This is a genomic window from Paenibacillus aurantiacus (assembly GCF_042431225.1).
GTDB classification, from domain to species: domain Bacteria; phylum Bacillota; class Bacilli; order Paenibacillales; family Paenibacillaceae; genus Paenibacillus_Z; species Paenibacillus_Z aurantiacus.
Window position 1 is genome coordinate 1 of record NZ_JBHMDO010000033.1, and the last position, 57,671, is coordinate 57,671.

Sequence of the window (57,671 nt, forward strand, 5' to 3'; positions counted from 1 at the left end):
TTTTTTTAAAAAAACGGGGGTATCCCAAGGTCATCTTTTGATGACTTTTGGGACACCCCCGTTTGTTCATTATTTGGCTGGTTGCTGCTTCATCCAAGCCGCCAAATCCTCCATGACCTCGATCGGGACATTGCCCGGCAGCATATATTCCGCGCCTGTCGAGGGCTGATCATACGGAACGAAGACGTGATTCAGTTTCGGATACAGCTTATACGTGACGTCTGTGCGGGCGGATAGCGCCTTCTTCCATCCTTCCAGGTTCGAGGCATCCACTTGTACGTCGTTGTCGCCTTGCGCGATGAACAGCGGGATATGTTGGTCCTTCGCCTGTTCGGCGGCGTAATGATTGCGGAAATCGAACCACCAGGAAGCATTGGGGAGCGGCAAATCCGCCGGATAATTATTCGTCGTATAACGTTCGTCTTTAATGATCGCAACCGTCTGCTCCCACTGCTTCGCTTGCTGCTCCAATTGAGCGATTACTTCGGGCGACGCCCCCTGCTTACGGGCGCGTTCTACCGCGTTCTTATACTGCGTGAGTATGAGATCCTCGATTGGCACGGTAGGACCGGCAAGGATGACGGCGGCGTCGAAGCGCTTGTTCCGATCATCCTTCAAGATGCGCGGCACCAGCATGCCGCCCTGGCTGTGACCGACCAATATGACCGGCACGTCCGCGAATCGGGCATCCGCGTTAACCAGGTCCGCTGCCAACAGCGCATCATCGATCGTCTCGTCCTTCACCGTAAAGCCGGGCGTCACAGCTTTGAACGAATGCTCCCGCGTCCGCTTCGTATACCGCAGCGTCGCCACGCCTTGTTTGGCCAGACCGACGGCCAAATCGCGGAACGTCTTCGCCGCGCCAGCCGTCTCGTCCTCGTCGTTCGGACCGGAGCCGTGAACAAGTACGGCCACGGCGGCAATTCGGCCATCCGATGGTACGGTCAGCTTCCCTGGCAGAGCGAGCGTCCCTTCGCCGACCACGACCTGTTCCTCCTTATACGTCTGCGGCAGATCATAGCTAGGCGGAGAATAAGGAACATCGGCCATAGCGGGGACGATTAGATCATCAATCCGGCCATCGGCGTCAAATCTCACTTCAAGCGCGAATGGCAGCTGCCGCTCCGTCTTATACAGCAATTTGGCCGTCGTATGTACGGCATTGGGCTGGATGGTGACCTGCTCTAGCGAAGCGACGCCGCCGTATAACGCTTGCACCTGGGCCCAGAAAGCTTCCAATGTCGGTCTGGGAAGCGCCGCCGTCAAGCCCTTGCTGAAGTTCGCGGCCGCGGCATCCCATTGCCCCCTCGCGAGCTGGCGGACGAAACGCGCGCTCTTCGCGTCATAAGACTTGCCACTCGGGGTCAATCCTTCTAGCTGCGACCAGGCAGATTCGATGCCGAGCGCTTCATTGAACGCCGACAACGATAAGAGGAGACGCCCTTGGGCATCTACACGAAGCGGCTTGTCTAACGCTATCGATCGGCCATCGACAGTCATCGTTGCCTTGCCAATCGGGAAGCGAAGCTCATGTCCGGCCCATGTCACGATCGCCGTACGAGATATGCCATCATACCGCACGATGGCGGCGATATCCTCGGCTGCCGCCCGCAGCGGCACCAGCGTCTCCTCTGCCGTCAATCCGGATGCGATGGACGTCGGCGCAAGATCATGCGAAGATGTCGCGCCGGCTGCCGCAGGCAAGCTGCCGACCGCGATGCTGGCCGCAAGGAGTCCTGTCAATAGAAGTTTGCCGCTGTTTTGCTTGATAATCGGTTCGTTCAATGGTATCCCTCCCATGATAATGTACAGGATTGAGACGCTTAAGGTCATCGATATGTTCACTTCGCAGGAAAAAAATGCCGCAATCGAGGAGAAACCTCCGCACACGCCCCGTGATACGATTCAGTTATCAAATTCACTTCGATGGAGGTCACGAAATCATGGCAGTACAAAAGCGTTCCAAAGGACGTCTATGGGCATCTTACGCATTAAGCGGGTTGGTCGTGTTATTCATGCTGTTCGACGGCATCGCCAAGCTATTCAAACCGGAATCAGTGGTAGAGAGTACGACCACGCTGGGATTCGAAGAACATCATCTGCTGGCGATTGCCATCCTCGGGCTGATCTCCACGCTGCTCTACGCCTTCCCCCGCACGGCCGTGCTCGGCGCGATCCTGCTGACAGCGTATTATGGCGGTGTTGTCGCAACGCATGTTCGTTTAGACAATCCGTTGTTCTCTCATACGCTGTTCTCGGTCTATCTGGCGATACTCGCATGGGGCGGGCTTTGGCTGCGGGACGATCGGGTCCAACGATTATTCACGACTCGTTGACAAGAAGAAGGGACTGCCCTTGCGGACGGTCCCTTCTCTTCTTGTTTATCGCGGGTGGACTAAGGGCGAATGAATTGCCATTGCAGGTTGGTCGACGTGCTGCTGCTCCCCATTTTCAAGTCGGCACCGTTCGTCGTACTGCCGCCGCTGTCCAAATAAAGACCAGTCGTCACATTTTTGATTCTGTAATTACCGCCGTACGGTTCCAAAGCCCAACGCTGATTGCCGCTCGTGCTGCTGCCCGACTGTCCGCATATGGAACCGCTGGCGGTACGGCCCATGCTGTCGAGATACAGGCCGGTGGCCGCATTCTTGAATTTATAGTAGCTGCCGTAGAATTCCGTGATCCATCGCTGGTTGTTGCTCGTGCTGGTCGCCCATTGGCCAACGTTGGATCCGCTTGTGGTGCGGCCCATACCGTCCATGTACAAGCCGGTCGATGCGTTCTTCAATTTGTTCGTATTCATCGCGCTCATAATCGCATCGATAATGCCCTGCTGCGTCACCGTGTTGGTCGATCGGTTGAACAACCCGAAGCCATACTGCCCGTTGTACCCGTTATCCCATACCACCGGCACGGAACCATATTTGCGGGCCGTGGCAGCAACCGCATGGGCGAATGCGGCGCGATAGGTGTTATTCGCGGCATCAAGGGCCGTTTTGTCAATAGATCCGAACTCGCCGACGACGACGGGATAGCCTTGCGCGACGAATTTATCATAGGTGGATTTCAGCTGCGCTTCGAGGTAATCCTCCTGCCCCCAGGTGGACTTCTTGGCCGAATTGGCCGCCGTCGCACCCCATTGCGTGATGGTGCCGGATTCCTCGCCCGCGAAGTCCCACGGCGAATAGTAATGGACGGAAATCATAATCCGCTTCTCGGCGCTAGGAATGGAGGAATCGCGATAGTTATCCGTCGGGAGCGCAAACCCGTAGTTGCCTACGGTGTAATCGATGTTCGTATTCCAGCCGGGTATAAGCAGCCACCTCGCGGCATTGTTGCCGCCGGTCTGTCTGACGGTATCGACAAAGATTTGATTATAAGCGTTCAGATTGGCGTAGTACGCCGTGTTCGGCGTTCCATAAGTGCCGTCGAATTCTTCGTTCATGGACTCGAAGATCAGACGTTCATCGTAGTTGACGAACGTGTTGGCGAGCTGCTGCCACACCTTCTGATACTTCGCTTTGATCGTCGTTTGATCGCTTCCGTTCACGAGCAGCCAAGAGCCGGCAACGGAATTGTAACCGTCTCCATGAATGTTGATGATGACGTACAGCCCTTCATTGTAGGCGTAATCCACGACGGTCTTCACCCGATTCAACCAGGCCGAGTTAATCGTATAGTTCGGTGCGCTCCCGATATAATTCAAATACGACACCGGGATGCGGATCGTCTTGAAGCCCGCCGCCTTAACCTTCTGAATGAGAGCTTGGGTAATGGCGGGATTGCCCCATGCAGTCTCGCTTGGCGTGCCGTTCGAGCTGGCTTCGAGCTGATTGCCCAGATTCCAGCCTGCTCCCATCTCGAACACGATTTGCGAAGAATTGAGCGAGTTGAAGTCGGCAGTTGCCGCAGACGCGGCCGTACTCCAGCTTGAGAGCGCAGCTGCGAGGATGACGAACATGGCGACCAGCGAGATGCCGAGCGATTTTACGTTCAATTTCATGTCAAAAACCTCCGTTCTAGCGTGTATGGTTGATCACGTTACTTGAATTGCGACGCGCTACTTCCTCCTCTCCGGTTGAGCTGTGCCAATAATGCTGACGATCTTCGGTGCACCACGATTATAGCGGGATTCATCCGCCAGAATTACCCCACAAATTCCCACAAAATTCATATAGAAATTTGAAAGGGCTTACATGAGTGGGGGATGCCCGCGATTCGTAATGAAAAACCTGGATATGAGGCACACTGTAGAAAAACGTACAGGGAGCAGAACACCATGAGATGGATGCAAACTACAGCGATTGTACTAAGTCTTACCTTTGTCGCAACAGCCTGTGCCAGCCGTAACGATACGGATGCGGATAATCTTAACAATCAACTTCGCACGCAAGGCGTCACCGACCAGCGGTTGGATGATCCTCGTATTGTGAACACAGACATGGATCTGAAGCGCGGGGACCAAGGCATTGGCCGCCCATACCGCGCCGGCGGCCGCACAGGCACCTTCATGGCGCAATCGGCCATGACCCAAGTATTCCCTAACCCGTCGATCAGCCCGCGCAACGGCAGCTATGCAGAGAATGCCATTGAGATGGCCTCGAGGTTCATGGGGACGCCCTATCAGTTCGGCTCGGATCGGTCCGATCCGTCCTCCTTCGACTGCTCGGATTTCACCCGCTGGGCGTTCTTGTCTGGTCTTGGGATGAATCTTCCGCTTGATTCACGTAGTCAGGCTCGTTATGTGCTCGCCTACTCGAACCGGGTGTACTACGATTTGAATTACGCGCGCCGCGGCGATCTGCTTTTCTTCACCTCGTTCCTGGGCACGAATCCCGATCTATACCGGGGCGTTACGAAATCCGTCGATGCCATTACGCATTGCGGCATCTATCTAGGAGACGGCAAAATGATTCACACCGCCTCGCCTCGAACGGGCGGCGTCCGCATCGACAACGTGTTCGGCAATCACCTGCAGTGGCGGTTCTTCATAGGCGGCTCCGTTTTAGACCAGAAATAAAGCGTTCACGTTTAAACAAAAAACAGCAGCATCCTCCAGGCCCGAGCGCAAGCCTGATGGTCGCTGCTGTTTTTTTTTGCGCATCTTCGTTAGATGGTCAAATCATTCTCGATTTTGAACGCGATGACATGCTGAAGCACCTTGATCAGCAGAGCGGCGAAGGTTGCGATAATGCTAGTCGCGAACATGCCCACGATCCCCAAGGTAATGAATGGGGTAATGTCTTCATCATGAATGAAGAGCATGATCGAGAGGACGCCGAGCACGATGATGGCGCAGATCGTGATAGCCGAGTACCGGATGAGCTTCAGCGCGCGCACAGCCTTGTCTGTGAAAGCCCTGTTGCGTTCGATGCAGCTTAACAAGTTGAAGGCTTGAATCATCGCAATAAAGAACGGAACGGCAAGCGCATACGAACCCGCCAGGAACGGATACCGCATGTAAGCCGTCTCCGGATGAGCTGCGGCGTCTTTACTGGCCATGATGGGCAAGGCAACTGCACATCCGGCAAGCGCCGCTATCCCGACCAGAACGACAACCCCTTTTAGAAATAAGGTCGATCCTCGACTCACTGTCAATCCCCCCGCTTCGTTATCCTTTCTTGAATTTAGCATATAATTTATCGCAGAACAATATATTTTAGTTGTTTAGGAATACGTTATTGTTGTTTCATAAAAAATGAACCTGTCCCGGCTTCATGGCCGTAAGATGGAGGTATGGAGGTGGTGAAAATCATGCTAGTGAGCAAGAGCGCGAAACGTAACGAAGCGTTATTGGGTATCCTGGAACATAAGCACAAGACGATCGCGGCGAATATTGCCCATGCGGATACGCCTGGATACAAAGCGCGGAAAGTCGTGTTCGAAGAGGAATTGGCGAAACAGATCAACGGCAGTCATACGGCGCAGGTACGGCTTAATCGGACCCATGCGGACCATCTGCCAAGCGGCACCGAGTCTCGGACGATTCCGTACAAGACGATCCAAGATCACCGTACGGCGATGAACAACAATCGGAACAATGTCGACATCGATGCGGAGATGGTGAATTTGGCCAGCAATCAGCTCGCTTATCAATTCCTGGCTGACAAAGTCGGCGGTCATTACAACAAATACAAAAAACTGCTTGCCGATCTGAAGTAGCTCGTTCTCGGACAAGACCCCACGCAAAAGGCAGCCCAATCTCGGGCTGCCTTATTGTGCTGCGGTATATCGGATGCGAGTTGATTACTCGACCTTAAACTTGGAAGCCGACTCGGCCAGTTCTTTCGTCAGGGCGTCGATCGTCTCCACCATAAGCGCCAACTGCTGGACGGTCGTCGATTGCTCGATCATCGTCGCGCTTACCTCCTCGACGGAAGCGGATACTTCCTCGCCAGACGCCGAGAGGCTTTGGGCCGACTGCAGAACCTCTTCCTTGTCCCGCTCCATATAGGATACTTCGTCCGCCATCGACTTGATTCGAGACGTGATATCCGTGATCTTGTCTAGAATCGACTGGAACGCGATTCGCGTCTGATTGACGTAAGCATCCTGCTTGGCGGCAATCTCTTGGATCTCGACGACGCTGTGGTTGTTCTCCTGCACGTAGAGCAGGTTCTGCTGAATGATCTCGTTGATCTGGCTCGATTGCTTCGAGCTTTGCTCCGCCAGCTTGCGGATTTCCGATGCGACGACGGCAAATCCGCGCCCATGCTCGCCCGCGCGTGCCGCCTCGATGGAAGCATTCAAGGCAAGCAGATTCGTTTGGCCGGCGATTTGGCTGATTGCGCCGGTAATTTGGCTGATGTTATTCGAGCTGACTTGCAGCTTGGCCGTGATCTCGGAGATCTTCTGCACTTCCTGCTCGTTCTTCGCGTTGTTGTCCGTCAGATCGTCTACGACTTTGTTGCTATCGTGGAACACCGCGACGATTTCTTCGGCCATATCCCGGACGGATTGCACGTTGTGATTCATCGACGCGAATTTGTCGCCGAAACCATTGAACTTCTCGACGATGTGCTCCGTCTCGTGCGATTGCGATTCCATCGCCTTCGCGATCTCCATGGAGGTGACGGACGTTTCGCTTGCGGACTGCGCCGTCTTCTTCGACGAGACTTCCAATTCGCTTGTGCTCGTGCCCAGAATGGCGATCGAATGATTCATGTTCGTGATCAGTTCTTTATTCTGCGACACCATCGCATTGAAGCTGGTCGCCAAATCTTTGAATTCGCTGTCGTAGTTCCCTTGCGCGGTGACGGTCAGATCGCCGGAAGCCAGCTGCCTGAACAGTCCGTTCAGTCTCAGAATAGGAGATGTGATGTATCGCGACAAGGCGATGCCGAATACGACGGCGACAAGTACGGCGATGATGGTAACGATGAAGACTTTGAGCAGCATGTCTTGGATCGGCCGATTAATATCTGTATAAGAATCGACGACGGATATTGTTAAATCGGCAGTAGGAATCCGATTGATGTGCAAATACTCTCCGTTTTGATCGACTTCGGTGGTTTTAATCTCCCCGACCGCTCTGTCCGCCAGAAACTCTTTAACCCCTGGTTGATCCCCGATATAGACGCCGATCATCTCTTCGTTCATGGATTGATACAGGTACGTGCCGTCTCGGCTCAGAATCTCGATTCTTCCTTCGCCATTGATGTGGATGTCCTTGAATTTATCCGTGAAGAAATCGCCGTTCACCGTCGACGTGAATACGCCGAGAATGTTGCCGTCCGCGTCTTTCATCGGAGTGGCGAAGACGATCAGTATCTTCTTGGCATCGGATTCGGAACGAAATGCATCCGATATGGCCGTGTTGCCGGCCATCGCTTCTTTGAAATAAGCTAGATCGCCGAAGGATTTGCTCATGAGAGACGCGTCCGTCGAAGCGACAACGGCTCCTTTGTTATCTATAATGGAGAAAGAATCATTTCCCCGCGTGCCTTGCAGACCGCGTTTCATAGACTCGGTTACTTCGCCATAAAGATGATTGGAAGACGAAGTAAACTCGGCATCGCTCATCGTTCCGGCATATCGCAACTTTAACAAATCGCGGTACGAATTGTGTTCAGAGGACAGGAACGTAGACTGCTCTTGAAGCTGGACGGCCGTCCATAGCCCTTCCGCCATGCGATCCGCGATACCGGCGATTTCGTCCTTGCTCTTCTTGAGCAGTAGATCCGACGCAAAGAAATACGTGATCGTGGAGGTCGCGACAAGCACGACGATCACAAGCGCGCTTATTAATGCTGGAAGCTTGACTTTGAGCGAAATATTTCTCATTTTATTGATAAATTTGATTTTCCCCATCTCACTTATCCTCTCTCGTTGTTTTGCTTCACGGCTGCGATCGAAGCATCACTTCTTTATATCGGCAGACGAGTCGAATTGATTAACCCCAAATTCATAACTAGGGCAGTCAATGGGAAGCGCAAATAACCCGGCTCTCCATAGGCAGGAGCCGGGTTAGTCGATAAGCTATGTTGCCGATTGGTGATGCTATAGGCGACCTTCCGATCCAGCATGATAAGCAGGCGGCACAAGCAGCCACCCCTTCTCCGTCATCAACTGCCGGAATGTTAGCGCGAAAGCGGCTTTCTTCATCTGGAACTTCGCGAACATCGACGCCACGTCGGGTCTGGTCGCCTCCGTCAAGCCGCGGCATGCATAGTTAATGCCCAGAACGATATTGAAGCTAAGGAGATTCGCGATCTCTTCGTCGGATAGCTTGGCGTTCTCCGGCATGGCGCGAAAATCGCCGATCGATTTGTCCGGGGTCGCATTCGGCAATGGGACGCCTTCGCTTCTAAGGAAGTCTTTCAACTCTTCGCGGATGGGGAGATGAACATTATTTATGACGTCTTCGATTTTGTCTCTCAGCTCTTGGTCCTGCGCGGTATTATAAGAAACTTGCTCTCCGCGAAGCGTCTGTTCGGTGGCCGTCAAATAAAACCAGAGATTCATGACTTCGCCGACGTGAAGCGGCGGTTTCTTGCCGTCGCCGAATGGATGGATCGCGTCTTTAAGCATTTCCAGCAAATTCATTGGTCAGCATCTCCACTGTTTTTGGTTAGGGTTGCCCCTTCCCCGTTGCGCTATACAGTTCGCCCCCGCTTCACCGAAATAAAAAAAGCCGCATGTCTGCGGCTTCAAAAGCAAGCATGCTGCGCTTACTTCGCGCTATTCTCTTCGTACAAATGGAACTTGTTCGCGGATCTTAGAAACCGCTTGCCGTCCGAGAGTGTCGCCGTTGTGACGTTATACCCGCTAAGGGTCGTAATTGGGCGTTGGCGTATCCCGTTCTGCGTGACGATGACATCCAGCTTGTGTTTTACGGCGAGTTCGAAGTCTTTATCCGTAATTAATTCTTGTCCTGGCGCTAAGGTGGTTTGGTTGCTCATTGGTTGTCCTCCACAATCATTCGAATTTGTACAGTCAGTAGGTAATGGTACATCAGTTTGCAGGGCAAATGCAAATCGATGTTGTGCGAAATTCGACGAATTGCCCTTTTGCGACGCGATAATGGGGCTTGGCGAAACCTAACGAGCGTCAAACGCCGGGTTGGATGTCATCGCTTGCTTGCCGGCAACGACGAACAGCGCCACAGGTATCGGGCCCCGCGACGAAGAAAATCGAACGATTCGATTGTCATAGGAACCGCGGTCGAATGGAAAATTAAACGGTACAGCGAACTGGGATCGCTCGAAGAAAAACGAAAAAGCAGGTGAGCGCTTGGAGAAATTAATCGCGAATTTAGCACAGAAGAAAGCGGCGGTCATCGTCGTGGACGTGCAGAACGACTACTGTCATCCGGATGGCGCAATCGCGAAATTAGGCAGTGACGTGAGTGCCGCCAAGATCATGATGCCTGCCTTGCACAGTCTGCTGGCGTCGGCGCGGGAACATGGCGTACCCGTTATTTTCCTGCAGACGAACCATGAGCAGGCGACCGATTCGGAAGTATGGGTATCCCGGTTTCAAGATGGCGTGAACCCGATATGCCACACTGGCAGCTGGGGAGCGGAATTTTATGAAGTGGCGCCGCTGCCGAATGAAACCGTGGTCAAGAAACATCGCTACAGCGGATTTATCCATACGCGGCTGGCGTCCGTACTGCAGACCATGAGAATCGAGACGTTGATCATGACCGGCGTCAGCACGAATCTGTGCGTGGAATCGACCGCGAGGGACGGGTTCATGCTGGATTACCGGATTGTGCTCGTGAAGGATGCGTGCGCCGCCTTTACGCAAGCTGAACACGAGATGACGTTGAAGACGGTGGATACGTACTTTGGCATGGTGGCCGATACGCAGCAGGTGATCTCCTTCTGGAAGCAGCAGCCTGCCCCGACTCCGCAGCTTGTCCCCTCTTGACACGACGAAACGCGAGAAGACAGCAGGCCGCTTATAGCGCGGACTGCTGTCTTCGCGTGTTCTCCTGTTACGGCATCAAAAACCTACATGCGGTCATTAATATGCCGTATTGCCCGAAGCGCTCGTGTTGCCGGATGCAAATCCTTTGAAGAGCGTCGGCACTTTAGAGTAACGAGTGTTCGTGATTTTACCTGTGCTTACGGTTGCGTCCGTCCGCAGAATGGAATCTTTGACGTTGGAAATATCGCAATTGTCGACTGTCATGACGGTCTTGAAGGTCGAACCGCCGAGCTGGCGCACCAGCTTGCCGATGTCGTTCGCCTTGAAGTTCTTAATATTAATCGTCCCCGCCGCGTTGAGCTGGAACACCTTGTCGTATGCTTTGTACGCAGCGCCGCCGGTAATGTTCACCGTGCCGGATGATTTCAGCGTCAAGGCGTCTTCGCCGACGTCGGACCAGGTTACGTTGACGATGTTGCAGCTCCCATAACAATGAACTCCGTCGGCAGCCGGCGCCGCGAGGATGACGTTCTTCAGCGTTGCCCCCGCTTCCAGCCGGAATACCGGCTTCTGGCCTTCCGCCTGACTGCCGTCCCCGAGCGTGCTCGCATTCGCCACGAAGGTCTGGCCCTTGCCGTCATAGGTTGTGCCAGCCGGCACGATAATGGTCGAATTGACCGTGGTGGCGGCGTTCGCCGGCTGAGCCGGCATACATGAAACGATCAACCCCATCGTTAACACCCAACCGAATAACTTCTTCATATTATTAACACCGCCTATTGGAGAGATATATGAACAGGAATGATAGCGGCCGTACTAGCATCCTCATCCATGCGGATCCATCCGTGCGCACTTCCGTTGTATCCGCTTTCAATATATCACTCGCATTCAGCAGGCGGAATAGTCAAAATCTCCCATTTATTAATATACATCAATCACAGTTAACATATTATCGAGATATTCGTTCGATATAATACGCTAATCATTAATTTTTATATTACCCACTTTTTACGCAAATACAGACTTAGTCTCATTTGCCAAAGGGATCGCCGAAGCGGATGATCGACTGTTAGAATCCTGCTTTATTGCTGGTCCCGCCCTGCCGAATGCTAGCCATAGAGTAGTCCCGACTAGTACTCACGTATCGGTTTCTTCGCATGCTTGGAGTCCTAGAAGGCAAATTTCGGCGTCTGACTGACTCGCGCACCTCCCCCTTTGAAGGTACGCAAGTCGAATGCGCCGCTAATGAAAAAGGCCGACCGCTTGGTTACCGCATGGTACCATTGGGTCAGCCCTGTCACTAATTCGGATCACTTCGTTCCGTTCTGCAACCCGATCTCCTCGTCGTAGGCGTCGAAAATCTGACGGGCGATCGGTGCGGCGCCATATCCGCCGTATCCCCCATCCGGCACGACGACGGCGACGGCCAGCTTCGGGTTCTTCTGCGGGGCGAACGCGATGAATACGGCATTCTCCACTTTCTTGCGGTTCCCCGCATCCTGCTGGGAGGTGCCGGTCTTGCGATAGAAGGAATACGAAGCATCTTCGAAGCCTTGCACTTTGACCTGCGCCATACCCTGGAACACTTCATCCCAATAGGCTTCCGGAAAGTCGACCTGGTTCATCACCTCAGGCTTGAATCCTTGGATGACCTTGCCTTCGCCATCCACAATCCGATCCACGAACTGCGGCTTCATGCGTGTCCCCCGGCTTGCGAGCGTCGCCGCATACTGGGCCAGTTGAAGCGTCGTATACCGCCCCTGCTGACCGAAGGAGGCATAGATCAGCGCAGCTTGAGCGCTGCCGGCCTCTTTGTCGTAATAGCCGACGATGCCGTTATGTTCATTCGGCAGGCCGCTGCCCGTAGGAGCGCCCAAGCCGAATTGCTTCATGTAACTGTCCCAGACATCCAGACCTTTGCGCTGGTACTTCTTGTACAATTCATTGCCGATCATCTGCGACATGAAGACGTTAGATGACTTGGCGAGCGCCTTCGCCGGGTCTATTCGTCCGTTCGCCGCCCCGCTTGCATTCCGGACAGACACCTCGTGACCTTTCCGGCCGAAATAGAAAATGCCGTTATCTTGGATCGTGGTGCCCGTCGTAAACAGCCCTTCGTTCAAACCGACCAGAATCGAGAGCGGCTTCTGCGTCGAACCGAGGAAGACGAGCGATGGCGGGTGCCGGTCCCGCTCCTCCTGCGATTCATAAGGAGCATAGTTCTGCCGGATGGTGCCATTCCCTTGGAAGAATTGCGTTCTCTTCATGTCTTCGGACGATATTCGGCCGCCCTTCCACACGTTCGGATCATAATCCGGCATACTGGCCATCGCGATGATTTTGCCGGTCGCCACTTCCATCGCCACCGCGTAACCGGTCCGCGCATAAGGGGCGCCATGCTGGCTAGCCGGCGTATTGCGCAGCTTCTCCAGCTGATTCATGATCGCCTGCTCCGTCTTGCGCTGTACGGTCGAATTTATCGTCAGCACCAAATTATGGCCGCGCTCGGGCGCGGTGATGTCCGGCTCGCCGATAATTTCGTCCCTGGCGTTGACCGGATAGATCTTCAACCCGTTCTTGCCGCGCAGCACGTCCTGATACATGAGCTCCAGTCCATCGTAGCCGACGTCCTCATCATCGAGGTATTGGAGACGAGCATCCTCTTCGCTGCGTTTGGCTTCATAGACATCGAGAACATCCTTCACGCCGCGGTACTTCTTCAAATAACCGACGAGCTGGACGGCCAATGGATCGGAAGCATAATTCCGGACGGCTTCCTCGATGACCTCGAATCCTTTGAACTGATCCCGGTGCTCGGCGAAATATGCGATCTCTTGATTTGTCAGCCCCGTCTTAATCCGCCTTGGCACGGCAATCGTGTTCTGCGCGAACTTCAGATCCATCTGCTTCACAATGTCCTTCGCCGTCATCGCCCCCGAGGGATCGCCATAATCGATGAAGATTTGCTGAAGCTTCAAGGCGAGCTGCTGCGCCTCTTCCTTCGTGAATCCCCGCTCAAGCGTAAAATACAGCGATTGGGTCGAGGTGGAATACGCGATCTTATTCCCCTCCGAATCCAGAATGTCCCCGCGGATCGGCGGAATCTTCACCTTGCTCGTGCTTGCATTCTCGAACTGCTCCCGAAGCTTGGGACCTTCCACGAATTGAAGCGTGGCCAGCCGTAGGATCAACATGCTGAACAGCACGAACACGACGACGAAATACAGCTGTACCCGGAACGCGAAGCCTCCTCGGCTGCGCGGCTGCTCCGTGTTGACTTCCGTTTGCATTCGATCACCTGCTAACTTGATGTGTTACACGCCTATAATTCCCTCTCGACTCCTTTAGACGACAAAATTAGGAAAAAGGTTTTTGCAAATTCAACTGCGAAAATCCGCAGGCGATCGTCACAATACGACACAACAAAAAAAAAGCCGCATCGTATGCGACTTTTACATGTCCTTCGGCTAGCCGTTTATTTCATAACGGAGCCTCCGTACAGGAAGCGTCTTTCCCATTGGCTGCCCGCGATTGTATCGACTCGTACGCCTCCGGATTTCTTGGAGTACGTATGCATAATTCGGCCGTCTCCGAGATAGATCCCGTCATGCGTAATGCGAACCTTGTAATGATTGCTGCCGGTAATCTTCACGCCCGGACTGCTGAAGAACATGACATCTCCCGCTTTGAGCGTTCTCCAATCGGTCGTATCCGTCCCCGTGCTGCGCACGTACATGCCTTGTTGTCTCGAATCGGCAGGAAGTTTGATTCCAGCGCCTTCGGCATAAGCCTGCCTGACGAAATCCGAGCAATCGAAAGTTCGCGTCGTGTGGCGGTCCGAAGCGAACTCATACGGAGTCCCCAAATACTTCATCCCCGTGCTGATGACCTTCTGAATCATGACCGACCGCTGCGCCGCCGCCGGATTATTGACGGACGTGGAGTGATCAGAGGGATTGTTGTAATTAGATTGGTTGCTGTAATTAGATTGATTGTTGTAGTTAGATTGATTGTTGTAGTTAGATTGGTTGTTGTAGTTAGATTGGTTGTTGTAGTTAGATTGGTTGCTGTAATTTAGTTGGTTGCTGTAATTAGATTGGTCGTTGTAATTAGATTGGCCGTTGTAAATAGATTGGTTGCTGTAATTTGATTGGTCGTTGTAATAATACGGGTTGTTGACGGCATTGGAGTGGTAAGATGGGTTGCTGCCCGATAGATACTGATTGACGTGCTGACGCGCCTCCTGCGTTTGCATCGAATGCAGGGGACGAACTTGATTCTGCTGTTGAACTCCTTCGTTCCTGGCACCCGCACATCCGCTCGACAATACCGCCAAACTCACGATGCCGGCCATCGACAACCAACGATATGTTCGCATACACGAATCCCCTTCCGATCTGATTAGCAACACGGATATCCGTAATGCCCCATATCGTACTTTGCAGCTAAAAGGGACTGAACATACGTGGCAAGAATAGGAAGCTCGCGACTTGCGCGTCAGCGGTCATTACACTTCTTCTTTCGGACGAACATGGCCCGTTTTTCGAATCGCAAGCATGGTGAGAGCAAGCAGCAATAATGGCACCAGCGCCTGATATATCCAGGCATACTTTACCTGTACCTTCAACCCCAGCCAGATGTGGAACGTCTGATTCGGTTCGAGGAAGGACGCGGCGAAGATCAGCGGTCCCAGGATGATCGCGCCTGCGCGCCAAGACAAACCCGCAACACGGCACAGCACCGCATTCGAAGCCAAGTAGAACACCACCAGCTTCACGAACAAGCCCAAGAAAATAATTAACGTGACGAAAATATCGAGCCGCTCCAGAAAATCCGCGATATGAATTAGCTGGACCGCTTCCAGGAACGGATAGGAGACGAGCTTGGCGACATTCGGCCCGAGTATCGACAAGGTGAGCACGCTCATCGCCGTCAGAAACAGCGACACAATCCCGTAAGCAGTCATGCTCACTTTCACGACTTGCTTGGGGTCCTTCGCATACCTCCAGAAGAGAAGGAATACGAACACTTGACCGAATGGGAACGAAATCAGCTCCGGCAGTGCATGCCCCAGCACCTGTCCGACGCCTTGATCCAGCATGGGCCGCAAGCGGTGCGAATCGGGCAGATCCGAGATGATGAAGAACAAGATGATCGTAAAGTAGCTTAGCGCAACAAAAGGGAAAAACAGCTCAATCGTGCGAAACAGCACATTGATCCCTTTGGCGACGCCATAGCAAGCGATGGCCGATATGATCAGCATGACGATCCATATCGGCGTCTGCGGCAATATCGTCCCATTCGCCATGCCCCCGAAATCCCTTACGTTGCGCATGGACTCGTAGGCGAACAAGATCGCGTAAAGCATGGCTAAAGAACCGCCAGCCCATTTGCCAAGCCGTCTCAGCAGCATTTCCGTCCAATCCTGTTCGCCGGATAATCGCTGCAGGCTCAGACACATCAGGAGGACGACGAATCCTGCCGCAGCGCCAACAGCCATGCTCATCCAGGCGTTCTGACCCGCATCGCGGCCAAGCAGGAACATCGGCGTGCTGCCGATTTCGAACAAGATGATCGCGGTCATGAACTGATATTTCCCGATCGGCTCAACCGTTGTTTGGCTGCCCGTCTTCATTGTTTGCGCTGATAGGAGGAGATGGATGGATTGCTGCTTCCCGTCCCATCGATATGTACGCTCACGCGAAACTCGGGAGAAAGCTTCACGAACTGCTCGTCCCAGTCATCCTTTATCTTCGCCCAGAGCTTGGGGTACCGTTCGTATACCCGAGTTCCGAAGCCGACCGAGTCCGTCTTCAGATTCTTCAGCGCCTTCCAGCCCTTCTCCATTAACATCGTAATTTCCTCCTCGACGTGCTTTTCTTGCCGCTTAACGACATCGAGTTTGGCCAGATCGTCTCTGCAGGTGAAATCATCGATCACGCCTTTCACCCGTGCAGTGACTTTCATGCGAAGCTGGCCTTGAACGAGATAAGGCGTCGCCTTCGTATGGGCTTGGATGACGCGAAAGCTTGCGCTCCGCGAACCTTCTCCATCTTCGCAATCGAAAGGAACATACCCCTGTTCCATATGATTCCCAAGCCACATCATGCCGAACGATTCGTCGAGCTTCACCCAGCCGACCAGCTTGTTCCGTTTCACGATGCCAAGCCGGCCGAGCTTTAATCTGGCGTCTAACTTCGATTTCTTCAGCGCTTCGACCGAGGACAGCGTCTCGGGATTGCCGGAGACCCGGATCTCCGGTATCGACGTCGATTGGGTCGGACCCAGCAGCTCCGAAATGACGGCGAAAATGTTCATGGCGCGCATCCGCGACGTCTGTTCATCCTCCATCTCGATTAATTTGCGCAGCCCGTTCCCCGGATTCCATTCCGTTGGCGAGATCTGCCGAAGTATGTCGCTCGCGCTGCCCCTCGTCAGAAACATGATGACATCCTCCCTGGCATCCATATTACGAAGATAGACATCGAGCAATGGATCAATGCCTTGCCGGGCGGCATCTTCGCCGATTATGACGACCTGGTTGTGGGAGAAGTATAACTTCCGCGTCGTCTCCAGCGATGCTTTGCGGAATGTGTTCCGAATGCCCTCTCCTTCCATCATGAAGACGTCGACCGGCGCGATGCTTAATTGCTTGCCCGTTCCTTCTCCCATCGTACTGAGCGGAAGGACCATCTGGGTCGTCGCGACCCACTTGCCATCCTTCCAATCGATGCCCGTCGCGGAGATGACCCCGAGCTCGTTCAGTTCGTTGCGGTCCCAGCAGCCGCTGATGAAGAGGCTGATCGCCAAGATGAACGCCAGTTTCCATCCGCTGTGCCGTCTGATCAAGGCTTCTCGCTCCCCTCTGGACGCCGCTTCCGATCCTTCGGATGAAGAACGAGCGGACGCGTAAGCATCGAGCGCAGAGGCGCCCGAATCAAGGTATCCCGCATCGATGTCGGGATGAACGGAGCGAGCGGAGCCATGTAAGGAACCCCGAATGACTTCAATCCGCTCAGGTGGATGACAATGACCACGATCCCCGCGAAGATGCCGAAGAAGCCAAGCGCGCCAGCCGCAAGCATTAATGCGAAACGGATGAGGCGCGCGGCAATCGCGATATTCAGCTGCGGCATGACGAAATTGGAGATGGCGGTGAAGGCCACGATGATGATCATCGCCGGCGACACGAGCCCAGCTTGCACCGCGGCTTGCCCGAGCACGAGCGCGCCGACGATCGAGATGGCCGGTCCGATCGCTCGCGGCATGCGAGCTCCTGCCTCCCGCAATACCTCGAACGTAAGCTCCATCAAGAACGCCTCGAAGAGCGCGGGGAGCGGGATACCTTCCCGCTGGCCGAGCAGACTAATAAGCAGCAGCGTCGGCAGCGTCTCTTGATGAAAGGTCGTAACGGCGATATAGACCGCCGGGAGCAGCATCGAAAAAACGAACCCGCCGTAGCGGATCAGGCGAAGGAATGTCGCAATGTCGAAACGTTGATAATAGTCTTCGGGCGACTGAAAGAACTTATGGAACGTGACGGGTCCAAGCAGCACGAATGGCGTGCCGTCCACCAAGATGACGAACTGCCCTTCCAGCAACGCCCCTGCTGCCGCGTCGGGACGCTCGGTGTTAAGCAGCGTCGGGAAAGGTGTCCATGTCTTCTCTTGAATATACTCTTCGATATAGCCGCTCTCCAGCACGCCGTCGATGTCGATGGCTAAGAGCCGTTCGCGCACAGTCGTCAGAATACGATCGTCGATGATATCATGCATATAAAGCAAGCCGACGCTGGTGCGGGTCCTGCGGCCAATCAACCGCTCTTCGTAGCGGAGTTCCGCGGAATGGACAATCCGGCGGACGAGCGCCACATTCGTCCGGATATTCTCCGTGAAGCCGCGCTGCGGACCGCGCAGAACGCCCTGGGTGCTCGGCTCCTCCACGCTTCGCTGCTCGCCCCCGCTCGCCTCGGCGACAAGGGCAACGCCGGCTTGTTCGGCGAAAATCACGCACATGCCATTCAACATGGCTTGAACGGCATCCTCTAGATTGTCGTGCGTATCGATCGAACCCGCCGAGATAACGGCATTCTGAAGCCGGCTTAGCCAATCGCGATCGCCATCTGCCGTCCCCGGAGCGGCTTGTTGAATAGCATGCACGATATGGCGGTTGATCGACGCTTGATCGACAAGACCGTCCAAATAGGCGAGCATGAGCGGCGCGTGCTGTGAAGACGGCGAATTAACCGGGCGAACGACGAGATCGGCGCTGTGGCCGACAGCATTATCCAGCCATTCGATATTTTGCTGTACGCTTGGATACACAGGCGTCGCGGGCTGCGAATCCGGACTGCCGGCTTCAGTAGAACCGGTACCGGCTTGCCGAATCATTCTACGGGCAAACATACGCGCATCACCTTGCATTCGTATTTCCGTTATTTTGTTTGGATGGCTAATATTTTATACAGGATTCGCCACTGGTCCGCTATAAGGGACAAAAGGGCCGGACAAGCTGATCTTCATAAGCGCGCTTACGAAGACGAATCAGGGCAATGCGCTGTACCGGGCCAAGGCCAAAGGCAAACGGACCTTTCAATATTTCTAAACCGGCGCTTGAACGCGCAAGAAGGATGCCGCCCGCGCGAGGGGACGGCATCCTTCTTCATTCACGAGCAGCTTCCGCCCGAAGCGCGATCACCGGCTGCGTTATCTGCCTGACCGTTTCGAATGCCGCTGCCGTCGAATCAACTCGGATCACGGGACGACTTGCATTGCTCCGCGTACTGTTTACCAATCCCGACGCAGGACCTCTCCTCTGCCGTGAAGATGTACGCCCCCGTACCATTGATCGATGCCGCAGCGAGCGACACGGTCCGCCTTTCCTTCCTGCACCAGACTACCCAGCTCCGTCAGGCCGATCCGGCTGGACGCGAAATTGTCCGGCACCCCTTGGAAGCTCGGGAATGTCTCCGAACCGTCGACTCGTACGATCGGCTCATCGCCTCCGGCCAATGTCTTCAAGATGCTCCAGTATTCCAGATCCCCCATGCCCAGCACATGATGCTGCTCGCATATCAACCGGAAGAGCTCGATTGGCGTGCGCGTCCCTTCTGTCAGCACGTCCAAGGTAGCCTGCTCGATCGAGCCAAGACCGTTACGAACCGAAGGGAACTTGGATAGATGCGCAAGGAACGCTTCCCGCGCGAATGGCAGCGCGGACGTATCGCCCTTGAGCAGTTCGACGAGCGGGTCCGCGGTGTCCGCCGTGAACGCCTGCCATAGGTCGGCGCCAAGCCGAAGCTCCCGGCCGGAGACCGCTTGCCACAAGCCGGATAACGTCTCCACCTGCCGAAGGTTCAATTGGCCGAGTCCTCGGAAGGACGCAATGCCCGGGAATGCGCCGATCGAGAGCAAGCTCAGCTTCGTCTTACCGAGCGGCCGTTCCGAGAACCAGTGCAGCAGATAGGCGAGCATCGTCTGATCGAACAAATCGTATTCGAACCAAAGCACGACTTCGTCGTAGTCCTGGTAGGCCGCCAGCGCCCTCTCCTGTTCCTCGCCATGCCGGATAAATTCCGCCTGGGGAACGCCAAGCGCCTGCTCTATATACGCTGCCCGGGCAGCGCGATTCTCCGGTTCCGCGGGTTCGGTGAAGACAGGTCCCACCGTGTAGATCTCCCGCCATACCAACACCTCCCCCGGTATTTGGCTCTGCTTCAGCTTGCTGCCGAAGACGTCGCCATTGACGATATGCAGCATCTTGACTCCCCCTTCGGATAATTGACGGTAGACATGGATCAGATCGCGGACGGGCAGTGCGCCTTTGAGCTTGCTCCTGGCCTCGAACAGTCTCTTCTTCAGCGCCGATGGCGTGGTGTCGAGCGCCTCCGCGATTGTCCGGATCGGTTGGCCCTCTAGATAGAACAGCGAGACGGCGATCCGCAGCTTCGAAGGCAATCCGTCGACAGCCTGGTGCACGAGCTGACGCAGTTCCCGCAGTTCGACCTGTTCCAGTACGCCGGGCGATGTGTCCGCGATCGCATCGGCTTCCTCCAGCATGGCCGAAGGATGCGTCTTGCGGCGTCGCAGCCGCAGACATTGGCGGATGACGATCCGTTTTAGCCAGCCGGCGAACGCGCTCGGCTCGCGGACCTGATCGATATACAGGAAGGCTTCGGTGAAGGCTTCCTGTACGGCGTCTTCTGCCAAGTAAGAATCGCCCAGCCGGTCGTATGCAATCGTACAAGCCAGCGGCCGGAAGTGCCGGACAAGCCGCTCGAAGGACTCGCGGTCTCCCGTCTGCGCCGCTTCAATCCATTCTCTCAAGCGTTCCCCCGCTCCTTTCTCACGTCTCTATTCTATAGTGCCGGTAAGACTTGGAATGGTTACATGCGCTGATTCTTATTTTGCTAGAGACGGTCATGAAGAGCAACTTGCGATTGATGACGATTGTCCATACAGCGCGCTTCCTTACGTCGTGCATCCTCGATTTATAGCAAAATTACAGCAAATAAAACGCGCAATTCATGCGCTCAGCATCCTCGCTGAATAGCAAAAAAGTCCGCGAATACGCGGACTAGGCTCGGTCGATTGCGTTAAGGAATATCGACATCGACGCGGGTTATTTCGAATTTATCGCAGCTTATTGTTCGTTCGAATCGTCATTGTCGTCATCGCCATGCGATTTCGATGCTTTGCCGGTCTGCTTCTGCTGCTTCTGATGCTTCTCTTTCTTATGCTGCTGTTGCTTCACTTTCTTGACCTTATGCTCGCTTGCTTTCGTTATCTTCTGATCCTCGTCATGTTCGTCATGCTCGGTCGATTCCGATTCGTCGCGAGCGGCCGTGAACTTGCCGTCATCCGCTTCTTCCGCCTTAGGGGTAGCCGCCTGTACGGCAGTCGGGGCGACAACTGCGATGGATGCCGTCTGAGCAACGGCCGCGATCGGTGCCGAAGCAACTTCGGTCGCCGGAACGGCTTCGTTTTCAGTCGTCGTTGCTCGTGCTGTACGTGCAGCCGCCTTCTTGCTTAGTTTTGTCAGCTTCTTCTCCAGATGGGCGAACGACTTCGTAATGTTTTTGAGCAGCGACTGCTGCGCTTTCGGATTATGCACCTTCTCCAGAGCTGCAGTCAGCGCTACGATGTTATGCTGAAGTGAATGCTTCACTTTGTACGCCGCTTCAGGATCAACGATGTCCTGTTCATGGTCATTGTCCTGGTCTTCATCTTGATCATCGTCCTTGGCTTGATCTTCGTCTTGGTCCTTGACTTGGTCTACGTCGTGGTCCTCGCCCTCATCGTCCGTTACGGCAGTCGTCAAATCTGCGGTTGTCGCGCTCGCTTCGGTCACCATGCCAGCAGATGTTGTTTCCCCAGCCGCAAGCTTCGCAGTCTGCTCCGCCGGTTCCGAACCGACGACGGAAGCGGCTGTATCGACCGCGAGCTGCTGCTCCGAGAGCGAACGCTGCAGAGTATCCTCCGCGATTTGCGTCTTGCCTTCCGCAAGCAGCGCGGCCGATTCGGCTAGCCGTTCTTGGGCGAATTGCGCTAGCAGAATCGCTTCTTCCATATCGTCGGAAGCGAATGCGAGCTGGATGCGTTCATAGATCGATTTCACGAAATAGAAGAAATCGCCCGGCAGCAAAGATGGCGCGTCATCTTCGACTTCGACCGCGCTTGCCGTTTCGGAAGCGTTCGCCGTATTCGTAGTCGCGCTTGACGTCACGGAAGCGTTCGTGCTAACCGCGACGGAAGCGTCCGTCGTATTCTTCGTGGCCGTGTTGCCGAGGTCATCCGCCCATGCCGACCCCGCTCCGAGGGAAAGTGCAAGCAGACTCGCGACGGTCGTTTTGGCGATGATAACTTGAATCCCTGTACGCATATAGTCATCCATCCGTTCTTGTTAGGTTATGTGCTGCAGCATTGCATAAGTATACGGATGGCGATTTGCTTTTGAGGGGGTTCCGGCCAATCAGTAAATATCTACCTGCTCGCCTCGATTCTATCGAAGACCGCGATGCATCGCGTCCAGCAGCCGATGCGTCCGATCGCACGCGAACTCCCAGAACATGATCCCCGCCAGCCCGCGCGCTTTGACATAATCGCATTTGCAACCAATGGATTGCTCGTCGTCGTAGGATATGAACGTGTCGCCATTGAACAAATATGGCGCGCGGGCTTCCTCGTCCCAGTAACGGACATATCCATTCTTGTCGATATAGTGGGCCGCAAGCTTCGTGAAGTCCGGTCCGTAGCCGCCCGTCGTGCCCGCCATCTGATGAAGGCCCTGGTTCCGGTTCGGCACCTGCTGCCACATCCGGGAGTAGAACGCCGCCCCGATGACGATCTTCTCCCTTGGCACCCCTGCTTGCAGGAATAAGTTAACCGACGCGTCGGCGCTAATGCGAAACAAGTCACCCGTCGGCGTATACAGATTCGTATGATGGCCGGTCAGAATCTGAAAGCCGCCGCGCATATCGTAAGTCATCAGCTGGACGAAATCCAAGTAACGCTGCGCTTCCGCCATCTCCGTCCCGTCCACGTAATATTGGTCGGCGCCCGCCGCGATCGTCAGCCAATAATGCCGGCCGTCAAGCTCGCCTTGCCGATCCAGCGCTTCACGAATCTCCTTCAGCAGCAGCGTGAAATTGTCCCGGTCCGCCGGGCTTGCGCCGATGCCGGCCTCGCCGTAGCATGGATATTCCCAATCCAGGTCGATGCCGTCGAACGGATGCGCCTTGATGACGCGCACGGCAGATTCGGCCATGCTTCTTCGTCCCGCCTCGGTCGCGGCCGCTTCCGAGAATCCGCCGGCGCTCCAGCCGCCGACGGACAGCAGCACGCACAGATCCGGATGGTCGCGCTTAATGATGGTCAGCTGTTCTAAATTCTTCAAATGCGCCGTCGTGATCGCATCGTCCCGTACATGGCCGAACGCCACGTTCATATGCGTCAATTTGTTCAGCGCCTCCGGCGTGATTTCCGCTAAGTTGGCATCGCCGACATAACCAGCCGCAATGTAAGATTGTTTCGTCATGTCCGTTCCCCTCCTTCGATTTCGCTCTGAATAACGCGCGTTAACGCGCTCAGCGCTTCCTTGCCGGTTCCGATTCGATACCCCGATACCGAATATCGAATCCGATGACTTCGATCGATGACGACCAGATGCGGGCAGCCGGCTTCGCTGGCCGCCGGCCGCTCAAGGTAAGCGGGCAATCCCCCGCTCTCTAGGGTCGCTTGCACGAATACGACTGTGGAAGGAAGATTCGGATCGTTAGCCGGCTCGAACGTTCCGCTCCTTTGCGAAGCTTCGACGACGAGGATAATCGGCGCCCCCGCCTGCACATAAGCGTCCGACAGCTCGCCGAACTCCCGCAGCAAGTGCTTGGACGGCTCCCGTTCCGGCTCGATCCAGGCGGCGATAGCCCCTTGTTCGCCAATCAGCTCGCCGAAGCAGCGGCTCGTTCCATCTGGCAGCCAATACGCGTTCTCAACCGGTACTGCGCCCAGATCAGGCAATTCTGCCGCAGTCGTCCGGAAGATGAGCGTCGCGTGCGTCTCTTCGTCTGCGATCACGTCGACATAGGCCAATCGCGTCCGCACGGAGCCATCATTCATCCGAACGCCGGTTATGATTCGATATTGGCCGGCCTCAACCTCGAATGGCGCATCATACACGTCGGATGTGCCGTGCGGGTAGAGCAGCGTTTTATAGACGCCGTTCTCCAGGCGGGCGAGCGAGAAGTTCTCCGCGTACGATGCTTGCGGAGCCGATGCTTCCGCCTCCGGGTCCTTCAGCAGGACCAGCTTCCCGCATGCGGGTGCTTCCTGATGCGCGCCGATCCGATCACCTGTAAAAATAGCATCCGTCCACCCGCCATCCGCCGCGAGATATTGCGGCTTCTGCTCGCTCGGGTGCAAGCGGGCCGCAATGCCAAGGCTGCGGCAGATCGCGACGAAGAGGATATTACGCGACATCGCGTCCCCGCGCATAAGCCGATAGGTGCCGACCGGATTGCCCTTGCCCTTCAAATTCGGCAGGTCCTCCCATAGCACGAAACCGTCTTCGAGCATGCGAGCTACCTTGCCGGGTTCCGCGATGAACGCCTCAGTCTGCTCCGACGTGAACGCCTCTTGAAAATATCGCTTGTACGGGACGAGCATCTCATAGAGCACGCGAGGACATAGGACATACTGCTCGAAGATGCCGTCTGGAAGCTCGCCGCGAACAGCCAGCGAGCCAGTCAGATGATCCTGGAGCGTCTCGCGGAACGTATCAATCAGATCCTTCTCGTTCAGACTTTCCAGAAGATGCAGCGCCCAGTTACCATGCGAGGCGGCGCTCTCTTGGAGGAATGCGGCAAGCTCGCGGCTGTTCCCTCTCGCCTTGCGCAGCACCTCCACTACGCGGTCCGTTGGCAGACCGGCCGCTTCGGCAACCCTCGCGGCATCGGCATCGCTCGGGAACGTTCCTTCGTACGCGGTCCGCAGCTTGGTTCCTTCTTCGAGACGGTATTGATGCCGCGTCAGCTGTACTTCGTCCAGCGGCGGCTGCGGGTCGCCTTCGGTCTCCGGAGGCGGAACGATGTCCAGCTCGATTGCGCCGCCCCGCTGCCCCGTCTGATCAAGCACGAGCTCAATCCGGTCGCCGTGCGCCGAAGGCATGAACGCCTCGCCCCAATTGCCCGCCTTCACCGCACGGACGACCAGATCGCCGAAGCCCGTCGTGAAGGACGCTTCTCCCTGCTCGTTCGTCGGCAATGCTGCAAGCGGGTACAGCTCTGCGTAATTGTAGACCTCGAAATAAACCTCCGCCCTCTGGATTGACATCCCCTGCTCATCCTTAACAGCCGCGGTTATCGTTCGCGTGCGGGCATAATTCGAGAGCAAATTGATCTCGGTATACCAATCATCAGCCAGCGTGATCGCCTCAGGTCCCGGATAGTTCGCGAAGATTCGGGTGTTCACCAGCATCGCCCGGCGCGCCGGCGGCGTGAACCAGCCTTGGTCAAGCCGCGCTTCGGGTTCGCATGCCCCGATATAATGCCAGTGTCCGTCAGCCCACGCTTCGACCCAGGCATGATTGTCGTCGCAATGCGCCCAGCGCGGCGTATACACCTGACGGGCTGGAATGCCGATGCTGCGCAGCGCCGCGACCGCAAGCGTGGACTCCTCGCCGCAGCGGCCGCGCGCATTGCGGATCATCGCAAGCGGCGATAAGGTACGCAGATCGCTGCCGATGTAAGTCGCCTTCTCGTGACACCAGTAGTTCGTCTCCAGAATCGCATCCGCCATCGACAGATGCTTCGTCCGTTCTGCAAGCTCGGCATGCAGCATGCCGCGGGAATCCTCGATGTTCTCGGTATTAACCCGGTAAGGCAGGACGAAATGCAGGAACAGATGATCGGGAACGCGATGTCCCCATGGCATCTGATCTCGTATCGCAAGCGTGCGGCGTACATGACGCAAGAACAGTTCTCCGTCATAATCAGCCAGATCGTTGACCGGCATATACGCGAACAATAATTTGAGCGCCCAGCTCTCTTCTGCGGTCAGCGCGTTATCGAGTACGCCGAATAGCTCGCGCGCCCTGTTCTTCGCCAGTTCCGCCTTGGCTTGGAACTTCCGCTCGATTCGTTCCATCGTCTCCTGATCCATGGAGAATACGGTTGGATGCAGCTTCGTCATTGGCCGATCGACTCCTTCCATAGCTTGCCGTCATCGCGGATGCAGTAGATGGATACGCCATCCGCGGCAGGTGCCGTAATTTGAAACATGCCGCTCGTCGTCTCCAGTTTTGGCGCAAGGGCCCACGTTTCGTCGGCGCCCATAATTTGCTGGAGGTCGTACGGATATGTTCCATGCTTCGCTCGGAAATTGCGTGCGGCGTAGTAAAGCCTTCGCAGCTCCCATTTGATCGTCTCGTCAGGCGGAAGCTCGAATGTATCCGGTCCTTGGTCGTCCGCGAACATGACATAACCCCATAGTTCCGGATAATGCATATTGATCAGACCCATCGGCGACCATACCCAGTTATCCTCGGAGTACGGCTTGCCGGTTCGCGGATCGACGACTTTCTGGTATTGCCCATCCCGCACTTCCGTCTGCCACTCCACGCGGGAGAAGTTGACGCGCCAGAACTCGCCGGCTGCTGGCGGACGGCCCTCTGCCGCGCATTCCCGCAGCGCGGACCAAGGCAGCGCGATCTCCACGCTCCACATCCGATTGTCGGCGAATGGATCGCCCAGCACGCCGTCGATATGCACGGCCGTTCGAAGCCCCCGGATATCCCACCCGTTAACGGCCGGTCCGCCGTCGCGGTAAGGTTTGACGAGCAGCAGGTCCCAGACGGTATTGAGCGCATTAATCTCCAGCTCGTAATACTGATGGGAGTCGCCGTCGGGATCAATGAAGATTTCGAAATCATTGTCATAGAAGATGACGGAATCTCTCTCCCGCAGCGTCGCCCATATTTGGTCTTCGATTAGTTCCGCCCCGACATAGAAATAATCGTCGTCCCACAGCATCTTCGCTCGCGTCCGCTTCGCGGGCTTCGGCCGCAGATCGCCTTCAATGTCGACGAAGTCATCCGTCCATGCCGCTGCCGACCAGAACGGTTTGTCAAGCCGTCCGTCTAGCGCGAGCGCCTCCGATGCGCGCCTGCAAGTATAGCGTTTCGGATTATAAGCTCCGTACGGCACAGGTACCCCGCTTCGGTTCATCCACGCATCTCTCCTAACTGTATGTCGTTACTTTATAGATACATGTCGTTACTTTATACCAGTTTGTGGTATATCCAACGCTCCAAATTGTTGCTATCATGTAAACAAGCTGAACGCTTAGGTTCGAATAAGGAGGCAGGCTGAAGAAGAATGACCTACTTTAGATCGAAGCTATTCCTCAAGTATATGGGCTCCTACCTGTTTATTTTGCTTCTTCCTCTCATCTGTCTGACCGTTCTCATCTATCACAATGCCGTCTCGAATTTACGCTCCGAAATCGAACAATCCCGGCTTGCCCAATTGACGCAGGCCAAGGTCATCATCGACGGCCGGATGAAGGAGCTCGGCGAGATCGCCTCCCGCATCTCTTACGACAAACGGCTTACGCCGTATCGGGTGCACGATCCGATCACCAGCGGAGAAGCCATTGCCGCCTTGGATCAATACAAGGCGACCAGCTCCATCATCGGCGAAATCTACTTGTATTTTCATAAGGACGAGAAAATCTACTCAAGCCAAGGCTTGAACGATTACGAGGTGTTCGCCCATCATACCAGCTTCCGGAATTGGGATAAGGATACGCTGTTCGAGAATCTGAACAGTGTTAAATACCCGACGATGCGCCCTGCCGATATTGTAAGCAAGCCGAATGGTCGGCAGGAATCGATGCTCGCTTATCTCAATCCGATTACGCCGAACAACCCGAATCCCCACGGCACGGTCATGTATTTGATCCAAGAAGAGGAGCTTGCGAGCCTGATCGACTCGATTCTCGGCAACTATCAAGGCCTGACCTACATCCTCGATAACGAAGGCCGCGTGCTGATCGACAATCATCAGGGCGAAGCGTTGGCCGCGGACGAGGCTGCTGTGCTCTTCCGAAACCTATCGCCGGGGATCGACGAACGCAGCTTGAACGGCAAAGACCATTCGATCGTGACGGTGAAATCCGATAAGAACGGCTGGACTTATATGACCGCGATGCCAAGCGCGCAATTCTTCGGCAGCGTGGTGCACGTACGCAGCATCATCCTTATGCTCTTCACCCTTGTCGTCATCGCCGGCATCGGGATCGCGCTCTTCATGGCCCGCATGCAGTACGTGCCGATCTCGAAGCTGGTGGATCTGGCAGCCTCCAAATCCAAGTCCAATCGCGAGGCCGAGGCCGCAAGAACGTCACCGGGCAACGAGCTGGACCGTATCGGCAGCGCGCTGCGGGAGTACAGTTCGCGAGTCGATCTGCAGGAGCCGTTCGCCCGCAATCACGTACTGTCCCTGCTGCTCAAGCACGGTCATGCGCAAAGTCTGACCCCGGAGCTTCAAGAGGCGTTCAATCTTCGTTTCGAACGGGATCGCCATGTCGTGTTAGTCATCGGCTGGGCGTCAGAAGATACGGATCGGATCCGGACGCGCAGGCAGTTGACGAAGCTCCTCGACCAGCTCGAGCTTCCCGACCTCTCCGCGCACGGTTACGGCGTCGAGCTGCCGCAGCTGGATCAGCTCGGACTCATCGTCAGCTACGATCCGAGCCCAGGCGCAGACGAGTTCGCGCATCTTCGGCAGATTGCCGAAGCCGTGCTCTACCGCTTGCAGGCATCGTTCGACATGGTACCGATCATGGGGGTCGGCACCGGATACGCCAGTCCCGATCAGATCAATCAATCGTTCATCGAGGCCTGCTCGGCGTTCGAGCTGCGCCAAGAGCCGGGTCAAGCCGCGATTACGTATTTCGAGAAGCTGTCGCACGCGCCGGATCAAGCGTTCTGGATTCCGGGGAGCCTGCTGCTGAAGCTGTCGCAAAGCTTGAAGCTCGGCAGCTACGACGTCACTTCCCACATCATTCAGACCGCCGTTGCCGACATGCAGTCGGCGGAGATCTCGGCGCTGCTGAAGCGCTGCATCTCCTTCGATCTGCTGAACACGATTCTGAAGACGGCTTCGGAGCTTGGATTTCACCGGATCGCGCAGGAAATTCCGCCGAATCTGATGCGCAGCCCTTCGCCGGAGGAGCTGGAGCGAGCGCTGCTGCATCTGGCCGCGCAAATTTGCAGCCAAGTCGAGAAGCATCTTCAGAAGGAAGAACAATCCGTTATCGACCGGATTGCGGCCTACATCGATGCGAATTACGCCGATATGAACTTGAGTCTCGAGTCCGTCGCGCTTGAGTTCGGCATCTCGCCTTCCCATGTCAGCCGCTCGTTCAAGGAGAAGCGCGGCGTCAATTTCGTCCACTACGTGTGGCATAAGCGAATGGAGCAGGTGAAGCACCGGCTGGAGACGACGAGCGAACCGCTCAAGGACATTATCGTGAAGGTCGGTTATGTGGACACGCCGAATTTCATCCGCAAGTTCAAGAAGGAGACCGGCCTAACCCCGGGACAATACCGGAAGCAGTTCGCCCCGCACGGTACGTCGGATGCCGGCGATGAACTGGAGGAAGCTTAATTTTGCGTCATCGACAAAAGCCAGCCGCATCGGTGTTGCATCCGGACGGCTGGCTATTCGTCATGCGTTTGGCGCTTGTTATTTGCCCGTGTTCCAGCGGTCGTAGGCGCCTTGATACAGCTCGGCGATCCGGTCGCTGCCCATTTGCTTCACCTGCGCGACATACTTATCCCAGTTCGCGAGCGGCTCTTGTCCCGTGACGAACTTGGCTTCCATCTGCAGCACGTAGGTATCCAGATCGGACAGCAAAGCGGTTGCCTCGGTCTGCTCGTCGTTGGTCAGATAGACGTTCGGGAACGGCGCTTTGCCGATCGGAGCCAGCTTCTCCTGCGTCTCCTTGTCGATCCAGTCGTCGAACTCGCTGCGCAGCCCTTTGGCCAGCTCGCCCGTATTGACGCCCGGCGTCAGAATGCCGAAGTTCGGCGTGATCGTGCCGCGATATTCTTCGCGGTCCCCGCCGCCTGGGACGGGCAGCCATTCCTTCTCATGGGTGTCCGGGTTCGTGTATTTCCAAAGCGTGTTCTCCGGTCCTTGGTTGAAGAACGTCGCGCCTTCGTAGCTATACAGGTAATCGATCCATCGCATCGTCGCTTCCGGCGCGGGGTTCTTGCTCGAGATCGCGAAGGTGCCGTTGGCCGACATGCCCGGGTGCTTGCCGTATACCGGCGTCCCTTCGATCTCGCTCTTGACCGGCGTCATGAGCGGATTGTCTCCGCTAGGCTCGCCACCCAGCGTAAAGTATGGGAAGTAGTCGTTGAACAGCGCGATCTGATTGTTCTGCCCCTTCGCCTTCTTCTGGTCGGACGTCTGCGAGAACGTCTCGTGGTCGAGCAGCTCTTCATTCCACAGCTTGTTCATGAACGTCAAGTACCCTTTGTAGCCCTCCTCCTGCGGCGAATAATGCACCTTGCCGTCTTTGTCCGCATAGATGGTCTCGTCGTACATGCCCCAGAAGCCGAAGAAGAACATGCGCAGATCGTCGAGCTTGACGGAAGTGAGCGGGATTTCGTCCGGTTTGCCGTTGCCGTTCGGATCCTCCGTCTTGACGCGTTTCAGGTAGGCGTACAAATCATCGGTCGTCTGCGGCAGTTGGGTGACGTTCAGCGCCTTGAGGAACTTCCCGTTATACCACATCGGGCTGCGATACCAGACGGCCGAGAGATCGACGAAAGGAAGCGCATACATATGGCCGTCCGGCGTCGTGAACGACTTGCGCACGTCCGGGTTCTCGTCGAACAGCTTTTTGATGTTCGGGGCATAACCTTCGTCGATATATTTCTCAAGCGGAATGAGACCGCCTTGCGTCCCATAAGTAACCTGCTCGGCAGGCGTCAGGTCGGCCGCATAGAAGACGTCGGGCAGGTCGCCGCTGGCGAACACGAGGTTCTTCTTCGAGGCGAAGCTATCGATCGGCGCCAGCTGATAGTTGAACTTGATGCCGCTCTTCTTCTCCATCTCTTGCAGGACGAGCATGCTGTTCCAATCCGCGACCCCTGCATCTTGCGACATCATCGTCAGCGTGATCGGCTTATCCACGATCGGGAAGCCTTCTTTGTTGACCCCTTTCGCATCCGCCTCGCCCGCCGAATCGGACGTGCCTGCAGAATTGGACGTACCTGCCGAATCTGGCGCGTTCGACGTACCGGAGCCGGCCTTGTTCCCTGTCTCGTTGGACGAGCTGCAAGCCGCGAGCACGGATGCGGTCAGGGTCACGCAGAGCAGGACGAATGAAGCTTTGCGAAGCTGTTTCATACGAATCTCCCCCTAGTCATTGATTTATGGCAACGATCAGCCCTTAATAGAACCAATCATAACACCCTGTACGAAGTAACGCTGAAGGAATGGATAGATCAAGATGACGGGCAGCGTCGCGACGATAATGACCGCATAGCGGACGAGCGCCGCGATCTCCGCCTTCGTGTTCATGGCGGCCGCCGTGGAAGCGTCGATCGCCCCTCCGCCTTGGGCGCCCATCTCTTGAAGCACGAGAATTTGGCGCAGCACGAGCTGCAGCGGATATTTGGCGGCATCGTTCAGGTAGATGAGCGCCGAGAAGTAGCTGTTCCAGTTGCCGACGCCGTAGAACAGCGCCATGACGGCGATGATCGGCATCGACAGCGGCAGCACGATCCGGAGGAACAGCTTCATATTGGAAGCTCCATCGATCACGGCAGCCTCTTGCAGCTCTCTTGGAATGGAGCTCTGGAAGAAGGTCCGCGAGACGATGATGTTCCAGATCGAAGCGGCGGAAGGAATCACGATCGCCCACATCGTATTGATCATGCCCAGCTGCTTCACGAGCAGGTAGGTCGGTACGAGACCGCCGCCGAAGAACATCGTCACCATGAACATCCCCGTGAAGAAGTGACGCCCGACGAAATCCTTCCGGCTAAGCGCGTATGCCGCTGGGAGCGTGACGAGCAAGTTAATGGCCGTGCCGACTATGGTGTAGATCAGCGTGTTGGTATAACCCACCCATATATTCGAATTGGCGAAAACCCTTTTGTACCCATCGAACGTGATGTCCCTTGGCCACAGCCACATGTCGCCGGAAGCGACCAGCTTCGGATTGCTGATCGAGGCGCTCACCATATACACGACCGGATAGAACACGATCAAGAAGGCGATGAGCACGTATAGGGTATTGCAAAGCAGAAAGAGCTTATCTCGTTTGGTTTCTCTAACGCCGGACAGCATGCGCGTCCCTCCTCCTTACCACAGGCTGTTCTCGCTCGTTCTGCGAACGATCTGGTTGACGACGACGAGCAGAATCGCGTTGATGACCGAGTTGAACAAGCCGATTGCCGTCGAGAAGCTGTACTGGGCATCGACCAGGCCCGATCGGTACACATACGTCGAGATGACGTCCGAGCTGCTCATGTTGAGCGGGTTTTGCAGCAGCAGGATTTTCTCGAACCCGACACCGAACAAGCTGCCCATGTTCAGAATGAGCAGGATCGTCATCGTCGGAAGCAGCGTCGGAATGTTGATATGACGCACGCGCTGGAATCGAGAGGCGCCGTCGATGATCGCAGCTTCATGCAATCCGGGATCGACGCCGGCCAGCGCCGCGAGATAGATGATCGTCCCCCATCCTGCGCTCTGCCACACGCCCGACAGCACATACATCGTCTTGAACCATTTCGGATCGGTCAATAGATCGGGCGCCGCGAACCCAAGCCATTCGATCATCCGGACGAGGATGCCCGTCGAGGGCGACAGGAACGAGATGATCATCCCGGCCATGACGACGACGGAGATGAAGTGCGGCGCGTACGTTACCGTCTGGGCGAGCTTCTTGAAGAAGCCGTTCCGCACTTCGTTGAAGGCGAGCGCCAGGATGATCGGGATCGGGAACCCGACGGCCAGCTCGTACAAGCTGATGCTCAGCGTATTCCAGATCAAATCCCAGAAGTAATACGAATGGAAGAACCGGACGAAATGATCGAAGCCGACCCACGGACTTCCGAATATCCCCTTCGTCGGGATGTAGCTCTTAAACGCAATCTGGATGCCGTACATCGGGCCGTACGAGAAAATGAGAAAGTAGAAAAACGCAGGGGCGATAAACAAATACAGCTCCCAGTTGCGTACGATCTTCCTCCCGATCCCCTTCCTTCTCTTCGCCGGACTCGATAAGGCGACGCTGCTTGCGGCCGCATTCGTATTCGGCATCGGATCACTCCTTTCTTCTGTTGGTCATGAACTCAAGATTGCCGTGTAAACTTGTCTGACGTTTACATTTATAACATTAGCCGACCGCGTTCGACCGGTAAATATGTCATTTTCGATACGTTATGAAACCGCTTAACTCCACGTGGTTAGCGTGATATACGCGTTAAAATGACAATCGCAACGTGTGTTATTTTTGCGCCGTACAGGCAACGGCATGCTCGATGGGCAAAAATGACAACGTAAGGTATGCGACAGTTTATGCGTTATCAATAGTAGGTTAAAGCGAATTATATGTCAGGTATGCGGTTGTGAATTTGACATATGCGACGATAGGCCTCTTGTGGATCCGAAGATGCATTCCATGAAAACAGCGACCGTTGAAACTGCAGCAAGGTTTGACCGCTGGCGTGTGACCGAGCACCGCGTACCGCGATGGCAACGCGCGCCGGATGGCGTTTCTCGGTGCGGACAAGCATGAAGAAGACCGGGGACGATGCCCCGGTCTTCTGTCCGCGCCTCAACTTCGTCTTCGTTCGCGGCCGATTCAATCTGGTAGCGCATGCGGTAGACGGTTGCGCTCTATTGCTTCTCGATCGCCGCTTGATAGATCTCGATATACTTCGCGAGATTGAGTCCGTCGAAGCCTTTGACGTAAGCATCCCAATCCTTCTCGATGTCTTTGTCGCCGATGATGAACTGCGCCATGTTGGACATGACATAATCTTTGATCGATGTCGTCAGCTGCGCCGCCGCATCCGAATCCTCCGGGCGAATATAAGCAGTGGATGGATAGATTTCTTTCGGCGCGTACGGGGCGAACGTGCTTGTCGCCTCGGCCAGTCGTTTCTCGTACCCTTTGCCACTCAGCGGGTCCTGGTTCGTCGCGAACAAATCGCGGAATTCCTTGGACAGATCCTTCGGCCCGAGCAGCGACCAGCTGTCGTTGCGCACGACGTTCTCGTCCTGCGGCTGCAGGTTCTCGAACGTGTATTTGGCGGGCTGGCCGCCGACGTTCTTCTCATCGGCGCCCGCTTTGTTCCAGCCGACGCCTTCGAGCGGACCGTACTCGCTGTACAGCGCCCCTTCCTCGGAGAACGCATAGTCGGCGATTTGTATGGCTGCGATCTGCTGCGCAACGCTTGCTTTGTTCGTGATCGCGAAGGCGAATTCGCCCAGACCGAGGGAGGTGCCGGCCAGCTGGACGCCGCTCGGCCCCTTGAGCGGCGGCACGATGACCCAATGCTTCTGACGCTCGTTGTTGTCGTCGTACGTATCGACCAGGTAGCTAAGCAGCGCGGTCGTTATCGACCCGACGATCTCGGCGCCCTCGCGTTTGCCGAGCTGGCCGACCGCCTGGTCGTTCTGCGTGAACGAAGCCGGATCGATCAGCCCTTCCGCATACAGCTTGTGCATGTACGCCAAGCCATCCTTCCATGCCGGCTTGTTGGCGGCGAAATCGACCTTGCCATCCGCCATCGTCAAATATTTGCTGTTATCGTTGTAGATGAAGGCGTTCATCAGATAGGCGTCGATATTCCCGTTCCAGACATATTTGTCCGGCGCGCCCGTCAGCGGAATTTCGTCGGCCTTGCCGTTGCCGTTCGGGTCCTGCGTCTTGAACGCCTTCAGCGCCGCATACAATTCATCCGTCGTCGTCGGCACGGCCAGCCCCAGCTTATCGAGCCATTCCTTGTTGATCCAATACTTCTGGGCATGCGTACAGTGATAGCATTCGTTCAGGCGCGGAATGCCGTATATATTGCCGTCCGGAGCGACCATCGCTTCCTTGAAGTACGGCTTCTTCTCCATCATGGCTTTAATGTTCGGCGCATGCTTTTCAATCAGGTCGTTCAGCGGAATAAGCACGCCCTGCTTGCCATAAGTAACCAGATCGGCGTTCGAGAATTTGCCCTCGAGGAATACTTCCGGATAATCGCCGCTCGCCAGCAGCAGCTGCCTGCGGTCGACCAAGGCGTCCGCCGGCGCCAAATCCCATTTGAGGCTGACCTTGAATTTCTCCTCGACGAGCTTCGTATAGTCATTGTCCTCCAGCGGCGCTTTCCCCTGCGGCGCGAAGAAGGTCAGCTTCACCGGACCCGCTTCGGCAGGTTCGGTCGCCGCCTCGCCCGTCGGCGCCCCGCCTTCCCCTTGATTCCCGCCCTTCTCTTCATTTCCACTAGAACAAGCCGCAAGCAGCATGCTCATGATCGTAATGATCGTGAACAACGAACTCCAACGTGTTTTCACCCGGACCCCTCCTCAATGTGTTCACCCCGGAATTGCTTAGACCAACTAACTTCGTTGCCGATATTCGGCAACCTAGAGCATGGCGGGCATCCCCCCTTTCCAGAGCGAGAAGGCTGCTTGCAAGTTGACTTTAGTAGCGAACGGGCGTGCGGAGAAAGGGAGATGAATTGAAGAAGCGCAGCGTTCGCCTTTGTGAACGAATCCCAACCCCTATTTCAATCTAATCAAAGGGATTCATGAACAACAGCGATCGGAAATCATCTCACTTGCGGAGCAATTTACCCGTTTGGTTCTAAAGAATAATAAAGCTAGCCTTTGAGCGACCCTATCATGACGCCTTTCACGAAATGCTTCTGCACGAACGGATACAAAATAAGCACCGGGACGCACGCGACGACGATCAGCGCGTACTTGAGCACCTGCTCGAAGCCTTGGTCGCGAAGCCGAGTCGCCGTGTTGGCGAGCATCTCCGGATCGGCCGCGTTCAGAATAAGCACGTTGCGCAGCACATACTGCAGCGGGAAGAGCGACTCCGAGCGCAAATAAATGAGAGCGTCGAAATAAGCGTTCCAGTGGCCGACCGCATACATGAGCGTCATGACGGCGAGAATCGGCTTGGAGAGCGGAAGCACGATGCTGACTAAGTAACGCGTATCGCGGCAGCCGTCCATTTTGGCTGCCTCCTGCAGCTCCAGCGGAATCGATGTCTGGAAGAACGTCCGGGCGATAATGACCTGGAACACCGACAGCGCGCCAGGCAGCCAGAGCGCCCACCTCGTGTCGAGCATGTGCAGCTCCTTGACGAGCAGGTACGTCGGGATGAGACCGCCATCGAAGAACATGGTGATGATCATGAGCACCATGACGACGTGACGCGCGCCGAATCCTCGTTGCGATAACGGGAACGCGAGGAGTACCGTGAACGCGACATTGATGAGCGTGCCGATGACGGTGTACACGATGCTGTTGTAATAGCCGAGCATAAGCTGCGAGCTATTGAAGATGGAGGCGTACGCCTTGAACGACAGCTCGACCGGCAGCAGCCACACTTGTCCGGAGACGACCGCCTTCGGCGAGCTGAGCGAGGAGCTGAAGATGTACAGCAGCGGATAGAGCACGGTGAGCATAAGCGCGGTGAGCAGCACGTAGATAACGAGCAGCAGGATGCGGTCGCCCAGCGGTTCTCGAATGCGGTTGCGATTAAACATCGTCCTCCTCTCCTTCTACCATAGACTCGTCTGCGAGACGCGGCGCGCGATGAAATTAACGGTCAGCAGCAGGATGAGATTGATGACCGAGTTGAAGAGGCCGACCGCCGAAGAGAAGCTGAAGTTGGCGCCCAGCAGACCGACTTTGTACACGTAGGTCGAGATGACTTCGGACGCGCTGACATTGAGCGGGTTTTGCATCAGATAGATTTTCTCGAAGCCGACGCCCATCACGCTGCCAAGACTTAAGATCAGCATGATGACCGTGACCGGCACGAGCGCCGGGAGATCGATATGGATGATTTTCTGCAAGCGGGACGCCCCGTCCATGCGCGCCGCTTCATAGAGCGACGGATCGACCCCGGCGAGCGCGGCGATGTAGATGATCGACGCATAGCCCATCTCCTGCCAGACGCCGGACCAGACGTAGATCGATTTGAAATATTCGGGGATGCCCATGAAGTTGGTCGACGGAAGTCCGAAGAACCCGAGCAGCCGCTCCACGACGCCGACGTGCGGGGTCAGCATGAGAATGATGATGGACACCATGACGACGGTCGAGATGAAATGCGGCGCGTACGTCACCATCTGGACCGATCGTTTGAAGAGCCCCGTCCGCACTTCATTGAGCGCCAAGGCGAGCAGAATCGGGACGGGAAATCCGGCGAGCAGCGAGTAGAAGCTGATGCCGATCGTATTCTGGATGAGCAGCCAGAAGTTCGGCGAATGGAAGAACGTCTCGAAATGTTTGAAGCCGACCCATTCGCTGCCCCAGATCCCTTTGACGACGTTGAAATCTTTGAAAGCAATCTGCACGCCGAACATCGGGATGTATTTGAAGACGAGCAGATAGAGCACGGGCAGCAGCACGAGCGCGTACAACTCCCAGCTCCTTCGGAAATTAATCCAGACTTTCTCCATAGGCAGATCCCCTTTATCCAAGCTAAATTGGTTTTCCCTTGCTCCCTTGCGCCGAACCGCAGCGGCCCGGCTCTATAACGATTTCGTAAATTCATCCTAGCTCGCCGGCCGCAGCGCCATCAATTTGTAAGATTCGTCCGCTATGTAATTTTCGCCAGCCCTTGAACAACGCCGTTCTGACGCTCCTGCCTGTCCAACTCCGCCTAATTCCTTGAACTTCGCGTAATTCGCAACGAAAAAAAAATCCTCAAGCGTCGGCGGGAATCTCCGGCCGTGCTTAAGGATTGGTGGCTTAAACCGTATGGATCGCGGCAGACTGTCTGCGGTAATCGCTCGGCGAGACGCCGACGTTGTTTTTGAACGCCCGGTTAAAGGAATTGTAGTTGAAGTACCCGACGTCCTGGCTGATCTGCTGAAGCGGCGTCTCCGTCTCCAGCAACCAGCGCTTGGCGTTCTGAATGCGCAGTCCGATCAGAAAGTCGACGAAGTTCTCGCCGAATTCTTCCTTGAACAGCTTGCTGATGCTCTTGGCGTTAAGCGCGAATTGATCGCTCAGCATGTCGAGGGACAGCTCCGGATTCGCATAGTTCGCTTCGATGAAGCTGCGAATCTCCATAATGACGCCGCGGCTGCGATGCGAATCCCGAAGCAGCCGCATCGATGCCGCCCCCGATTCGTACGTCCGCCTGCACGCCTCTTCCAGCTCATCGACCGTCTCCCACTGCTTCTCGATTTCGAGCAGCCCGCTCTCCGTCTCCAGCCAGACGTTCCGATATTCCTTGGACAACTCCCGGAAGGCGCGATCGAGCTCATGCCGCTGAAAGTGAAGGAGACTCTCGAGCTCCTTGCGGGAGCAGACCGACTCCCGAATCTGCCGGAACAACTGGCCGAGATGCCGGCTCCAGCATGGATCCGATGACCGAAAGGCCAGCGCGAACGCCTGAATCGTCGCATAAAATTCGGTCATGCCCGCCTGCGATCGCCCTGCCGCCTCCGCCTGAATCGCCCGTCCCGTACCCAGCACTGCTTTGTACGAAAGCAATTGACCGGCGGTCTTATACGCGGTGCGGATCTCTTCCAAGGATTCTGCTTCGCCGTCATGGCCGATTGTCACGGTAAAGCTCAGGTTCTGATTCACCCACTCCGCGACCGATTCCGCGATCAAGCGCTGCATTCCCTTGATGCACCGATCCTTGGGCACCCATAGAATGGCCGAGAGTCGACGTTCCGACATCCATTCCGCCCAGAACGCCGCCTGATGCTGCTGCGCCATCTCCTGCATAATGCTGGCAAGCAGAAACTTATAGATCGACTGGTCCTGACGCGTATTGGCTACGAAGAAAGCGCCGTAGCGGTCGATCTCCATGACGAGAACGCAAGCCTTCGCACCCTCGGTATCCAAGTGATGCGCGGCGAGCTCCGCGATCCATTCTTTCTCCGGGATCAAAGCGTCGCCTTCCAGCGCCTCTTGGAAGCGCTGCCTTCGACGCATGATCGCATGCTCCGAATTCTGCCGCTGCACCTTCCGCGTCTCGTCCATGAGCTGCGTCAGCGCGCTGTGGATAAAGCCGATCTCGCCTCGGGCTTTGCGACCGGCCCCAGCCTGCTCGCCGGATTGAACGAGCGAACTCGTCTGAATGAGCGATACGATTTGCTCGATTGGCCGATAATTCCGCTTGGTAACGTATACGACCCAGAGAATGCCGAGCAGCACCGCGACGCATGCCATCGTGAACCAGATGCCGTAGACGTCCATTGTGAGCCGGAGCAATCCCTTCTCGATGGAACCGCTCTCGACCTGCCATCCCGTATAGGGCGAGATATAACGCGACAACCTTTCCCTCGTCCGGCTATCGCCGGTGGCTCCGAACAATTCGCGGCCTGTTCCGTCGGTGATCCGGACATAGCTCGATTCGGCGTTGTACATGTTCGCGAGCGACTGTCCGAGTTTCGCCAAGCTAACGTTCACGACATAATAGCCTTTCGCCTTGCTCGCATAGTAGGGAACGGATTGGACGAGCGTAATGACGCGCGCGCCTTCGACATCGGGATAGGCCTGGTACATTCGTCCGCCCGTCCATTTGGAAGACGCTTCTTGACGCGAGTAACGCTCGATTAGCGGCTTGTCCGGGAATTCGTCCAGCTTGCCTGAACCGTCTCCGAGGACGAATCCGTCCGCCAGCCGCACGAAATACGCGGACTCGATCAACGGATAGGCGAGTTTCAAATCATCCATCACGTTGATCGCCTGAATGTTATCGTAGACGCCGGCTTTGTTGACATCGAAGAACTTGCCCACGACCGGCTTGGTCAGAATGTCGTTGATCACTTGATAGCTGACGGATTTCAGCGAGCCATCCACATAGGAGACGGCTTGCTGGGCCAGGAACGCATTAGCCTTGATCGCGTCTTTGCGGGTCTGCTCGTTCAACGTCTGGAAGAACACGACGAACAAGATCGTCGTCACGACGAAAAACACGGGGAGGTAGGATAGAAGCAGTTTGCGAAACCAAATTTTAGGCATACGACGCCTCCCTTTGCACGCTCTCGCATCATGATCTGGCCGACGAACGAAGGATGCCGCGAAGTTCTATCCGGATGTCAAACGAAACACGTGCGCGATCGGCGTTTTCCCTGTTCTCTCCCCAAGGGGCAGCTTCACGAGAAGTCCGTCCTCCGTACGCGTGAAGTCGAGCTTGCCCTCCTGTCCGACCAATCCCACCGTTGTAACCGGCCCTGTATAAGGGAGCGGCACATAATCCGGCACCGGCGTATCCTCGCTTGGGTACAAATACGAACCGTATACCGTATCGCCTTTGCGGGTAAAAGCACAGGATTGGGTAAAATACGGCTCGCAAATTCGCGTTCCGTATACCGATTCACCGAAGCGGCTCATCCAGCTCCCGAGTTCCTTCATCCGCTGCAGCGCTTCCGCGGGCAAACGTCCGTCCGGCTGCGGTCCGACATTGAGCGCCAGATTGCCGCCTTTGGCTACGACCTCTAGTAGAATATGTACCAGCTGGCGGGCTGATTTATACCGTTCGCCGTACCCGAACGAGAACGAGCTGCCCATTGTGATGCAGCTTTCCCACGGCACATGCAGCGGACGATCGGGAATCGTTTGTTCCGGCGTCACGTAATTCTCGTATAGCCCGCCTACCGTACGGTCGGCTGACAGCAGCCATGGCTGGATCTCGCGCGCGCGTCCGATCACCTCGCCCAGCCGGATGTCTTGTTCGCGCCGTTCAGCATTGACCCAGCCGGCATCCAACCACAGCACGTCGATACGGCCGTAACGGGTCATCAACTCCATGATCTGCTCGTGCGTGAATTGCACGAAGCGCTCCCACAGCCAGGGATACGCCTTCGGATCGTACGAAGGCCCGCGCCACATATGATTGCCGCGCTCCATGCCCGGCGCCCAGTAATAAGGCGTATGCCAATCCGCTTTGGAGAAGTATGCCGCGATGGCAAGCCCCTGGTTCCGGAACGCGTCGAACAGGTTCTTGCACACATCGGCATAGCGATGCGCGTGAAATGGCGTCGCCGGACCGGTTATTCGGTAGTCCGTCGTATGCGTATCCCACATACAGAAGCCGTCATGATGCTTCGTCGTGAAGATCAAGTACTTGAATCCGCCTTCAGCTGCGGCCTTCGCCCAGGCATCCGGCTGGAAGCGGATCGGGTTGAACGTCTTGTTTAGGTCGAAATACTGCCGCTTGAAAGTCTCCATGTCGTCCGTCCAGTCGATATCGTTACGCGACCAATCGCCGTCCTCATCGCTCAGCGCCCAGGATTCGACCAGTCCGAGCTGCGAGTATGGCCCCCAATGCATCATGAGCGCCAGCTTCTGATCCTGGAACCATTCCAGCCGCTCCAACAGCAGCGGATCTTCCGGTTTCACCCAATCCGTTTCGCTGCTGAAATTATGGACGCCTTGCGCGACTTCGTGCGAAGGGTGCTGCTCTTCTTGCGCTGTCGTTTGTTCCGTGATCGTCTTACTCATTGCTATTCCTCCTTGACCGTTATCGCCGGTTAACGAATTTCGCAGACAGTTCGTATAGCGCGGTTATGCTCTTCATGAGCATAACGAGCGCCTCTGTCCTGCTCAATGTGTGATTTTCCGCGACTACACATTTTTCCCTGAGCAAGCCTTACTCCTCCATACATCATGCGGAATCAGCGTTTCGGCGCAATATGTTAAAATTGATATCGCTTGCGACCAGGCTCGTATTTTTTGACTAATCTGTTCAAAACGCGTCATTCCCCATCCTGCCCCCACAAGAAAAAGCAGCCTCCGTGATGGAGACTGCTCTGACAAGCCGTGTAATGAACGCTCGGGATGCGAGCCGAGATATCGCTTAGAAGATCGATACTGACCGGTATGCTTACAGCGCGCCGACTACTTTATGCGGGACGTACAGCTCTTCGAGCGACGCGATTTCTTCAGGCGTTAACGTCACTTCAAGCGCCGAGACCGCCTCTTCGATATGGACGTTCTTCGTTGCGCCGATGATCGGCGCGGTAACGGGTTCCTTCTGCAGCAGCCAAGCAAGCGAGACTTGGGCGCGCGTAACGCCGCGCTGCTTAGCGATGGCGGTCACACGGTCGGCGATGACGCGGTCGATATCTGCCGTCGCATCGTATTTCATTTTCTGCGCAGGGTCCGTCTCGGAGCGCGGCGTGCTGACCGACCAGTCGCGCGCCAATCGGCCAGACGCGAGCGGGCTATACGGAATGACGGCGATCTTCTCCTCCTTGCATAGCGGCATCATCTCCCGCTCCTCCTCGCGATAGATGAGGTTGAGGTGATTTTGCATCGCGACGAACCGGGTCCATCCATGCCGTTCCGCGACGTGCAGCGCCTTCTGGAACTGCCACGCGTACATGGCCGACGCGCCGATGTACCGGGCTTTGCCGGATTTCACGACGTCGTGCAGCGCCTCCATCGTCTCTTCGATCGGCGTCCCGTAATCCCAGCGGTGAATTTGGTACAGATCCACGTAATCCGTCCCAAGCCGCTTGAGGCTGTTATCGATTTCGGTCATGATTGCTTTGCGGGACAGCCCCGCGCCATTGGGCCCCGGGTTCATTCGGAAGAACACCTTAGTCGCGATGACGACCTCGTCGCGGTTCGCGTAATCCTTGAGCGCGCGTCCGACGATCTCCTCGCTGACGCCGGTCGAATAAATATTCGCCGTATCGAAGAAGTTGATCCCCAGATCCAGCGCCTTCTTAATCAAAGGACGGCTGTTCTCTTCATCGAGCAGCCACGGATGATTCCAGCGCTCGACGTCGCCGAAGCTCATGCAGCCCAGGCATATCCGGGAGACGTCCAGACCGGTGTTGCCGAGTTTTATGTATTCCATGGATCTTTTCCCCGCTTTCCGAGTGAAATGTAGTCGCTATTCGTTCGCGATGATGGCGATGCCTTGCACACGCTAGTATTATCGCACCTGGAGTGAACTCCAAGTCAAGCGATTTAGATATGATTTCCCGGAGCTTCACTCCAACCAAGTTATACAACTGCTTCGAATACGTCTTCAAGAACGTATGCTCAGCTATACCAATCTAACATCAGATCGGTATACAGTTCGTTAATCTTCCGGTAATCGGTTGTCTTCGGCAGCACGGTCGTCTCCTTAGCCGCGCGCAGCTCCGCTTCAAGCGCTGCGACCATCTCGAAAACTTCGTCCCACGTATAGTGTCCCTGCCGGATGCGAAGCAGCTCTTCCCGGTCCTTCTCGCGGAACACGTTCAGCTGGCCCGTGGCTAACACTTCGATCGCCATCTTCATCAAGCGGACGAGATGCATCGCATGTTTCTCGAGCTTCTCCTCTGTACGCTTATTGCGCGCCCCCATCTTGTTGAAGTTCTTGCTCGCGTTCGTCAGCTCGGCCGTCATGCCGGCCAACTGCTTCAGCTCCAGGCTGTCGTAGTTGACCGTCAGATCGATCGCCGCCTTGCCTTCGTCATCGACCGTCACGCCCTGAACAAGGAAGACGCCGCCCTTATACCCCGGATAATGCAGGTCGAACGTCCGGATAATCCGCTCCAGCGTCTCGGTGAGATGCTTCACGTTGTCCTCGATCGTCGCGCGGCCAAGACCGCTCTTGATCCGCATCAGCTGCTGGCGCGCGTAACCGCCGAAACTATCGAAGCAGGCGGCGCTTAGGAACAGATCGCGATGCCTGCGAAGCTCCTCGCCTTGCTTTGTAATCTTGGTGACGAATCGTTCACTCGTGAACAGAATTTCGAGCACCGTCGGATTTTGCGTATTGGCGAGATTCATGAACTTCTTGAGCGCGTGATATTCGTGATCCGGCTCATGGGTGACGATCGTCTCGAACGCTTGCGATAGGACGTAATAATCCCGTTTCGGCAGGATGACGACAGACTTCTCGTCCACATCCGAGGTCGCTGTATTCAGCCCGTACGAGGTCGATCCCGTGATCGTGCGCAGCACCGTCTGCGGCTCGAAATAGTCCCGGAGCTCCGCCGCCGTCATCTGATCGAATTTACTCATCTTCCATTCTGCCTCCCTATGTGTACCGGGTCCAGGAACGCATGGTCTGGCCAACGTCGGCCCCATCCAGAATCATGCGGCTGATCTCCTCATTAATAAGCTGTCTGGATGAATTCCACTTCTCGTTCCTATAAAAACCGCTGGCCTGCACGTAATCCAATTCAGCTATATATTTCGACCAGATCGGATGCTCCGCCATACCGCCGTCGCGCGCGAGAGATTTCGTAAGCGGCAGCGTATTGGCATGACGGAAGCGCTCCGGCCGTTCAAGCACGGCATGCTTCAGGAACTGCCACGCCAGCTCGGGATGCGGACATTTGGTCGTGATGCCGGCCGCGCCCATATAGATCATATTGGCTTTCACCCCGTTCGGCATCTGGGGCAATCCCACAATCCGAAACTTCTCATCCAGTCCGTGTCGGATCAGATTGCCAACATACCACGCATAGCCGAAGGTGATCGCGAACCCTTCGTGCAGGTCGCCCGCTTCGGATGGTTCGCCTGGTTTGCGCGTCACTTCGTGAATGCGGAAGGCGTCAATGATTCGCTGCATGGCCGCGATGGATTCCGCGCTGTCGGCATAGCCTCTCGTCGTGGAGCCGTCTGGCGACAAGTAGCCTTTGCCGCCCCTCATAATGAATGGTTCTAAATCTTCGATATCTTGGCCGATGCCAAGCCCGAATTGCGTCGCGATACCGTTCTCGCCGCGAATCGTCAGCTTCGAAGCCAGCTCGATCATCTCTTCCCACGTCCAGTCGTCGGTAGGATAACGAAGCCCCGCTCTGTCGAACATCTCCGTATTAATGACCATGAGCGGCAGCGCGATGTCGAGAGGCAGCCCTGGCAGCGTGCCGTCTTTGCGCGCCACCCGCATGATGCCCGGCTGCAGATCATCAGCGAGTCCGGGTTCCTGCTCCACGAACGGCGTCAGATCCGCGAATAGGCCCTTCTGGTTGAACAAATACCAGCCGCCGCTATCCATAATATCCGGACATTCCGCCGACTTAAACACGCGCAGCGATTCGAAATTATCGGCGGCCTGCTCTATAACGACTTCTACGCCGGGATTGGCCAGCTCGAACGACGCCTTTGCGTCCAATAGATCCTGCATATGCTCGAATTGCGTCAAATAACGGATGATTGTTTTGGTCACGGTTCATCTCTCCTTAATATGAAGTTCAATAATGGCTTTCTCCAAATATCCGACTGCCGCCGTCTCGAATTCTTTGGCCTCCTTAAGCCAAGACGCACACGCGGTCCTTGCTTCTTCCGTCAGCAGCTCCGTCGTACGGACGAAAGGGACTTCCGCGCTCAAGGCGCCGAGCGATGCTGCGGCTTGCTCGTACGCTTCGGACGCCAGAAGCGCAAGCCGCAACGCTTCGCCGCCCAGCGGAAGACTTCGCAGGTATCGAGCGGCATGGCGCCTCGTATCCGCATACACATAGGCGAGCTGTCCCATCCCGTACCGGTTCGGATGACCGGTCGTCAGATGGCCGATCCATCGGTCGTACGCGGCAAGTCCCGAGGTATAAGACAGGTATACCGTTCCGTGACGGTAGGTACAGCCGTGGCGTGAATAGCGCACCGCTTCCCGCATTGCGAGCTCTGCGCGACTTTTGGGGTCGACCACGATCGGGTTCGTCTTTGCGCTTGTCCGCTCTACCATCCCGTCAATGCCTACGAGGAAACGAAGCGGATTGTCTGCCAGCTCATCGTAGGACAGCCGCTTCCCATCCGCTATCATTACATCGGTCAATGCGACTTCCCGCGCATCGTCGTCATAGCCGTACATAAGCGACCATTCGTGAACGAAGGGTCTAGCGGCCGACGTATCGAAGTAGAGCACCGGCTTGCCGAGGTCGATGTATTGGCGAATGAAGGGCAGCACCGCCTCTTCGATCGGCAGGACAACAGGGAACCGCTCGGCCGCCGCCAGGAGCGGAACAGGAGATGCGGCAAGCTGCCCGCAGAGTACGGTCGATTCGTAACCGAGCGATCGCAGCAACGACGTAATCTCTGTCCGCCAATCGTAAATGTAGATCCCGTCCGCGAATGTCGTCTTATCCGAAATTTTCATCCGGAACGCGAACCCCGACACCCCCATCAATTCATCCGTCTCCCGTTGGTTGCCTAGCGCCGCCAGCCAATGGCCGATCCGATCGATCAATGTCACCGCTGTTCCGGTATGCGGCGGCCAATCCGGCAGATGAAGCATTCGGCTTCGTCTCAATGGGCTCTCCTCCTTATCGGGCAGCAAAGCCAGCGAGCTGCGGATTCGTTCGTCGCGAAGCTTGCGGCGGGTGCGATGAAGGTAAGTGTATATAGAGCCGACCGACATTTGGAACAGATCGGCGATTTCCTCCGGGGACAGCTGTCGGAAGAAATACGCTTCGAAAATATTCCGTTCCTTGCGCGTCAGACAATGGAGCACCGCATGAATCGTCTCGTACAGCTCCTTGCGCATCAGCTGATGAGCCGGGTCTTGTTCAGCCCGCGCGGCGATCGAAGCCGATCGCGTCAAGTGGCCGAGGATGCTGTCGAGATTGTCCCAATCCACGCTGCCCGTATCCGGCTTCTTCCAAGACGACAGCGGCTTCTCCTTGCCATACGGACCGCCGCGCCGCATTCGCATGTTCGCCTGGTTGCGCACGATGCGATGGAACCATGGCAGGAATCGGCTTGTATCGGCCAGCGATCCGACATGCAGGAACGCGCGAATGAGCGCATCCTGCACAATGTCGTCCGCCAGATGCGGATCTCCGGTCATTCGCTCGGCCCATCCGTGCGCTTGGCCCCGATAGCGATCGATAAGCTCGCCGAATGCTTCGGTATCGCCCTGCTGCGCCCGTTCCACCAACGTAGTGTCCTGTTCTTCTGCCCGTACCGCGATAAGTTCCGTCTTCACGCGCGCCTCCCGCAGCTTGCATTTTTGGTTGCCCGACTTAGAGATGCCGGCCAGGCCAGCGATTTGAACATTTTTATAGAAAAAAATTTCATGAAGGTCTTTTCCTCGTTCGCATGCGTGAGTTGCACCTTATATATTCAATGGACGCCCAGAAGTTCCTTTTTCTGTATCTACCTCGAGATTTGATTACCATATACAGCATTATGTAAACTGAATGTCGTAAACAACAAAACAACCGCTGCATCATAGGCAACGGTTGTCGGTCTTGCCGGACAAGTACTCCCCGCACAGTCTTGATCTCACGGGGTATTGATCATGTCGCGAAGGACGCGCAGATCGGCAGACAGCAGCTCCATCACGCGGTCCAACATGTGGTATTCGTATTAAGTGAAAAAATCCGCCAAAGTGGCGGATTCTTCGGCGATGCTACTCGTAAGCTGCATCGTGATCGTGGAGGTGCCTCACACGCGCAAGACGAGTTTGCCGACCGTCTTCCCTTCCTCCAGACGCGCCAGCGCTGCGGCCGCTTCCTCCAGCGGATAGACGCCATCGATCCGGGCATGAATTTCGTTCCTGGCCAGCATGCTCAGCGCTTCCTTCGCGGCTTGCCCGGTCTCGGCTGGATTGCTGTCGCTTAGGCTGCCTAAGGTGAAGCCCGCGACCTTCCGATTGGATAACCAAATGCCGTTGAACGAATGCGGCACATCCTCTTCGCCGCTTGCATTGCCGACGACGACGAGCTCTCCGAGCGGGCGAAGCACGGCCAAGCTCTGCGCGCGCATCGCGCCACCGACCGGATCGAAGACGGCATGCACGCCGGCTCCGCCCGTTGCGCGATGCGTCTCCTCAACGAACTCAGACCGGAGGAACAATTCGTCATACCCGAAAGCTGAGGCCAGCTTCGTTTTGTCAGCGCTGCCGACGGTGCCGAGCACCTTGCCGGCGCCCAGCCTCTTCGCCACTTGTCCCAAGAATCCGCCCAATCCGCCGACTGCCGCATGAACAAGAACGTCGTCGCCTGCACGCAACCGGTAGACGTCTCTGATGGCCAGATACGCGGTCGTAAGATTGACGATAGAGGCCGCCGCCGTGGCCAAATCGAGATCTGCCCCTAATTGATCGAGCGCAACGGTAAGTTCCGGCCGAACATTCGCCACGGAGGCGTACCCGTTCATCTGATGGAGCGTCATCGCGGCGACGGGCTGACCGATGTAGAATCCTTCCACGCCTTCCCCGATGGCGCGTACATAACCCGACACTTCCAGGCCTGGCGTTAGCGGCATCGGGAAGACGGCGTTGAATTCGCCGCGGCTTAGCAGCACTTCGAAATATCCGACGCCGGCATAGGCGACGTCGATGGTAAGCATGCCCGGCACGGGCTGAAGATCCGGCACCTCGCGATAATTCAATCCTGCGGTTCCGATCGGTTGTTCGATGACAATGGCTTTCATAGTGGAGCCTCCTTGGTGGATGGGAATGAGTTGATTATAGGGTTCATCCAAGAAGGCAACCAGTTTGCGTTTATGCAGGTATCCAGACTAACAGGCTAACGCGGGGAATGCTGCATTGCCGCGAGTTTGTGCGCGGTATCGGTCCCTGCGACGGGCGTGAAGATGCAGCAGTGCAGATCCGGATTGCCGTTAATATTCGAGAACGAGTTCAATTGAAAGTGCAGCAAGCCCGCGCCTGGATGGTCCAACGTGAACAGCATCGCTTTCTTCTGTTGTACGTCGTGCAGCCGCCATTTCTGCTCGAACTCTACGCTCTTCAGGCACATCTCCCGAACGAATGCGTCGAACCAGAGATCGTCGGGCTTCTGATCATGATTCATGCGAAAGACGCCGATCGTATAGTCGCGAATCTCTTCCCGGTTCACTAATTGCTCGTTCAATCGCGGATCGGCAAAGAGAATCCGCGTCATGACGCGCTCTTGCGGAGGCATGGCGTCGAAGTCCGCGATAATCTCGGTCGCCATCCGATTGTAGGCCAACACCTCCGTCCGATGATTGGCAATGATCGACGGATAGTCCAGCTGCCCGATCAGCGCATGCAGCTCGGGATTCACATTCACCGGCTCCGGAGCGGCTTCCGCTATCCCTTCATAATTCGCGAGCCGCAGCAGATGGGCATACTCCTCGGCCGTCAATTGCAGCGCTCTGCTGACGCTGTCGATCACTTCCCGCGACACGAATGCAACCCGGCCTTGCTCCAGCCACGTGTACCAGGTGATGCTAACGCCCGCCAAGTGAGCGACCTCTTCCCTTCGCAATCCCGGCGTTCGGCGTCTGCCGAAGCGGCTGGCCATCTCGATGCGCTCCGGATTCAACCGTTCGCGTCGGGATTTCAGAAATTGCCCCAGTATTTTGTTCTTTTGATTGTCTAACGCCATTCAACCACTCCCATATTTCGACCGGATGGACGAACGCGATCGGTATTCGTTACGTTAGCGCATCCGCATTACAACGCGGCGCCGTCGATCGCACGAACCTTCGGACTTGCGATCCGCTCCAGCAGCCTGTCGCCATACACCTCTTGCAAGCCAAGTTCCGGCATATGGATATAGCCGATGTAACAATCGCACGTCTTCATCCGGCATAGCCGCTGCCGTGACAGAACGTCAAGTCCGTCGCGGTACAGATGCCCGATCACTTGACGATCCTTGTAACAGCGTTTCACCAGCCCCGGTCCCTGTACATAGAAGACGTCCAGCCCGGCTCCGCACCGATGTCCAGCGCTGTCGTAATCGCTCAAATTCGACTCAAACAACGGATCGATACCGCGCAGAAACGCCCGGTCTGACGTCGTATAATAATCCGGCTTATCCTTGTAGGCGTTCACCCACATATACAACTCGGGCGGCAGAGCCCGACGAAGCGATGCAATGGCGTCGAAAGCGCTTCGTACACCGACAGTGCCCACGCTTAGCGGCAAGCCCTGTTCGAACAGCCTTACACATTGCCGCACGAAATTCGCCTTCGTCGTCTGTCCGGGATGATAGGTTGCCCAGAACGCCGCCTTTTGGCGATCCAGCCGATCTGTCCAATCCAGCTTAGCCGACAGGTTCGTCTGAATCGCGACCTTGTCGACGTGCGGCATATGGGACAGCTCGACCATCGCTTCCCTGTACCAGCGGTGAATCAACCCTTCGCCATAAGGGTTGAAAAAAATCGACAGCCGATGACCGGCGGGCTGTTGAGCCTTCACCCAATCGACGAATGCGATCAGCTGCTCGCGATCTTTCGCCAGCGTTGCGGCGCTGTCTTTGTTCTTACTGAACGGACAGTAGGGGCAATCGTAGTTGCAGGACGACAGACTTCCCCGGTAATAGAGAACGGCTTTCATCGCATCTCGAATCCTTCCATCCGCTCCCGGATATGGGGCGAGATGAACCAATCGCCGATCGCATCCGACAACGCCAGCCCTTCTGCCGACAGTGTCAATCGTCCGGCCTCGCTGCCTGCTAATCCCGCTTCCACCAACAGATCAAGTTCGGCATAATCGTCCATCGCCGCCGAGCCGAACCGCGCGGCATAGCTCGACAGCTGAAGCCCCTCCGCATGAAGAAGCGCCTTCAGAATAAACCGCCTCCGTTGTTCCTCCAAGCTTAAGATTATGCCATAATCGGTCTTATCGTAGCGCTCGGCCTGCACATAATCGGCGATAATGCTCTCGGTCGCCTTCCGGCCGACAGCGTAACGCGACGCATAATGCACGTCGCGGGTATACGAACGGGCGCCGCAGCCGAGCCCGACCATCCCTTCCTCCTGGCAGTCGTAGGGCAGCAGCGTCTTGGCGGAGACTGCCGATATTTTGGCGAACCTGCGCATGGAATATTGCCGATAACCTGCCGCCAAGAGACGCTCCCTAGCCGCGAGGTAGCACGCCATCCGCACGTCCGTCCCGCTCTCCTGGATCTGTGATGGCTTCACGATCATGTGATCCCGCGTATACAGCGGATAGAGGAAGATCTCCTCGGGCTCGTAGACGAGCGCGCGTTCAAGCGAATAGAGCCAGGAATCGACGGTCTGACCGGGCAGGCCGTAGATCAAGTCGAGGTTGAGAATCGGGAACGCGAACGAGCGCAGCATCGTCAGCGCGCGCTCGACTTCATCCGGTTTCTGCGGCCGGTAGATCGCCGCGGCTTCCGCTTCGACGAAGCTTTGAATACCCATGCTGACACGGTCCGTATGATGGTCCCTTAGTATGGCCAGCCGCTCCGGGGTTACCGTCTCCGGCGACGTCTCGACCGATATCGAGACAAGGCTCAGATCGACGTCTAATTCATCCGTGGCGATCGCGAACAACCGTTCCAGCTCTTTCGGTTCGAGCAGCGTCGGCGTTCCTCCCCCGACCGCGAATCGGGCGAACGGGCGGCGCGTTACATAGGGCGCCAACTGCTTCGCTTGCCGGGCGAGCGCGTCCACGTAACGCTCATGCGCGTCCGCGTTCTTGTCCGGAAGCGTGAATAGATTGCAGAACCCGCAGCGCGCCCCGCAGAACGGGATATGCATATAGAGGAAGAACGTCTCCGCCGGCTCGCCCTCCCACAGCTGCTCAAGGGGAATCGGCTCGTCGAATGGACGATAAGCCGTCTTGTGCGGATAGGCATATAGATAAGAGCGGTAAGGGTCGGCAGCCAGCCACGCGCGCAGGCGGTCCGCTTCCCCATGCGCATCCGGCACGCTCGGCATCGTTCGCGGTTTCGTATTCATGGAAGGCCTCCCCTCTTAAGTGCGTTTCTTGGAGCTTGCAATCATAATATAAACTCGCGGTACGGCACGTTCCATACGACCTCGTGCGCAAGGCGGTGACCTTCATAGCCATCTTCCCCGTAGGCGGTGCCGTGATCGGAGAACGCCATGCAGAACACCGGCCGCTCGCGCTTCTTCAGCGCCGCGAACAGCCGCCCCAGCTCCCCATCGACATAACGCAGCGCTGCCCGCTGCGTCTCTACCGAATCGCGCTTCGCCCCTGGGACGAAATAGTGGTTCGGACCGTGTATGGCCGATACGTTCAGGAACAAGAACAGCCGCTCGGTCTCGGGGATGTCCGCAAGCAGCTTAAGCGCGTGATTCACCTGATGCTCGGTCGAGCGCGGGTTCGTAACCCCGAAGGTCATCCGCCAGAAACTCTGCTGGAAGTAACCGGGCAGCACCTTGGCGAGCGGCACCTTCTTCGTGAAGAAAATAACGCCCCCGATGCAAATCGTTCGGTAGCCTTCCGCTTGAAGGCCGGAGACGAGATCCGGCGTATCGAACAGCCATGTGTGCGGGTGCGTCCGCAGCCCCGTGTTGGCGGAATGGAACAGACGCACATGCTGCGTCTTGTCCGTCGTCGCCGGGGTCGGCAGGAAGCCGCCGAAGAACGCGTGATGCGCCGCATAGGTAAAGCTGCCGGGCGTATGGCGCTTCTCCCAGCCGCCGCCCTGGCATAGGTTCGGACAGTTCGCCTCCTCAAGCACGGCGGCATCGTACCGAAGCGTATCGAGCGTAATCATCACCAGATCGTGCGAACCGACGATCTGATTCATATCCAGACTGGTCAACCTTTCATCTCCTCTTGCTTCGCAAGCCTGCTAATCTCCCATTCATAGGTCCCGCAGCCTTCATGCTTGACGCGGTATAACAAATCCCCGAACGGATTGACGTCGAGTACATACGGTCTGAGCGAACCGGCGGATAACAGAACATCCACGCCCGCGACCGACGCGCCGGTGAAAGCAGCGGCCGCTCGTTCCGCGATATTCCGAACCGATTGCTCGGTCTCTAGCGTAAGTCCCATCTCGCTCAGCGTACGTCGTTCGCTGCGAAGATGCAGGTTCGTGAACGGCGTTCGGCTAATCCGTGCGATATTGTGGCACGCCTCGCCGCCGACTACAAGCTGGCGGATATCGAACGGCCGCTCGTCTATGGCTGCTTTTGCGATCCATTGCTCGACATGCGCGCCGTGACGCATCAGCCAATTGATGATCTGGCGGATGATAGCGGAGTCCGTGTAGCGCCGCGGCTTCAACGCGTTATAGTAAACCGGCGGCTTGCCGATGAACGACTCTACGCCGATCGTCGTCGTAGCCAGCTCTGCGCCCGTTACCGGATTGACCTGATAGGCGACGATGCCGCACGCCCCCGAACCTGTCGCCAGCTTGACGAAGACGCGCGGCATTCGTCTGGCCCGCATTTTCTCTCGCAGCGCCTCATAATCAGGCAGCTCCGCCGGCTCGGCTAACAGCCGAGGTACCGGCACACCTGCTGCCGTCAACAGACGATGCGTGTACCGCTTGTCGAACATGCCGGCAATGGCAGCGGGTTCGTTCACGTATCGAGCAGCCTTCCACAATGTCATCGCTTCCCGCTCGATCCTGGCTAGCAGTCGGACGTAGCCGCGATACCATTGCGACGGATGAATCAACTGCCCGGCATGCTCGCGCAATCGGCCCGACGCCTGGACGCTGAGCGGCTGCGGAACGTGGCGCGCACCTGTCGGCAGCAGCCGATCTTCTTGATCCACGGCGTCCGGGGCGCCTAAGGCGATGAGCGCTCGCTCCACCTCGAAATGTTCGCCCGGCGCGTCGATTCGGATCAGCGGCGCACGGATGTGCGCGATCGCGCTTGCTTTTATGATAAGTTCCTCAATCGACTTCCCATGCAGCAGATCCAGATAAGGGACGACGACGGCTGGCGGCAGCCCCGCCGCCTGCCTGGCTTCCTGCACGCCGCGCGTCCGCTTATTATCGGGGTTGCCGATAATGACCATAGCCTCCATCGCTATTCCGTAAGCGCCGGATAACGCCAGTCGTCCTCATCGTCCGATTCTTGCTGCTCGCTCACATCGACGTTGATTCCCGATGCCTGCCAGCGCGCGACCATCTCATCGGACATATAGTGATAGCTCAGATTGAGAAATTTCAGCTTCTTCACGCGTTCGCTCGCAATCAGCGCCTCGGCCCCCGTATCAGACAGCGTCCCCATCGACAAGTCGAGCGTGTGCAGCTGATCCAGGATCGGGGCATCCGCGACCGCGACCGCAATATCGTCCTGAATCTCGCTATCCTTTAGGCCCAGATAGGTCAGCTCCGGGAATTTGGCCGGTTCGATCAGCGGCAGTACGTCTTCCAGACCCCCGTCAAATCCGTAGTTATCCACGCCAAGATAAAGCTCCAGCTTCTTCAGCTTCGGAAAATGACCTTGGCTGATGCTCGCCAGCACGTCCTTGCCCAGCCCGCCGCAAATAATGACCAGTTCCTCCAGCTTCTCGTGCCGGGCCGGATCCAGGGCAAGCCCCGTGCTTCCTTTGATCGTCAGCGACGTCAGTTCGGGATACGCCTCAAGCAGAGGACCCAGGTTCGACTGGTTGATCCAGGATACCTCGCACTCCTCGAACGTCATGTCGCCGATGAATAGCTTGCGTAAGGACGGGAATTCCCCTCGCAGACGGACGAGCGTCTCGACGACCGGACTCGAATCGTTCTCGTACGAGCCGCCCCAATCGCCGATGATCAAGCTCGTTAACGATTTGCTATCCGGGCTTGCCGCCAGTTTCTCGAGCAAATCTTCCAGCTTCTCGCCGCTCTCATATTGATCGTAATCGATCGACAGTTTTACCTCGGACATGTCCCTACCTCCGTCATTTGGATGAATGAATGTCTGTCATTATCACTAGATACCGAAGTTCCAAATTTAACCTATCATTTGCGGTAGTACCCGTCAATCGCCCCTCGAGATGAATGGCGGGAAAGAGGGGGCTTCCCCCATTACCTTCGCCGAATGAAGTGCCGCCGCATCGCTTGCAGGCTTTTGTTCATCTGGCGGCTTCGCGTTGTCGGATACTCCGGATGCCGATAGGGTGAGCTAACTCGTAGCCAAGTTAGACGGCAGCTTCACGGCCATCAGTTTACCACCGGACCTCACGTAGAGCATGCCGCCAGACTTCAACGTCGGCTCGAAGTTCCTTCCGCTTGTTTTGACGCTGAATATTGGTTTTAATGCTGCGTAGTCATAGGCTAATAGCGAACCGTCTGCCAGTCCCAAGTACAAGCCATTCCCATATAGATCGGTCTGGATGACATTAATGCCGTATGGTGTTCGAACGAACCCGCCGTTGACGGTTTTGAGCATGCCGATGGCATGATCCTGATCGTGCTGATAAAGCAATCGTCCTTGATGCACCTTGTACAGGGGAACATACTGGGTCGGATCCGGGGCTTTCCATTGCTTGACCGGCTTCTCGCCTTGCTCGTACGCCGGAAAGTTGTATTGCGCGACGACGTCATCTTGAAAGATGTAGATCGCGGTCCCGTCGATCAACGCCGATCCGCCAGAACCGCCGAAACGGTGATCGGCGGCGGAATCGGGCTGCACGTTCCACGTAAAAACCCGCCCATCTCGCCTTTTGCCTGTTTGCAATTCGATTTCGTCGATTTGCAGACTTTTGCTGGTCGGGTCGTTGTCGCCGATCATGAACCAGTCCATCGTGACGTAAACAAGTCCGTCTCGAACTTCGAGCAGAAGACCGACGTCCGAATATCTCCACAAAAGCTTGCCCGTCCGCTTATCATAAGCATTGACCTGATTCGACGAGTGCGCGCCTTCCACGTAATACATGCGCAGGACGATCTCTTCTGTCTCCCTCACCTCTGGATAGCCCGAAAGATAAAATTCCTCCCGCTTCTCAGCCACCTTCCATCGCAGCTTGCCGGTTGCCCTCTCTAACGCATACAATACGCGATCCTTCGTGACATAGACGGTATCGCCCGTCACGGTGATTCGTTCCGCTCCCTTCGCCCCGATCGCCGACACCCACTTTCGAGTACCTCCTGACGTTATTGCATAAATGGAACCTTCCGCAGTAAGGCCATAGACGGTACCTTGATCATACGCTAGCAGCGGCTTCAACGACTTACCGTACGTCCACAATCGCTTGCCGCTCGCGCCGTCGTAAGCGGCAAGCTGGCCGCTGCCGATCAGCGCGAACACGCGTCCTTCCTCGGCAATCGCGACCGTGCGCGCCCACCCCGTCTCGCTGAATACCGCAAGCGGAATGCTCCATGCCGTTTTCGCCTGCGTGACCGACTGTCCGATTCCGATTGAGGTAGACCGCGATAGAATCGGTTGCTCCGCCGACACGGACGAAGTTGTCGCAGCCAGCGCTGTGCCCAATATAAATAGCGCCGACCCCATGGTTACGACTCTGATTAACGATCGTTGCTTCAGTCTCCGCATCTCGCACCCTCCATTCCTCATAATCGGATGTGCCGCCCAGCCCCTAGACGCAATCCCCTTCACTCAGACGTCAGATGCGCCCAAAAGTTGCAATATGTGGGAGTAACCCGGGCCACTTGTCACATGCTTCACTGAATGTCGTGTTCTTGTTCTGGCCCGACATCAAGACAGCAAAAAACCGGCACTCACGAGCTTCTGCCCAAGTGCCGGCTGTTCATGTCCATATGTAATCTCGTTCAATCTACGTCCGTTATGAGTACGCGCATCAAGTCCCCGAACCCGCCCTCGCCGGAATCCAACATCAGCGCCTGGTCGTTACATTACGTTGTTCCTAGGTAACATGCTTATGGGCATGTAGGAATTACATTCTTGGGCTAATTGATAAAGGGGCGGAGATGGCCCAGCCTCCATCAAGGTGTCCAACTGCCCGTTGGCGGGTGGCGCTCGCCTGTATGGATCCGGCTACCAACTTGTCGATGCGCGAGGGATTAGTTCTCGAGCAATTCCGTGCTCCAATTCTTCTCTTGGATCTTGAAATCGAGCTCGCGGTAACGCTTCGAGATGTCGTCGATTTCCTTCTGCAACTCGGCGACGTTCACCGTCCGGTGGAATTTGACCTCCTGCCGGCTGTACCGCTCCTGCTTGATCGCGGCCATCTCGAGCAAGTCGGACCACAGCTTGCGCTGCTGCATATGATGGTCACGCTCTGCGAGCGCGTCGGCCAGACTCATCGTCGCATCGAAGGCCGTATACGAATTGGTCTTGTTAATCTTCTTCACCCATTGCTTGAGCTCGTCCATGGCGCCGCGCAATTCCTCGAACAGCGGTGCCGGCTGTTCACCGGGCTCCTCGCCCTCTTGCACCTTCACGACGCGCTCGAGCCGCTGCTTCAGCTGAGCGATCTTGCGCTGGCAATCCGATCGGTGCACCAATGCTTCCGCTAGTTTCATAGGTTACCTCCCCGCTAGACAACATTCCGCTATTCTATCACAGGTTATGGTACTATAACAAACGAGTACCTATAATAGGTTAGTTATCCCATTTTGATAGATCGGTCTCAAATCGTCACACCATTCCAAACCGCTATCCGTTACGCACTTCGACTCTACGCCGCTACACCAGCATCTTCAGTGCCCGGACCAACTGGTGGGATTGGTCGCCCAACGTGTCTAACCATGACAAAACCGTGTTCGCGTCGATATCGCGTACGTCCTGCTCCCGCAAATAGGCGGCGAATCCAGCTTGCAGCGCATCTCGATGCGCTTCCGGCGCGAGACACTTCACCGCGAAGAAAGCGGCTCTGCCTTTGTCCGTCCACGTCTCCTCTAAGCTCAGATCCACATTATACTGCTGGCGGCGCAGCGTCTTCTCCTGCCGAAGCGTCTCTTCGTCGACAATGCCATGAGACGGAATGCCGACCCGCTCGTACTGC

At 56.2% G+C, this 57,671-nt stretch carries 44 protein-coding genes (1 of these 44 running past the window's edge); 5 read left to right on the plus strand and 39 right to left on the minus strand.

From position 1 onward, the window contains the following. Nucleotides 1-69 precede the first annotated feature (69 nt). A complete protein-coding gene (locus ACFFSY_RS19040) occupies nt 70-1,785 on the minus strand; it encodes an alpha/beta fold hydrolase (protein WP_377496944.1) in 1,716 nt (571 codons plus the stop codon). A 158-nt stretch (nt 1,786-1,943) separates the two neighbouring features. On the opposite strand from ACFFSY_RS19040, the gene ACFFSY_RS19045 reads away from it, so the two are divergent. Beyond that, nucleotides 1,944-2,336, plus strand: coding sequence for a DoxX family protein (locus tag ACFFSY_RS19045; protein WP_377496946.1), 393 nt, complete (start codon nt 1,944-1,946; stop codon nt 2,334-2,336). Between the two features lie 59 nt (nt 2,337-2,395). Here ACFFSY_RS19045 and ACFFSY_RS19050 read toward each other — a convergent pair whose 3' ends face one another. Beyond that, nucleotides 2,396-4,003 (minus strand): cellulase family glycosylhydrolase, encoded by a 1,608-nt coding sequence (locus ACFFSY_RS19050; RefSeq protein ID WP_377496948.1) that lies wholly within the window; start codon nt 4,001-4,003, stop codon nt 2,396-2,398. Nucleotides 4,004-4,279: 276 nt separating this feature from the next. Between ACFFSY_RS19050 and ACFFSY_RS19055 the strand changes: the two genes are divergently transcribed. Beyond that, entirely contained in the window at nt 4,280-5,020 is a 741-nt protein-coding gene (locus ACFFSY_RS19055) for a C40 family peptidase (RefSeq protein WP_377496950.1), read from the plus strand. An 89-nt stretch (nt 5,021-5,109) separates the two neighbouring features. Here ACFFSY_RS19055 and ACFFSY_RS19060 read toward each other — a convergent pair whose 3' ends face one another. Next, nucleotides 5,110-5,592, minus strand: coding sequence for a DUF2975 domain-containing protein (locus tag ACFFSY_RS19060; protein WP_377496952.1), 483 nt, complete (start codon nt 5,590-5,592; stop codon nt 5,110-5,112). Between the two features lie 162 nt (nt 5,593-5,754). Between ACFFSY_RS19060 and flgB the strand changes: the two genes are divergently transcribed. Then, entirely contained in the window at nt 5,755-6,162 is a 408-nt protein-coding gene (gene flgB / locus ACFFSY_RS19065) for a flagellar basal body rod protein FlgB (protein WP_377497840.1), read from the plus strand. 84 nt (nt 6,163-6,246) lie between these two features. Here flgB and ACFFSY_RS19070 read toward each other — a convergent pair whose 3' ends face one another. The 3 genes from ACFFSY_RS19070 to ACFFSY_RS19080 form a co-directional block, all read right to left on the minus strand. After that, nucleotides 6,247-8,310, minus strand: a complete 2,064-nt coding sequence (locus ACFFSY_RS19070; RefSeq protein WP_377496953.1) for a methyl-accepting chemotaxis protein — start codon at nt 8,308-8,310, stop codon at nt 6,247-6,249. A 189-nt stretch (nt 8,311-8,499) separates the two neighbouring features. Beyond that, a complete protein-coding gene (locus ACFFSY_RS19075; protein ID WP_377496954.1) occupies nt 8,500-9,045 on the minus strand; it encodes a DUF3231 family protein in 546 nt (181 codons plus the stop codon). A gap of 125 nt (nt 9,046-9,170) precedes the next feature. After that, nucleotides 9,171-9,401 (minus strand): hypothetical protein, encoded by a 231-nt coding sequence (locus ACFFSY_RS19080; RefSeq protein ID WP_377496956.1) that lies wholly within the window; start codon nt 9,399-9,401, stop codon nt 9,171-9,173. 331 nt (nt 9,402-9,732) lie between these two features. Between ACFFSY_RS19080 and ACFFSY_RS19085 the strand changes: the two genes are divergently transcribed. Continuing rightward, nucleotides 9,733-10,374 carry a cysteine hydrolase family protein gene (locus tag ACFFSY_RS19085; RefSeq protein WP_377496958.1) on the plus strand — a complete coding sequence of 214 codons (642 nt, stop codon included), beginning with the start codon at nt 9,733-9,735 and terminating at the stop codon, nt 10,372-10,374. 96 nt (nt 10,375-10,470) lie between these two features. On the opposite strand, the gene ACFFSY_RS19090 is transcribed toward ACFFSY_RS19085, so the two are convergent. The 11 genes from ACFFSY_RS19090 to ACFFSY_RS19140 form a co-directional block, all read right to left on the minus strand. Further along, the gene (locus ACFFSY_RS19090; protein WP_377496960.1) at nt 10,471-11,136 is read right to left on the minus strand and encodes a pectate lyase; all 666 of its coding nucleotides are present in this window, start codon (nt 11,134-11,136) and stop codon (nt 10,471-10,473) included. Between the two features lie 548 nt (nt 11,137-11,684). Then, nucleotides 11,685-13,664 (minus strand): peptidoglycan D,D-transpeptidase FtsI family protein, encoded by a 1,980-nt coding sequence (locus ACFFSY_RS19095; RefSeq protein ID WP_377496962.1) that lies wholly within the window; start codon nt 13,662-13,664, stop codon nt 11,685-11,687. A 185-nt stretch (nt 13,665-13,849) separates the two neighbouring features. Continuing rightward, nucleotides 13,850-14,752, minus strand: coding sequence for a C40 family peptidase (locus ACFFSY_RS19100; protein ID WP_377496964.1), 903 nt, complete (start codon nt 14,750-14,752; stop codon nt 13,850-13,852). Between the two features lie 129 nt (nt 14,753-14,881). After that, the gene (locus ACFFSY_RS19105) at nt 14,882-16,009 is read right to left on the minus strand and encodes a GerAB/ArcD/ProY family transporter (protein WP_377496966.1); all 1,128 of its coding nucleotides are present in this window, start codon (nt 16,007-16,009) and stop codon (nt 14,882-14,884) included. Then, a complete protein-coding gene (locus ACFFSY_RS19110) occupies nt 16,006-17,223 on the minus strand; it encodes a Ger(x)C family spore germination protein (RefSeq protein WP_377496968.1) in 1,218 nt (405 codons plus the stop codon). The genes ACFFSY_RS19105 and ACFFSY_RS19110 overlap by 4 nt, the downstream gene beginning before the upstream one ends. Continuing rightward, nucleotides 17,220-18,779 carry a spore germination protein gene (locus tag ACFFSY_RS19115; protein ID WP_377496970.1) on the minus strand — a complete coding sequence of 520 codons (1,560 nt, stop codon included), beginning with the start codon at nt 18,777-18,779 and terminating at the stop codon, nt 17,220-17,222. The genes ACFFSY_RS19110 and ACFFSY_RS19115 overlap by 4 nt, the downstream gene beginning before the upstream one ends. A gap of 381 nt (nt 18,780-19,160) precedes the next feature. Further along, on the minus strand, nt 19,161-20,699 hold the full coding sequence (locus ACFFSY_RS19120; protein ID WP_377496972.1) for a sigma-70 family RNA polymerase sigma factor: 1,539 nt from the start codon (nt 20,697-20,699) through the stop codon (nt 19,161-19,163). Nucleotides 20,700-21,015: 316 nt separating this feature from the next. Next, nucleotides 21,016-22,254, minus strand: coding sequence for a DUF5667 domain-containing protein (locus tag ACFFSY_RS19125; RefSeq protein WP_377496974.1), 1,239 nt, complete (start codon nt 22,252-22,254; stop codon nt 21,016-21,018). Nucleotides 22,255-22,374: 120 nt separating this feature from the next. Next, a complete protein-coding gene (locus ACFFSY_RS19130; protein ID WP_377496975.1) occupies nt 22,375-23,409 on the minus strand; it encodes a glycoside hydrolase family 18 protein in 1,035 nt (344 codons plus the stop codon). Beyond that, nucleotides 23,406-26,060, minus strand: coding sequence for a transglutaminase-like domain-containing protein (locus ACFFSY_RS19135; protein ID WP_377496977.1), 2,655 nt, complete (start codon nt 26,058-26,060; stop codon nt 23,406-23,408). The genes ACFFSY_RS19130 and ACFFSY_RS19135 overlap by 4 nt, the downstream gene beginning before the upstream one ends. Further along, nucleotides 26,057-27,094: a carbohydrate-binding family 9-like protein gene (locus ACFFSY_RS19140; RefSeq protein ID WP_377496979.1), complete on the minus strand. Its 1,038-nt coding sequence runs from the start codon at nt 27,092-27,094 to the stop codon at nt 26,057-26,059. Before ACFFSY_RS19140 ends, ACFFSY_RS19135 begins: the two co-directional genes overlap by 4 nt. Nucleotides 27,095-27,244: 150 nt before the next feature. Here ACFFSY_RS19140 and ACFFSY_RS19145 point away from each other — a divergent pair, with 150 nt between their 5' ends. Beyond that, nucleotides 27,245-29,539, plus strand: coding sequence for a helix-turn-helix domain-containing protein (locus ACFFSY_RS19145; RefSeq protein WP_377496981.1), 2,295 nt, complete (start codon nt 27,245-27,247; stop codon nt 29,537-29,539). Nucleotides 29,540-29,617: 78 nt separating this feature from the next. Here the strand turns inward: ACFFSY_RS19145 and ACFFSY_RS19150 are convergent, their stop codons facing one another. The 22 genes from ACFFSY_RS19150 to ACFFSY_RS19255 form a co-directional block, all read right to left on the minus strand. Next, complete coding sequence (locus ACFFSY_RS19150; protein ID WP_377496983.1) at nt 29,618-31,291, minus strand: extracellular solute-binding protein; 1,674 nt, start codon at nt 31,289-31,291, stop codon at nt 29,618-29,620. Between the two features lie 36 nt (nt 31,292-31,327). Next, nucleotides 31,328-32,236, minus strand: a complete 909-nt coding sequence (locus tag ACFFSY_RS19155; RefSeq protein ID WP_377496985.1) for a carbohydrate ABC transporter permease — start codon at nt 32,234-32,236, stop codon at nt 31,328-31,330. Between the two features lie 15 nt (nt 32,237-32,251). Continuing rightward, entirely contained in the window at nt 32,252-33,214 is a 963-nt protein-coding gene (locus ACFFSY_RS19160; protein ID WP_377496986.1) for an ABC transporter permease, read from the minus strand. Nucleotides 33,215-33,793: 579 nt separating this feature from the next. Then, nucleotides 33,794-35,461 (minus strand): type 2 periplasmic-binding domain-containing protein, encoded by a 1,668-nt coding sequence (locus ACFFSY_RS19165; protein ID WP_377496988.1) that lies wholly within the window; start codon nt 35,459-35,461, stop codon nt 33,794-33,796. Between the two features lie 308 nt (nt 35,462-35,769). Continuing rightward, a complete protein-coding gene (locus tag ACFFSY_RS19170) occupies nt 35,770-36,669 on the minus strand; it encodes a carbohydrate ABC transporter permease (protein WP_377496990.1) in 900 nt (299 codons plus the stop codon). Between the two features lie 15 nt (nt 36,670-36,684). Beyond that, nucleotides 36,685-37,590, minus strand: coding sequence for an ABC transporter permease (locus tag ACFFSY_RS19175; protein WP_377496991.1), 906 nt, complete (start codon nt 37,588-37,590; stop codon nt 36,685-36,687). Between the two features lie 292 nt (nt 37,591-37,882). Continuing rightward, nucleotides 37,883-40,114, minus strand: coding sequence for an AraC family transcriptional regulator (locus tag ACFFSY_RS19180; RefSeq protein ID WP_377496993.1), 2,232 nt, complete (start codon nt 40,112-40,114; stop codon nt 37,883-37,885). Between the two features lie 66 nt (nt 40,115-40,180). Further along, nucleotides 40,181-41,596 carry an alpha-L-fucosidase gene (locus tag ACFFSY_RS19185; protein WP_377496995.1) on the minus strand — a complete coding sequence of 472 codons (1,416 nt, stop codon included), beginning with the start codon at nt 41,594-41,596 and terminating at the stop codon, nt 40,181-40,183. A gap of 382 nt (nt 41,597-41,978) precedes the next feature. Continuing rightward, the gene (locus tag ACFFSY_RS19190; protein WP_377496997.1) at nt 41,979-42,959 is read right to left on the minus strand and encodes an aldo/keto reductase; all 981 of its coding nucleotides are present in this window, start codon (nt 42,957-42,959) and stop codon (nt 41,979-41,981) included. Nucleotides 42,960-43,147: 188 nt separating this feature from the next. Beyond that, a complete protein-coding gene (locus tag ACFFSY_RS19195) occupies nt 43,148-44,116 on the minus strand; it encodes a DNA polymerase beta superfamily protein (RefSeq protein WP_377496999.1) in 969 nt (322 codons plus the stop codon). A gap of 16 nt (nt 44,117-44,132) precedes the next feature. Further along, nucleotides 44,133-45,269, minus strand: coding sequence for an extracellular solute-binding protein (locus ACFFSY_RS19200; protein WP_377497001.1), 1,137 nt, complete (start codon nt 45,267-45,269; stop codon nt 44,133-44,135). Nucleotides 45,270-45,272: 3 nt separating this feature from the next. Next, complete coding sequence (locus ACFFSY_RS19205) at nt 45,273-47,021, minus strand: RNA polymerase sigma factor (RefSeq protein WP_377497003.1); 1,749 nt, start codon at nt 47,019-47,021, stop codon at nt 45,273-45,275. A 461-nt stretch (nt 47,022-47,482) separates the two neighbouring features. Then, entirely contained in the window at nt 47,483-48,472 is a 990-nt protein-coding gene (locus ACFFSY_RS19210; RefSeq protein WP_377497005.1) for a quinone oxidoreductase family protein, read from the minus strand. Nucleotides 48,473-48,567: 95 nt separating this feature from the next. Continuing rightward, nucleotides 48,568-49,410, minus strand: a complete 843-nt coding sequence (locus ACFFSY_RS19215; protein WP_377497007.1) for a helix-turn-helix transcriptional regulator — start codon at nt 49,408-49,410, stop codon at nt 48,568-48,570. A gap of 68 nt (nt 49,411-49,478) precedes the next feature. Further along, entirely contained in the window at nt 49,479-50,363 is an 885-nt protein-coding gene (locus ACFFSY_RS19220) for an STM4011 family radical SAM protein (protein ID WP_377497009.1), read from the minus strand. After that, a complete protein-coding gene (locus ACFFSY_RS19225; protein WP_377497011.1) occupies nt 50,360-51,733 on the minus strand; it encodes an STM4012 family radical SAM protein in 1,374 nt (457 codons plus the stop codon). The genes ACFFSY_RS19220 and ACFFSY_RS19225 overlap by 4 nt, the downstream gene beginning before the upstream one ends. A gap of 41 nt (nt 51,734-51,774) precedes the next feature. Continuing rightward, the gene (locus tag ACFFSY_RS19230) at nt 51,775-52,551 is read right to left on the minus strand and encodes an STM4013/SEN3800 family hydrolase (RefSeq protein ID WP_377497842.1); all 777 of its coding nucleotides are present in this window, start codon (nt 52,549-52,551) and stop codon (nt 51,775-51,777) included. 11 nt (nt 52,552-52,562) lie between these two features. Continuing rightward, a complete protein-coding gene (locus tag ACFFSY_RS19235; RefSeq protein ID WP_377497013.1) occupies nt 52,563-53,774 on the minus strand; it encodes an STM4014 family protein in 1,212 nt (403 codons plus the stop codon). A gap of 11 nt (nt 53,775-53,785) precedes the next feature. Further along, nucleotides 53,786-54,631 (minus strand): STM4015 family protein, encoded by an 846-nt coding sequence (locus tag ACFFSY_RS19240; RefSeq protein ID WP_377497015.1) that lies wholly within the window; start codon nt 54,629-54,631, stop codon nt 53,786-53,788. A gap of 237 nt (nt 54,632-54,868) precedes the next feature. Continuing rightward, the gene (locus tag ACFFSY_RS19245) at nt 54,869-56,239 is read right to left on the minus strand and encodes an outer membrane protein assembly factor BamB family protein (protein WP_377497016.1); all 1,371 of its coding nucleotides are present in this window, start codon (nt 56,237-56,239) and stop codon (nt 54,869-54,871) included. A gap of 488 nt (nt 56,240-56,727) precedes the next feature. Further along, entirely contained in the window at nt 56,728-57,189 is a 462-nt protein-coding gene (locus tag ACFFSY_RS19250; protein ID WP_377497018.1) for a DIP1984 family protein, read from the minus strand. A 163-nt stretch (nt 57,190-57,352) separates the two neighbouring features. Beyond that, nucleotides 57,353-57,671, minus strand: the 3' end of a protein-coding gene (locus ACFFSY_RS19255; protein WP_377497020.1) for a sulfatase. 1,439 nt of this gene lie beyond the right edge of the window; the window shows 319 of its 1,758 coding nt (coding positions 1,440-1,758); its start codon lies off the right edge, out of view — the gene reads right to left on this strand; its stop codon occupies nt 57,353-57,355.

Excerpts from the sequence above, each read along its gene's own strand:
- ACFFSY_RS19045 (WP_377496946.1), top strand. The coding sequence starts at position 1,944 with ATGGCAGTACAAAAGCGTTCCAAAGGACGTCTATGGGCATCTTACGCA.
- ACFFSY_RS19050 (WP_377496948.1), bottom strand. The coding sequence starts at position 4,003 with ATGAAATTGAACGTAAAATCGCTCGGCATCTCGCTGGTCGCCATGTTC.
- ACFFSY_RS19055 (WP_377496950.1), top strand. The coding sequence starts at position 4,280 with ATGAGATGGATGCAAACTACAGCGATTGTACTAAGTCTTACCTTTGTC.
- flgB (WP_377497840.1), top strand. The coding sequence starts at position 5,755 with ATGCTAGTGAGCAAGAGCGCGAAACGTAACGAAGCGTTATTGGGTATC.
- ACFFSY_RS19070 (WP_377496953.1), bottom strand. The coding sequence starts at position 8,310 with ATGGGGAAAATCAAATTTATCAATAAAATGAGAAATATTTCGCTCAAA.
- ACFFSY_RS19075 (WP_377496954.1), bottom strand. The coding sequence starts at position 9,045 with ATGAATTTGCTGGAAATGCTTAAAGACGCGATCCATCCATTCGGCGAC.
- ACFFSY_RS19080 (WP_377496956.1), bottom strand. The coding sequence starts at position 9,401 with ATGAGCAACCAAACCACCTTAGCGCCAGGACAAGAATTAATTACGGAT.
- ACFFSY_RS19090 (WP_377496960.1), bottom strand. The coding sequence starts at position 11,136 with ATGAAGAAGTTATTCGGTTGGGTGTTAACGATGGGGTTGATCGTTTCA.
- ACFFSY_RS19095 (WP_377496962.1), bottom strand. The coding sequence starts at position 13,664 with ATGCAAACGGAAGTCAACACGGAGCAGCCGCGCAGCCGAGGAGGCTTC.
- ACFFSY_RS19100 (WP_377496964.1), bottom strand. The coding sequence starts at position 14,752 with ATGCGAACATATCGTTGGTTGTCGATGGCCGGCATCGTGAGTTTGGCG.
- ACFFSY_RS19105 (WP_377496966.1), bottom strand. The coding sequence starts at position 16,009 with ATGAAGACGGGCAGCCAAACAACGGTTGAGCCGATCGGGAAATATCAG.
- ACFFSY_RS19115 (WP_377496970.1), bottom strand. The coding sequence starts at position 18,779 with ATGTTTGCCCGTAGAATGATTCGGCAAGCCGGTACCGGTTCTACTGAA.
- ACFFSY_RS19125 (WP_377496974.1), bottom strand. The coding sequence starts at position 22,254 with ATGCGTACAGGGATTCAAGTTATCATCGCCAAAACGACCGTCGCGAGT.
- ACFFSY_RS19130 (WP_377496975.1), bottom strand. The coding sequence starts at position 23,409 with ATGACGAAACAATCTTACATTGCGGCTGGTTATGTCGGCGATGCCAAC.
- ACFFSY_RS19135 (WP_377496977.1), bottom strand. The coding sequence starts at position 26,060 with ATGACGAAGCTGCATCCAACCGTATTCTCCATGGATCAGGAGACGATG.
- ACFFSY_RS19140 (WP_377496979.1), bottom strand. The coding sequence starts at position 27,094 with ATGAACCGAAGCGGGGTACCTGTGCCGTACGGAGCTTATAATCCGAAA.
- ACFFSY_RS19145 (WP_377496981.1), top strand. The coding sequence starts at position 27,245 with ATGACCTACTTTAGATCGAAGCTATTCCTCAAGTATATGGGCTCCTAC.
- ACFFSY_RS19150 (WP_377496983.1), bottom strand. The coding sequence starts at position 31,291 with ATGAAACAGCTTCGCAAAGCTTCATTCGTCCTGCTCTGCGTGACCCTG.
- ACFFSY_RS19155 (WP_377496985.1), bottom strand. The coding sequence starts at position 32,236 with ATGCTGTCCGGCGTTAGAGAAACCAAACGAGATAAGCTCTTTCTGCTT.
- ACFFSY_RS19160 (WP_377496986.1), bottom strand. The coding sequence starts at position 33,214 with ATGCCGAATACGAATGCGGCCGCAAGCAGCGTCGCCTTATCGAGTCCG.
- ACFFSY_RS19170 (WP_377496990.1), bottom strand. The coding sequence starts at position 36,669 with ATGTTTAATCGCAACCGCATTCGAGAACCGCTGGGCGACCGCATCCTG.
- ACFFSY_RS19175 (WP_377496991.1), bottom strand. The coding sequence starts at position 37,590 with ATGGAGAAAGTCTGGATTAATTTCCGAAGGAGCTGGGAGTTGTACGCG.
- ACFFSY_RS19180 (WP_377496993.1), bottom strand. The coding sequence starts at position 40,114 with ATGCCTAAAATTTGGTTTCGCAAACTGCTTCTATCCTACCTCCCCGTG.
- ACFFSY_RS19185 (WP_377496995.1), bottom strand. The coding sequence starts at position 41,596 with ATGAGTAAGACGATCACGGAACAAACGACAGCGCAAGAAGAGCAGCAC.
- ACFFSY_RS19190 (WP_377496997.1), bottom strand. The coding sequence starts at position 42,959 with ATGGAATACATAAAACTCGGCAACACCGGTCTGGACGTCTCCCGGATA.
- ACFFSY_RS19195 (WP_377496999.1), bottom strand. The coding sequence starts at position 44,116 with ATGAGTAAATTCGATCAGATGACGGCGGCGGAGCTCCGGGACTATTTC.
- ACFFSY_RS19210 (WP_377497005.1), bottom strand. The coding sequence starts at position 48,472 with ATGAAAGCCATTGTCATCGAACAACCGATCGGAACCGCAGGATTGAAT.
- ACFFSY_RS19215 (WP_377497007.1), bottom strand. The coding sequence starts at position 49,410 with ATGGCGTTAGACAATCAAAAGAACAAAATACTGGGGCAATTTCTGAAA.
- ACFFSY_RS19220 (WP_377497009.1), bottom strand. The coding sequence starts at position 50,363 with ATGAAAGCCGTTCTCTATTACCGGGGAAGTCTGTCGTCCTGCAACTAC.
- ACFFSY_RS19225 (WP_377497011.1), bottom strand. The coding sequence starts at position 51,733 with ATGAATACGAAACCGCGAACGATGCCGAGCGTGCCGGATGCGCATGGG.
- ACFFSY_RS19230 (WP_377497842.1), bottom strand. The coding sequence starts at position 52,551 with ATGAATCAGATCGTCGGTTCGCACGATCTGGTGATGATTACGCTCGAT.
- ACFFSY_RS19235 (WP_377497013.1), bottom strand. The coding sequence starts at position 53,774 with ATGGTCATTATCGGCAACCCCGATAATAAGCGGACGCGCGGCGTGCAG.
- ACFFSY_RS19240 (WP_377497015.1), bottom strand. The coding sequence starts at position 54,631 with ATGTCCGAGGTAAAACTGTCGATCGATTACGATCAATATGAGAGCGGC.
- ACFFSY_RS19245 (WP_377497016.1), bottom strand. The coding sequence starts at position 56,239 with ATGCGGAGACTGAAGCAACGATCGTTAATCAGAGTCGTAACCATGGGG.
- ACFFSY_RS19250 (WP_377497018.1), bottom strand. The coding sequence starts at position 57,189 with ATGAAACTAGCGGAAGCATTGGTGCACCGATCGGATTGCCAGCGCAAG.